The sequence below is a fragment of the Vibrio sp. 10N.261.55.F4 genome, from assembly GCF_041470465.1.
In the GTDB taxonomy this organism is placed as follows: domain Bacteria; phylum Pseudomonadota; class Gammaproteobacteria; order Enterobacterales; family Vibrionaceae; genus Vibrio; species Vibrio crassostreae_C.
The window spans coordinates 57672-103646 of sequence record NZ_JBFRMM010000001.1; the positions used below are offsets into that span (position 1 = coordinate 57672).

Annotated in this window: 42 protein-coding genes (1 of these 42 cut by a window edge); 15 read left to right on the top strand and 27 right to left on the bottom strand. The window is 45.0% G+C overall.

What is annotated here, in order from left to right; translation table 11 throughout:
• Nucleotides 1-90 carry the 3' end of a fructose-specific PTS transporter subunit EIIC gene (locus AB4249_RS00280; protein ID WP_372102126.1) on the top strand. The gene continues 1323 nt to the left of window position 1, outside the view, so the window shows 90 of its 1413 coding nt (coding positions 1324-1413); the start codon falls outside the window, past its left edge; it ends in the stop codon at nucleotides 88-90.
• Between the two features lie 159 nt (nucleotides 91-249).
• Here the strand turns inward: AB4249_RS00280 and AB4249_RS00285 are convergent, their stop codons facing one another.
• The 8 genes from AB4249_RS00285 to AB4249_RS00320 form a co-directional block, all read right to left on the bottom strand.
• Entirely contained in the window at nucleotides 250-1386 is a 1137-nt protein-coding gene (locus tag AB4249_RS00285; protein ID WP_017064948.1) for an ABC transporter ATP-binding protein, read from the bottom strand.
• 56 nt (nucleotides 1387-1442) lie between these two features.
• On the bottom strand, nucleotides 1443-2177 hold the full coding sequence (locus AB4249_RS00290; RefSeq protein WP_017064949.1) for an HAD family hydrolase: 735 nt from the start codon (nucleotides 2175-2177) through the stop codon (nucleotides 1443-1445).
• Nucleotides 2167-3636 (bottom strand): CehA/McbA family metallohydrolase, encoded by a 1470-nt coding sequence (locus AB4249_RS00295; protein WP_372102127.1) that lies wholly within the window; start codon nucleotides 3634-3636, stop codon nucleotides 2167-2169. The genes AB4249_RS00290 and AB4249_RS00295 overlap by 11 nt, the downstream gene beginning before the upstream one ends.
• A gap of 105 nt (nucleotides 3637-3741) precedes the next feature.
• A complete protein-coding gene (locus tag AB4249_RS00300; RefSeq protein WP_372102128.1) occupies nucleotides 3742-5022 on the bottom strand; it encodes an extracellular solute-binding protein in 1281 nt (426 codons plus the stop codon).
• A gap of 6 nt (nucleotides 5023-5028) precedes the next feature.
• Complete coding sequence (locus AB4249_RS00305) at nucleotides 5029-5976, bottom strand: carbohydrate ABC transporter permease (RefSeq protein WP_017064952.1); 948 nt, start codon at nucleotides 5974-5976, stop codon at nucleotides 5029-5031.
• 23 nt (nucleotides 5977-5999) lie between these two features.
• The gene (locus AB4249_RS00310; RefSeq protein ID WP_017064953.1) at nucleotides 6000-6884 is read right to left on the bottom strand and encodes a carbohydrate ABC transporter permease; all 885 of its coding nucleotides are present in this window, start codon (nucleotides 6882-6884) and stop codon (nucleotides 6000-6002) included.
• 84 nt (nucleotides 6885-6968) lie between these two features.
• Nucleotides 6969-7871, bottom strand: a complete 903-nt coding sequence (locus tag AB4249_RS00315; protein ID WP_102332231.1) for a LysR substrate-binding domain-containing protein — start codon at nucleotides 7869-7871, stop codon at nucleotides 6969-6971.
• Nucleotides 7872-8041: 170 nt separating this feature from the next.
• A complete protein-coding gene (locus AB4249_RS00320; RefSeq protein ID WP_372102129.1) occupies nucleotides 8042-9667 on the bottom strand; it encodes an ABC transporter substrate-binding protein in 1626 nt (541 codons plus the stop codon).
• A gap of 148 nt (nucleotides 9668-9815) precedes the next feature.
• Between AB4249_RS00320 and mpaA the strand changes: the two genes are divergently transcribed.
• A complete protein-coding gene (mpaA, locus tag AB4249_RS00325; RefSeq protein ID WP_372102130.1) occupies nucleotides 9816-10523 on the top strand; it encodes a murein tripeptide amidase MpaA in 708 nt (235 codons plus the stop codon).
• A 219-nt stretch (nucleotides 10524-10742) separates the two neighbouring features.
• On the opposite strand, the gene AB4249_RS00330 is transcribed toward mpaA, so the two are convergent.
• From AB4249_RS00330 to AB4249_RS00360, 7 genes are all read right to left on the bottom strand, one after another.
• Nucleotides 10743-11279 carry a hypothetical protein gene (locus AB4249_RS00330; RefSeq protein WP_372102131.1) on the bottom strand — a complete coding sequence of 179 codons (537 nt, stop codon included), beginning with the start codon at nucleotides 11277-11279 and terminating at the stop codon, nucleotides 10743-10745.
• A gap of 34 nt (nucleotides 11280-11313) precedes the next feature.
• Nucleotides 11314-11667: a DUF2513 domain-containing protein gene (locus tag AB4249_RS00335; RefSeq protein ID WP_229648197.1), complete on the bottom strand. Its 354-nt coding sequence runs from the start codon at nucleotides 11665-11667 to the stop codon at nucleotides 11314-11316.
• 191 nt (nucleotides 11668-11858) lie between these two features.
• The gene (locus AB4249_RS00340; protein ID WP_240799474.1) at nucleotides 11859-12182 is read right to left on the bottom strand and encodes a hypothetical protein; all 324 of its coding nucleotides are present in this window, start codon (nucleotides 12180-12182) and stop codon (nucleotides 11859-11861) included.
• A 143-nt stretch (nucleotides 12183-12325) separates the two neighbouring features.
• Complete coding sequence (locus AB4249_RS00345) at nucleotides 12326-13294, bottom strand: glycosyltransferase (RefSeq protein WP_017065029.1); 969 nt, start codon at nucleotides 13292-13294, stop codon at nucleotides 12326-12328.
• Nucleotides 13287-13541, bottom strand: coding sequence for a hypothetical protein (locus tag AB4249_RS00350; protein WP_017065030.1), 255 nt, complete (start codon nucleotides 13539-13541; stop codon nucleotides 13287-13289). The genes AB4249_RS00345 and AB4249_RS00350 overlap by 8 nt, the downstream gene beginning before the upstream one ends.
• A 744-nt stretch (nucleotides 13542-14285) precedes the next feature.
• Nucleotides 14286-14630 carry a multidrug efflux SMR transporter gene (locus tag AB4249_RS00355; protein WP_065584843.1) on the bottom strand — a complete coding sequence of 115 codons (345 nt, stop codon included), beginning with the start codon at nucleotides 14628-14630 and terminating at the stop codon, nucleotides 14286-14288.
• Between the two features lie 225 nt (nucleotides 14631-14855).
• Nucleotides 14856-17024 (bottom strand): metallophosphoesterase, encoded by a 2169-nt coding sequence (locus AB4249_RS00360; RefSeq protein ID WP_102332236.1) that lies wholly within the window; start codon nucleotides 17022-17024, stop codon nucleotides 14856-14858.
• A gap of 508 nt (nucleotides 17025-17532) precedes the next feature.
• Here AB4249_RS00360 and AB4249_RS00365 point away from each other — a divergent pair.
• Together AB4249_RS00365 and fghA are read left to right on the top strand one after the other, a co-directional pair.
• A complete protein-coding gene (locus AB4249_RS00365; protein ID WP_017076927.1) occupies nucleotides 17533-18681 on the top strand; it encodes an S-(hydroxymethyl)glutathione dehydrogenase/class III alcohol dehydrogenase in 1149 nt (382 codons plus the stop codon).
• Nucleotides 18682-18835: 154 nt separating this feature from the next.
• Nucleotides 18836-19675: an S-formylglutathione hydrolase gene (gene fghA / locus AB4249_RS00370; protein ID WP_017061633.1), complete on the top strand. Its 840-nt coding sequence runs from the start codon at nucleotides 18836-18838 to the stop codon at nucleotides 19673-19675.
• Between the two features lie 77 nt (nucleotides 19676-19752).
• On the opposite strand, the gene AB4249_RS00375 is transcribed toward fghA, so the two are convergent.
• A complete protein-coding gene (locus tag AB4249_RS00375; RefSeq protein WP_017061632.1) occupies nucleotides 19753-20835 on the bottom strand; it encodes a pyridoxal phosphate-dependent aminotransferase in 1083 nt (360 codons plus the stop codon).
• A 306-nt stretch (nucleotides 20836-21141) separates the two neighbouring features.
• On the opposite strand from AB4249_RS00375, the gene AB4249_RS00380 reads away from it, so the two are divergent.
• Nucleotides 21142-21543, top strand: a complete 402-nt coding sequence (locus AB4249_RS00380; RefSeq protein ID WP_017061631.1) for a hypothetical protein — start codon at nucleotides 21142-21144, stop codon at nucleotides 21541-21543.
• Nucleotides 21544-21767: 224 nt separating this feature from the next.
• Nucleotides 21768-22505: an NUDIX domain-containing protein gene (locus AB4249_RS00385; protein WP_104216025.1), complete on the top strand. Its 738-nt coding sequence runs from the start codon at nucleotides 21768-21770 to the stop codon at nucleotides 22503-22505.
• Nucleotides 22506-22632: 127 nt separating this feature from the next.
• Here AB4249_RS00385 and AB4249_RS00390 read toward each other — a convergent pair whose 3' ends face one another.
• Nucleotides 22633-24153, bottom strand: a complete 1521-nt coding sequence (locus AB4249_RS00390) for an aldehyde dehydrogenase family protein (RefSeq protein ID WP_137002175.1) — start codon at nucleotides 24151-24153, stop codon at nucleotides 22633-22635.
• A gap of 327 nt (nucleotides 24154-24480) precedes the next feature.
• Between AB4249_RS00390 and AB4249_RS00395 the strand changes: the two genes are divergently transcribed.
• On the top strand, nucleotides 24481-26271 hold the full coding sequence (locus AB4249_RS00395) for a sigma-54-dependent Fis family transcriptional regulator (protein ID WP_017067474.1): 1791 nt from the start codon (nucleotides 24481-24483) through the stop codon (nucleotides 26269-26271).
• Between the two features lie 15 nt (nucleotides 26272-26286).
• Here the strand turns inward: AB4249_RS00395 and AB4249_RS00400 are convergent, their stop codons facing one another.
• Entirely contained in the window at nucleotides 26287-27138 is an 852-nt protein-coding gene (locus AB4249_RS00400; RefSeq protein ID WP_102428694.1) for a LysR family transcriptional regulator, read from the bottom strand.
• A 98-nt stretch (nucleotides 27139-27236) separates the two neighbouring features.
• Between AB4249_RS00400 and AB4249_RS00405 the strand changes: the two genes are divergently transcribed.
• Both AB4249_RS00405 and AB4249_RS00410 read left to right on the top strand, forming a co-directional pair.
• Nucleotides 27237-27884: a glutathione S-transferase family protein gene (locus AB4249_RS00405; RefSeq protein WP_372073864.1), complete on the top strand. Its 648-nt coding sequence runs from the start codon at nucleotides 27237-27239 to the stop codon at nucleotides 27882-27884.
• A 143-nt stretch (nucleotides 27885-28027) separates the two neighbouring features.
• Entirely contained in the window at nucleotides 28028-29470 is a 1443-nt protein-coding gene (locus AB4249_RS00410) for an N-acylglucosamine 2-epimerase (protein WP_372102132.1), read from the top strand.
• Nucleotides 29471-29612: 142 nt separating this feature from the next.
• Here the strand turns inward: AB4249_RS00410 and AB4249_RS00415 are convergent, their stop codons facing one another.
• From AB4249_RS00415 to AB4249_RS00425, 3 genes are all read right to left on the bottom strand, one after another.
• Nucleotides 29613-31058: a sucrose-6-phosphate hydrolase gene (locus tag AB4249_RS00415; RefSeq protein ID WP_372102133.1), complete on the bottom strand. Its 1446-nt coding sequence runs from the start codon at nucleotides 31056-31058 to the stop codon at nucleotides 29613-29615.
• Nucleotides 31055-32014, bottom strand: coding sequence for an aminoimidazole riboside kinase (locus AB4249_RS00420; RefSeq protein ID WP_372102134.1), 960 nt, complete (start codon nucleotides 32012-32014; stop codon nucleotides 31055-31057). The genes AB4249_RS00415 and AB4249_RS00420 overlap by 4 nt, the downstream gene beginning before the upstream one ends.
• A 179-nt stretch (nucleotides 32015-32193) precedes the next feature.
• Nucleotides 32194-33633 (bottom strand): sucrose-specific PTS transporter subunit IIBC, encoded by a 1440-nt coding sequence (locus AB4249_RS00425; protein ID WP_065584829.1) that lies wholly within the window; start codon nucleotides 33631-33633, stop codon nucleotides 32194-32196.
• 234 nt (nucleotides 33634-33867) lie between these two features.
• Here AB4249_RS00425 and AB4249_RS00430 point away from each other — a divergent pair, with 234 nt between their 5' ends.
• Nucleotides 33868-34854, top strand: a complete 987-nt coding sequence (locus AB4249_RS00430; RefSeq protein ID WP_017067468.1) for a LacI family DNA-binding transcriptional regulator — start codon at nucleotides 33868-33870, stop codon at nucleotides 34852-34854.
• A gap of 134 nt (nucleotides 34855-34988) precedes the next feature.
• Here AB4249_RS00430 and AB4249_RS00435 read toward each other — a convergent pair whose 3' ends face one another.
• The 6 genes from AB4249_RS00435 to AB4249_RS00460 all read right to left on the bottom strand — a co-directional run bounded on the left by AB4249_RS00435 (nucleotide 34989) and on the right by AB4249_RS00460 (nucleotide 43031).
• Nucleotides 34989-36362, bottom strand: a complete 1374-nt coding sequence (locus AB4249_RS00435; RefSeq protein ID WP_102320859.1) for a carbohydrate porin — start codon at nucleotides 36360-36362, stop codon at nucleotides 34989-34991.
• A gap of 551 nt (nucleotides 36363-36913) precedes the next feature.
• On the bottom strand, nucleotides 36914-37852 hold the full coding sequence (locus tag AB4249_RS00440) for an alpha/beta hydrolase fold domain-containing protein (protein ID WP_372102135.1): 939 nt from the start codon (nucleotides 37850-37852) through the stop codon (nucleotides 36914-36916).
• A gap of 14 nt (nucleotides 37853-37866) precedes the next feature.
• On the bottom strand, nucleotides 37867-39747 hold the full coding sequence (locus AB4249_RS00445) for a TonB-dependent receptor domain-containing protein (protein WP_372102157.1): 1881 nt from the start codon (nucleotides 39745-39747) through the stop codon (nucleotides 37867-37869).
• 298 nt (nucleotides 39748-40045) lie between these two features.
• A complete protein-coding gene (locus tag AB4249_RS00450; RefSeq protein ID WP_372102136.1) occupies nucleotides 40046-40984 on the bottom strand; it encodes a LysR family transcriptional regulator in 939 nt (312 codons plus the stop codon).
• A gap of 168 nt (nucleotides 40985-41152) precedes the next feature.
• A complete protein-coding gene (locus AB4249_RS00455) occupies nucleotides 41153-41560 on the bottom strand; it encodes a hypothetical protein (protein WP_017061620.1) in 408 nt (135 codons plus the stop codon).
• Nucleotides 41561-41699: 139 nt separating this feature from the next.
• On the bottom strand, nucleotides 41700-43031 hold the full coding sequence (locus AB4249_RS00460; RefSeq protein WP_372102137.1) for a ferric reductase-like transmembrane domain-containing protein: 1332 nt from the start codon (nucleotides 43029-43031) through the stop codon (nucleotides 41700-41702).
• A gap of 233 nt (nucleotides 43032-43264) precedes the next feature.
• Between AB4249_RS00460 and AB4249_RS00465 the strand changes: the two genes are divergently transcribed.
• The 5 genes from AB4249_RS00465 (at nucleotide 43265) to AB4249_RS00485 (ending at nucleotide 45921) form a co-directional block, all read left to right on the top strand.
• Nucleotides 43265-43954 carry a flavin reductase family protein gene (locus AB4249_RS00465; protein ID WP_017061618.1) on the top strand — a complete coding sequence of 230 codons (690 nt, stop codon included), beginning with the start codon at nucleotides 43265-43267 and terminating at the stop codon, nucleotides 43952-43954.
• Nucleotides 43955-44074: 120 nt separating this feature from the next.
• Nucleotides 44075-44866 (top strand): CLCA_X family protein, encoded by a 792-nt coding sequence (locus tag AB4249_RS00470; RefSeq protein WP_372102138.1) that lies wholly within the window; start codon nucleotides 44075-44077, stop codon nucleotides 44864-44866.
• A 186-nt stretch (nucleotides 44867-45052) separates the two neighbouring features.
• Nucleotides 45053-45310 carry a type II toxin-antitoxin system Phd/YefM family antitoxin gene (locus AB4249_RS00475; RefSeq protein WP_017061616.1) on the top strand — a complete coding sequence of 86 codons (258 nt, stop codon included), beginning with the start codon at nucleotides 45053-45055 and terminating at the stop codon, nucleotides 45308-45310.
• Entirely contained in the window at nucleotides 45300-45566 is a 267-nt protein-coding gene (locus AB4249_RS00480; RefSeq protein WP_017069754.1) for a Txe/YoeB family addiction module toxin, read from the top strand. The genes AB4249_RS00475 and AB4249_RS00480 overlap by 11 nt, the downstream gene beginning before the upstream one ends.
• A gap of 31 nt (nucleotides 45567-45597) precedes the next feature.
• Nucleotides 45598-45921: a DUF4144 domain-containing protein gene (locus AB4249_RS00485; protein WP_372102139.1), complete on the top strand. Its 324-nt coding sequence runs from the start codon at nucleotides 45598-45600 to the stop codon at nucleotides 45919-45921.
• The last annotated feature ends 54 nt before the right edge of the window (nucleotides 45922-45975 follow it).

Genomic DNA, 45975 nt, shown 5'->3' on the forward strand with positions numbered 1-45975 from the left:
AAAGACGCTCACCGCTTTGCTAACGCGAACGTGATTGAGTGTTCAACCAAGGAAGCAATGAAGAAAGCCGCGACTATGGTGGCTATCTAAAACCTAAGATTATTTAAAACCAAAGGTTATCTAAATAATCAATAAATTAGTTAATGTTCACTATTGATAAAGTAACTACCCCTAGTAACTAAAATCCCCATTCGTCTAGTCAACGAATGGGGATTTCTTTTTACAAAACAACTCGTAGGATCAACAGAATCAGCTCTTAGGATCGAGCGTCTCTTCGGTTTCTAAATCGAACAGGTGACATTGGCTGGTGTTGAAATGCAGCACCGTTTCTTCACCACTGTTTGCCGTGCGATCCGCATCAAAAGGCACGCGAGCCACCAGCTTATCTGCACCGAGTTTAAAGTAGAGATACAGCTCATTACCCATCGACTCAACCACATCAAGCCTGTGCGTTTGAGTATTCACTTCCGCCAGCGGCGCATCGTGATTAGCCAGTTGAATGTGCTCTGGACGAACACCAAACCATACCCACTCACCCATCTTTTCACGAGCGATAATCTGCTTGTCTTGTGGCAGTGTCCAACGAGTCCCACTTTCAGAGACCACGTTCATCACGCCATCAATCTCATCCAATCTCACCTTGAGAAGATTCATCGCTGGCGAACCAATAAAGCCTGCGACAAACTTGTTTGCTGGGTACTGATAAAGGTTCATTGGCGTATCGACTTGCATAATCTCACCTTGATTCAACACACAGATGCGATCGCCAAGGGTCATGGCTTCCACCTGATCGTGTGTCACATAGATCATGGTGGCGTTCTGCCCTTCTTGCTTCAGGTTATTGTGCAGCTGTGCAATGCTGACACGAGTCGAAACACGCAGCTTGGCATCCAAGTTAGACAAGGGCTCGTCAAACAAAAACACATCTGGCTTACGCACCATCGCACGGCCAAGCGCCACACGCTGCCTTTGACCACCCGACATTTCACCCGGCTTATTATTTAGCAGGTGTTCGATATCGAGAGTCTTGGCTGCATCTTCAATTCGCTCATTGATTTCATGCTTTGGCAGCTTCTGTTGCTTCAGGCCAAAAGCCATGTTTTCGTACACCGACATGTGCGGATAAAGCGCGTAGTTCTGAAACACCATCGAGATACCACGATCTTTAGGTGGCAATTCGTTTACACGCTTATCGCCAATGTAGACATCGCCTTCTGAGATATCTTCAAGGCCTGCGATCATGCGAAGTGTCGTAGATTTTGCGCAGCCAGACGGCCCAACAAACACCATGAACTCACCTTCGCGAATATTCAGATCGACACCGTGCACAGCCTTAAAACCATTTGGGTAGGTTTTTTCTACCCCTCTCAGTGTGACTTCAGCCATAACCTGTCCTTAAATCAATTCGTTAAATACTATCTTTGCAATCTGTCGTGGACGTTTTAGCCACGTTCTTGCAGTTGGTTGAGCTCAAAATGGGCGACTGATGCGATAACCAGATCCGCCACTGGCTCTAACTCGCTGTGTTGTGCAGTCCCCGTCAGAACACCGACATTGCTTGCGCCTGCATTGCGGCCAAATTCCATATCCGAAACCGTGTCACCAAACATGATCACCTCATGAGGCTCAATACCGCATTGTTCACAGAAGGCATTGAGCAGTGCTGGCGCTGGTTTAGGTTCGATATCACCATCTGAGTAACCGACATAATCAAACATCTCGCTCAAACCCGATTGCTCTAGTGTGTAGATGGTTGAGTCTTTGGTGTCTGCGGTCGCGATGCCTAAAATCATGCCTTGCTGCTTAAACAGGCCAAGCTTTTCAGCCACACCTGGTAGTGCTTCAATCCAGCTTGGGTTCTCTTCCACTTCGTCATTGAAAGCGGCTTTGGTCACCTTAGTGAACTCAGCGAGCGAGACATTAGGTTGCAGCATGTTGAACCACGCTGTTGCGGTATCTTCCACTGGGTTTGAGGCTAATAGTCCATAGTTATCAACCACATCACCTTCCACGCCGATAGCCAAGAGTAACTCAGCAGGTGTGACAGTTTGATTACCCTGATGCTGGTCACTGTAAGATTTCACACGCTCACAAGCACCACGAGAAACGTTAAGCCACATCTTGTGGAACTCTATCAATGTGCCGTCTTTATCAAATAACATCGCCTTAAACTTCATCACGGCTCATTCGCTCCATTAGTTCTCCCCAAGTACGCACTAGGGGTTGGTTAAATTCTGGTTGTTTGCCGTCGAATACGGCATTGATGCAGCCTTCAAACTCACGTTCGTCACATGCAGATTGAGTGCTGTTCATTAATATCGAAGAGAGTTCTCCACGACGGATATCCACTCGGCACCAACGGTAGCCTTCATCAATATGGATACTTTGCAGCTCATCATTCAGAGCGATTCGTTCAACAATCTCGCCATCCACCACGCACTCAGCGTAGTAAAGGTTTTCTGAATCAGTGACAGCGATACGATAAGTGAGAGCCTGCCCTTGTGAGTCATTACCCGGTAGCAAGTCGCCTAAGTTGATGTCAAACTTCAGGCCACAGCGGCGCTCTAGGTAAACTTGCCCATTACGCAAACCAGACAAGATGCCTTCGCCGCTCAAACCATGGCTGTAAACGAAAGTTGATGGGTCACCGTAGATAGAAGGTTCATCCGATTTTGGATTGCGTTCATGGGGTTCAAGGTGTGAATCACTGCCGCCAATCGCCGTAATGCGTTGGCCACAATTCCACATGTCATTGAGAACCAATAACGCCTCTTCGGTCGCTTTTGGCGAGGTCGACCACGTTGGGTCGCAGCACACTTCAAACGTAGACACTTGGCTGAGATCCACTTGATCGTAATGCCAATGCCACGGCTTCATCATCGGGTGATTAATGCCAAGGGAACTGTGTCCACTTTTAGCTAAACTCAATCCCGCTTCCATGGTCGCTTGGCTGCTGTGTTCAACGTCTCTCAGGTCTAAAGACTTAACTGGGCCATGTACATTAAAGTGTCCGAGATCGGTTGTGACTTCTAACGCTGGTAAGAACAAACACTGTGTTGAAACGGGCAGCTTAGGCTGGCAAATGTTGTGCTCAGTGAAGAAGAAAAAATCGAGCCCTTGAGATTCAACAATATCTTTAGCTGCAGCCAAGGTATTGTGACCATCAGAAAGCTGAGTGTGAGCGTGTAAGTCGCCACGATACCAGCGAGAATCAGAACTCAGCATATGGCTGTAATCGAACTCGATATCGTGTTCACTTGTCACCGTTGGGTTCAGTTCTAGCTCAATATCGTTATTCACTAACTCATCAGAGCAAAGCACATCCACTTGATACTGCATCGCGCGCTCAGTGCGAAACTCACCTTCAAGGTTATAAAGTTCTAAGAACCACTCGCCCGGCGGGGTCACACCATCAATCGCGCCTAAGCCAGAGTTTTCCGGTTGGATAGTGAGTGACTTGTGCGCCTTTTCAAACAACACCTTGCCACGAAATGCTTGGTTGGCATCGTATGCCGCAGCGTATAAGAATCCTTTTTTCACCGTCGTACCAGTAATGGTTACGCAGTGAGAACCTGCTGGTACATCAAAGGGGATACGTACTCTGCCAAACGGCAGTTCACCTTGAAATTGGGTCATTGTCTTCACCAAATTCGTCCTAATTGAAGGACTGGGTCAAAAAGAGGCCCACCCGAGTAGATGGGCCTTTATGCATGCAAAGATAGTGTTAATCCACTTTGCAGATTAAGAACGATTCGCTCGGTCTAGTGCACGTTGCGCTTTCTTAGCCGCTTGTTTTAGCGCTTTGTCAGCAGGCACGTTTTGGATTTGAATCTGGTCTGCAGCCACCTTCAGCGCATCCATAATCTTACCGTTGGTAGGGTCAAGGAAATCTTTGGTCGCCGTGTTTGCTTGCTTCAACGGAATCAGAGCTTGTGGGTTGTCTTTAGTGAACGCTTGGTACTCTGGTACTTCAGAAACGCTGTTGCGCACAGGGATGTAACCTGTGAACATTGACCAAGCTGCGGTGTTTTTCGCGTTGGTGTAGAACTCAACAAACTCAAATGCACCTTTCGCCGCTGCGTCATCTGTGCCTTTTGGCATTACGTAAACCAGCGCACCCGCTTGTGGCGCAGAAGGGTTTGAACCCCAACCCGGCTGTGTAGTTGCTGAAAGCTTAGTGAAGTCCAAGTCACCTTGGTCACCTGATGAACCGGTATAGCCCAATGCGTTGTCTTTCATCACGTCATCAATGGTTTTGTACCAGTATTCCCAGCCTTGACCACCGTAGTGAATTCGCATGATTTGATCATCATGGATCCACTTACGGAAGCTGTCCCACACCTCAACCCACTCAGGAGAGTCAATCAGCACTTTCTTACCGTCATCACTGATGATCTTAGCGCCGTTAGAGAAAGCCGCGTCAATCATGTTGCCCTGACCCCACATCGGCTCCCAGCCGTAGAAAGTCACGTTGCCTTTCTCGTCACGCTGTGTGACTTTCTCAGCGACCTTAGCCACACCTTGCCATGTGTTTAGGTCTTGCTCGGTAAAGCCGTTATCTGCCAATACTTGCTTGTTGTAGTAGAACACTTGAGTTGTACCGTAAGCAGGTAGACCAATGATGGTGCCATCGTCTGCCGTCACTTGATCTTTAAACGCGCCAATGAAATCAGAGAAGTTGAACTCTTCATCCATAAACGGCGTTAGGTCACGGCTCAGACCACGCCCGTGCATCGCTTCCGCACGACCTGAATCTAATAGCACAAGTTCAGGTGCCGTTTTCGACGCTAAACCAGCTTGCAGCTTCTGGTAGGTTTCCGTGTAGTTACCTTGCAATGCGGGCTTCACCACATACTCATCTTGGCTCGCGTTGAACTCTTCGATGAGCTTAGTCATCATTTGCTGTGGCTTAGTACCACCGGAATACCAAAAGTTAACTTCGGTTGCGGCAAGAACACTGCTAGAGAACATAGACGCGCTTGCTGCGCCAGCACACACTAGTGCGAGAGTTTTTAGTTTCATTTCCGTTTACTCTTTTACGCCGTTATCGGCGATACCTGAAAGAATCGTCTTTTGACAAATGACGAATAGAATTAACAAAGGCAATACTGCAATGGTGCTCGCCGCCATAATTTGCGACCAGTTCAACCCATAGTTACCTTCGGCAATAAAGTAGTGACGAATACCAGTAGCAATCAGATTTAAATCCTGAGTCGTAATCACCAGGCTTGGCCACATGTAGCTGTTGTAATTGGTAATAAAAGTGATGAGGAACAGTGTTGCGACTGCTGCTCGGCATTGCGGTAAGATGATTGTCCATAAAATCTTGAGCTCACCTGCACCATCAATTCGTGCCGCTTCAATCAGCGACGGGTGCACCTTGATAAACACTTGGCGTAGATAGAACACACCGAAAACCGACGCCGCGTTCGACGCCACTAGCCCCATGTGCGAATCCAACAAACCCAGTTTTGCTAAGGTGATATAAGACGGAATGTAAGTCACCGCGCCCGGCAGCATGTAACAACCCATCACGATGAAATAGAGCACGGTCTTTGAGCGAAACTTCAGCTGAGTCAGCGCATATGCAAACATCGCCGAATTCACAATCACCAAAAACGTAGTGAACAAAGCCACGCTAAAACTGTTGAAGATGTACAAGCCAAACGGCGCGCTGTGAAAGGTTTCGACAAAGGTTTCCCAGCGGAATTGCTCTGGAATCAAATCCAGTGGGTTAGCAAAGATCTCATCGTTGCTTTTCAGTGAACCAGACAACATCCACAAGAACGGGAACACCATAATGGTTCCGCACGTTGCCAAGAACAGGTGCTTAGCCAGTGCGAGGAACGAACGGCGATCCACTGAAATCTTCTTTGACGCAACCTCTGATTTGGTCGCTTTGGTTTGTGCTATAACTTTGGCTTTCGCTGCGCTCTGGTTTAATACTTGATTGGCATCCAATACTTGCGTGGTCATAATTCTGTCCTTTCAAAAATCGACTAGTAGTACACCCAGCGCTTGCCGATGTAGGTATTAATAAGTGCCAGCAATCCAGTAATCAGGAATATCACTAACGATGTCGCGGCCGCAGGTCCCATTTCGTAACGTTCAAACGCTTGTTGGTAGAACAAGTACAGCAAGGTACGTGTCTCACCACCCGGCCCGCCCTGCGTTAGGATCTGGAACTGATCGAACGCCTGCATTGCCGTAATAATGTTGACCACCACTAAGAAGAAAGTGGTTGGTGAAATCAGTGGAAGCGTAATCTTCAAAAAGCGCGTTAAGCTGCTGCAGCCATCAATCAAAGAAGCCTCATACAGTGACTCTGGAATCTTGTTGAGTGCACTGATGTAGAACAGCATCGTCCAACCAATCGCCTGCCACACCGTCACGATAATCACCGCAATCAAAGCCGTGTTTCCGTTCTCTAACCATGGAATCGCGCTAAACCCTGCCGACTCCAGTAAGTGGTTTGCCAAGCCCGATTTGGTCTCGAACACCCAAGACCACACGATCGAAACTGCTACCGTTGGCGTAATCCAAGGAGAGAAGATCACCGCACGATAAAACTGGCTGCCCTTAAAATTTTTGTGCAGCAGCATCGCAAACACAAGGCCAAGAATAATGGTGGGAATCACCACACCCACAGAGAACCAAAACGTATTGAGCATCGCTTGGATGAACTCGTAATCCTCAACCATGTACTCGTAATTTTCTAAACCGATGAACGAATAATCTGGCGAGATGTAATCCCAGTCGGTGAAGCTGATGTAAATCGAATAACCAAATGGTACGAGCCAAAAAGTAAACAGTGGCACCAACAACGGTGCAGTAAATAGCAGTACCTTTAAGCGGTTTTTCATTGGTTCTGAGAAAGCACTCATGGTGACCTCGTCCTTATTTGTATGCGGTTAAATTAAGGGGTTTGTGTGACAGGTTAGTAAGAGCGCCCTTCATTTTTTTTATGGCTACCCATTAGAAAATCTTTCTTCCAGTTCACCGTCTTCCATCTGGTGATAAAGCCAATCACAAAAGAAATTCACCTTGGCACTGCGTCGGTGTTTAGTAATCAAATAGTGGGCAGATTCAGCAGGCATTGAGGACTCTGTCGCCAGAACCAGATCGTTTTTCTCTAACAGCTCAGACACCGCAAGCGAACGCACCAACAACACGCCAATGCCATGTTTGACCGCTTCTAAGGCGTGCAAAGAATTACTCACCTCCAATAACACCTTCGGTAGGGTCATCTCGAATTGGTTGTGACTCAACCATTGCAGCCAGTTCTCTCGGTAGCCTTTTACTTGCACGGTCGGCAGAGCAGAAAAATCATGCTCAACCAAGGAGTCTTGATATTGGTTTTTAAAGTCTGGGCTACACACCAACTGCCAATGCTCTTGAAAGAGTCGCTCACTATGAGTGTCTTCGCTTTCGACCTTGCCATTGGTCAGTTCAATATCGACATTCTGACAAGGGTTGGTTGATGGCCAGTCCACCAGCTGAATATCGAGCCTGATAAAAGGGTATTTTTGATAAAAAGATGGCAAGCGAGGCAGCAGCCAGTTATGGCAAAAGGTGTGATTAACGCGCAGGCTCAACACGTCGGTTTCTTTTTCCCCGAAGAGGATTTGAGTCTGTAATTTCAGGTGTGCTAATGAACCCGCAACAATCGGTTGATAGTGCTGGGCAGCTGACGTCAGCTTTACGCCTTTGGAGCTTCGCTCAAACAATGTGGTATCGAGAAAGGTTTCTAAACTTTTAAGCTGCTGACTCACCGCAGCTTGGGTAACACAAAGCTCGCGCGCAGCAGCGCCAATAGAACCGAGGCGGGCAACAGCTTCGAACGCAACAAGGGCACGTAGAGGGGGTAACATGGCTTCACCTGATTGAAATAAAAGTGAAAAATACTTCAATCAGGTTTCAGTTTTTTGCGCTTACCGTTACAGATTAATGACGAAGGGACGTTGATCAGATATTTATGATCAACGTCCCTTTTCTTTATTTCATGTTCTTAGCGGTGTGTCGCCGCGTGAATCAAACGCAATTACTCTTTGATGTAGAGATCCTTAGAATAGATACGCCCTTCTACATTGTTCTTCGCAAAACCACCAACACTTGGTCGTACTAGACGAGCCTGCATGTAGTAGTAAATTGGTGCGATCGGCATATCTTCTGCCAACAACTGTTCTGCTTGATCATAGAAACCTTGGCGATCTTGTTCACTGGTTGCAGCTAAGGCGCTGTCCATTGCTGCGTCGTACTTGTCGTTATTGTAACGAGCAAAGTTACCCGAAGAACCAGAGCGCAATAGGCTCAAGAAGGTTGATGCTTCGTTATAGTCACCACACCAAGAGGCGCGCATTACATCGAAATCACCTTGGCGACGTGACACCAAGTAAGACTTCCACTCTTGGTTTTCAAGCTCAACTTGTGCACCTAAGTTGCCTTTCAGCATTGATGCAATCGCCACTGCTATGGACTTGTTCGATTCACTGGTGTTGTAAAGCAGTTTGAAGTCCAACGGATTAGACGCATCGTAGCCCGCTTCTTTCAGTAGCTCTTTTGCTTTTTGATCACGCTCCTTCTGAGTCCAAGTACTGTATTCAGGTTGTGTCGCATCAAAACCAGCCGTGTACTCATGAGCAAAGGTATAAGCCGGTAAGTTGCCCACCTGAGTCACACCATTGGTGATAACGTCACGCATCATAGAATAAGAGACAGCTTTACGTACTCGCGCATCATCAAAAGGTGGTCGCGTAGTATTGAATGCGTAGTAGTAAGTACACAACAGAGGCACTGTGGTAAACGCATCTTGATATTTGCTTTTAAGCTGCTGCGCCATGTGTGTAGGCACGTCCGAAGTAATATCGACCTCGCCCACCGCATAACGGTTAATCGAGGCATTCTGATTCTCAAACGGAATATAAGTTACTTCGGTTAAGTGGGTATCTGAACTGTCCCAGTACGTCGGGTTCTTCTTAAGCTCAATGCGCTCGTTCACCACCCACTCATCTAGTACGAATGCACCATTACCAACAAATTGCTTAGGATCGCTCCACGGCTTGTCACTACTTTCTAGGGTTGCTTTGTGCACTGGCATCATGGATGTGTGGCCTGTCATCGCCACAAAGTAAGGCACTTTACTATCGAGTTCGAATTTCACCGTGTGTTTATCGACTGCAGAGATACCTAACTCTTCAACGGGCTTTTTGCCTTCGGCTACGTCAGCAATGTTGTTGATTTGAGTAAGCTTGAGATACCAAACATTCGGCGATGCCGTTTTAGGATCGACCGCGCGTCTTATCGCATACACGAAATCATCGGCCGTCACTGGATCGCCATTCGACCATTTCGCGTCTTTACGTAGGTGGAATACAAACGTCTGGTTGTCTTCGGTTTCCCAAGACTGTGCAACACCTGGGGTGATATTGCCATCGCGATCTTGAATCACTAAACCTTCAAATAGGTCACGTAGAATGTGCATTTCTGGCAGGCCTTCTCCTTTCGCAGGGTCAAGCGTCGCCGCTTCTGCATCGTTAGCACGAACTAAATGTTGTTCTTTCGCCAGAGAAGTTCCCGCAGGCAATGTGTCAGCAACGGCAGTTACTGAGATAAAAGGGGTCAATAGAGATGAAATGAGTAAAGCCGTTGAATGTTTCTTAAAATCCATATGTTTTTGCTCTCCTAGCCTATCTTTGAAGCAAGTAATAAAATTAACAATGCGACTGTTGACGAGTTTTGACGCTATGGTTTATTTAATAGAGGTCATCTAAATAGTAGTGACTATTTGATAGTACTTGATCAATCAGGAGATTAAGGTGAGTTTAATTCCAAGAACGGAAAGAGCTGCATTTTCAATAAAGCCGCTGTCATATGGAAATTCGGTATTGGGCGCACCCTTGCTCTATTTCCCCGCGCAAGTAGAAAGCGAGTCTCGCGGGCTGATTTTAGCAGGCACACACGGTGATGAAACGGCTTCTATCGCAGGTTTATCTTGCGCGCTAAGATGTTTGCCTGCCGCCAACTTACGACACGATGTAATCCTGTCGATGAACCCGGACGGCAATCAATTGGGTACTCGTGCCAACGCTAACCAAGTCGATCTAAACCGCGCCTTTCCGACTCAGAACTGGACAGAAAACGGGACCGTCTATCGCTGGAGTTCTCACACACCAGTCAGAGATGTAAAAGTAAAAACGGGACAAGCCGATCTGCTTGAACCGGAAGTGCAGTCGCTCATTAACCTCATTGAGCAACGCCAACCCAAGTTCGTCATCTCTTTCCACGAACCACTCGCTATGGTCGACGACCCAACCCAATCGGAACTCGCCACTTGGCTAGGCAAGCAGTTCAACCTACCACTCGTGGAAGACGTGGATTACGAAACCCCAGGCTCATTCGGTACATGGTGCCAAGAAAGAAACTTACCGTGTATTACCGTAGAACTGCCGCCCGTTTCTGCGGATTTAACTATCGAGCAATATTTGGATGCGTTTGTGGCTGTGTTGGGGTGTGAGGGAAGTTAGCGCAACTCATTTTTGGACAAAAGCTTGCCAGTGTTTTTTCTAAATTAGAAAACCATCAATAACTACAGGTATGGCAAATTTACTTGTGAAGTGCTAGTGCGGTGAGTAGCATCGCGCTAGCAAAAGTATTGGGTTAGGTGCGCACTAAGTGCCGTTATGGTAAATCACCATCAGAAAGATGTCCCATATTAGTACAAGGTGCTACACGCAAAACCTTCGTTAAACATCTGTTTTTATTTGTATATTTTCCTCTTTCAATTTTTGAACGAATGGAGCAAATTTTGTGTTAACTACTGCGCCCGAGTTAGCTGAACCAAACGAAGATACCGAATAAGTATCTATTTGGATGACTTTCATTTTTACATCTTTGCCTTGAGAGACCTTCACAAAATCGGAGAGTGGCATTACAAGTCTACGAGTTGACCAATCACCATACTTAGTTAATTTGCTGGCCTCTTTTACATTTTCGATGATTTGACCATCAACATTAAATGCAACTCCCATGACATTTGTAATGCCACTCACACCGACTTCAAGAAAGACCACATTGGGAAATTTTTGATTCCATTGAAAACCTAAAGTGTGCCATCCTTCAGATAAGCTAGAGGAGGCGCTAACAGGGGGCTGCTCAATACGAAGTGAACCATCAAATTGATCCTGATGGATAGACACAGAAGGTGTCATTTTGTCATTGAAACCTGCACATCCAGAAATCAAAGAAAATACAATTGCGAAAAAAGCTATCTTACTACTCATCTCTCACCTTTATTATAAATCATTGATATTATTATTAAATATAGCTCAATATCGATTCTAGTTTTTTCTTTGCTAATCCCTCAGCTAAATCTTTACTGACTTTAGCGATAGTAGAAAAACTAGCTTCTTTGAAATCACTTTTGATTGAATTCCAAACACTTTCGTCACGAAGGTTGTCGATGAACTCGTGACCATCCCAAGTTAGCTTATAAATACGAACGAATGGTGGTTCAATTCCTCCTAACTCTTTACTTATCGAACCCTCGACTAGCCCTTTCTCAACAAGTAGAGCCTCATGATATCGAACCACACCACCATCATACTTATCGAGTTTATAGTCATTCGGACTTTCTTCTATCGCGAGTAATAATCTGCGAATTAATTCCATATCTCGCTTCAAAGTAACTCTCCAGTAATCAAATAAGCGCATATTGTAATGCATTGACACATCAACATAAAGTCGGTGTTCATTATTCCTATTATGTTCAATCGGCGTGACTCCGTAACGAAGAACGGCTCCCAATTGGGAGCCGTTCTTGTGTCTAAATCTGGGTTCGCACACCAGTACAATGTTCAATACTATTCTACTGACATATTCATGTTTTGTTTGTTTTTGGTTTCTGCAAAATTCACAACGACACCATTTTCTAACAAGATATCAATCGTGTGCGTTGTGATATCGGATGTTGTTTTCATTGTAAAAGCTTGGGATGAAGCACTACCTCCAGTATAAGAATACACCCACTTTTCACCAGTTTCGCTGATTACTGTTTTTATAGACGGTTCACCAAAAATTCTGATTAGATCATTCTTAGTTGTCACCTTTTTCTCTATTTGAGAAACCTGTTCTTCAGTAAACTTTGTTCCATAATCTGCATATTTCGGAGCATTCCGCTCAGTCATTTCGGGATTATCCGATCACCGAAATACGCAGCTATCTGGGTGTGGTTTGTGTGGTGTAATGCGCTCTACGTCGATTTTAGAGCCTCTAGCATTGATTTTTAATAGCTAAGTAGCGCATTTAACATAAGGGGCATTTCACGCACTTATTCCCACTGCTTTGTTGATGCCTGATCGAGCATTTTGAGATGACCTATTGCCATTGCTGAGGATGAGAAATATTTTATCGCTCTTTCTCTCATTTTTTTCTTATTTAGCTGATGGGTAAGTGACATCGCTTTGATAAATTCGTCTTCATTCTCACACAGAAACCCTGTTTCACCATGTACTATCAATTCACTCATTGCCCCCCTGTTGTATGCTATTACAGGTGTTCCTGATAGCATTGCTTCAATAATTGTTAGCCCAAAAGGTTCTTCCCAAGATATTGGAACAAGTAATGCTTTTGCGTTTCTTAACAAGTCTTTTTTAAAATCACCATTCACAAATCCAACTGGTGTAATTAATGGATGCCATTTAAACCATGTTTCTGGTGAGCCTAGTCGGTGTCCGCCAGCCACAATCAAATTTGATTTTGTTTTCTTTGCTACTTTTATTGCTGTCTGTATTCCTTTTTTACTTCTTTTTACTTTGGCTAAAAAAAGAAAATATCCTTTTTTTTGTTCGTTATATTCAAATTCTGATTCTGGGATTCCATTATAGATGTAATTAAAATTAATTTTATTTTTATTATATTTAGACTGAGATGCGTGGCTTTTTGATACAAACACAGTATTACACTGAATTCCATCTCCTGCGTGGCAGATAGATATAAAGTTTTTATATCTATCTCGTAACTTAAATATTATTTCCGTGGATAATCCTCCATGATATTCTATGTCTGTAATATCTTTTGGGATTAATGTTGAAAGTTTTTGTAAATTACATTTCGCTTCATCTGTCAATGTAATGTGAGTATATTGTTTTGTTGAGTAACCTTCTGGAGACAATACATATATTTTAAATCCCATATTGGATTGTTCTTTTGCTAACCAATCAACCAATCGGTTTGCACCACCACTATTTTTATTTGGTGGTAATGGCTGGGAGTGTATGTGAAGAATACATCTAGTCATGCTTTTTATCCTCTAACGAAAATAGAAGTCTATCACGTTCATTTTTTAAATAAGAATCCAACATTAATAGGATCTTTTGTTTGTACTCGTCATTTTTTGACATCCTATCTAATACCATCGTCCCTAAAAGAATCTTTCGTCTTGTGTCATTCTTTCTGTTTTGAGCTTTAACTCGTTGTGCCTCTTTTTGTATCTGCTCTTTCAGTTGCTCTTGTTTTCGCTTTAGCTTTTCTAGTTTTGTTGTCATGGTCAAATCCTGTTGTTGATACTTGGGTATTTTACCATCACAATGCTGTGAAAACACATTTCTGATTATGAGGAAATGCGCACTTATACATCGTACCGATGTGTGCGAAATCACTTCGTGATTATCCGATCACCCATTTCGGTTTAAACCGATCACTGATTCCGCGATTATCCGATCACTTAGAGTAAAAATAAGAAGAGAGAAAAAAGGTAGGATCTGGTGATCGGAATAAACCGAAACAGGCGATCGCAATCACCGAAATACGCACATAATCAACATTGGATGTATACACACAAGCTGATAACATCGAGGTTGCTAAGAGTAAAAATATCACTCTGAATTTTGCCATTTTTTCATATCAGACCTAAAAACGCTAAAAAATTAAGGCATAGATAATAACAAAGTTAGTGCATAAACTAGGTGTTCATTATTCCTATTATGGTAAATGTGCGCGTTTGCTATCAGAAACAGCCCTCAGACCACCTCAAACGCTCTTAGCGAAGATTTTAGACACTTGATCAAGGCGGTATGCTTCCATAACGCCTTGTAGGTTTGTGACGCTTTAAGATCGGTTTGTAGAGCAAAAGTCATCGAGTTGCTTTGAACTAAGAACTGCACTCTGATACCCAGTTTACGTTCTTTTTGAGTTTGGGTGTCAGATTAGTTCTATTAGGCCAAAAACCACTCGACTGTGAATGCAGACTTTTTGGCTAAACCAATTTAGGGGCAAAAGCGAGTTAGCCCCTAATGACTCACCGACGTCGAAAACAAGTTAATAATCACGACGCCCACCAAAATCAAAGCGATACCGATGATCGCAAAGATATCGAGTTTTTGCCCGTAGACCAGCCAAGACAGCGCTGCGACTAGCACTATCCCTGCCCCACACCAAACCGCATATGCCACACCTAAAGACATAGTTTGAACCGTGAGAGACAACAGATAGAAAGCAAAGCCATAACCGACTAGCACTGCGGCAGTCGCGGGCAAAGAAGTAAATTGCTGCGTTTTAGGCAATAGAGAAGTCGCGACAACTTCAAATACAATGGCAAGTGACAGCATCACAGGAGGCGAGAGAGATAAAAGCATGTTTAAGTCCACAACAATAAAATACGGCGCTCAGAATATTGTAGTTTTATTTCCGATTCATGCGATTTTCAGCAAGTAATTATTATGATGCACCTTAAAAATTCTTAGGTGTAATTCTCGATTAAACCTACGCTTAGACAAAAAGAGAGCCCACTAATTCGTGGCTAGCAGACCCTTCATCAATCTAATCATCTAATCATCTAATCATCTAATCGGCAAAAGCGCTTAATTTGCAGACGTTGAGCCTCTTAGGATATCGCGCTTCACTTCACCTTTAAGATCGGTCAGGGTTTGCTGGTCGATATCAATCAAGAAGTGGTCACTTGCTTGGCCTGTTGCGAATTTTTCAAGAATCACGAACAAGCTACCGAAACGAGAGCGGAATACCTCTCCCACTGTATATTGGCCAAGATCACCTAGCTCTGAATCCACTGTGCCATCAAACTCGGCAAGCTCGCGGCTTAGCAGTTCGTATTGGCGTAGTTGTGTTTCACCGATATCACGGAACGCCAGTTCGTCTGCATTACGTAGTCGGTAGAAATCGGTTGCTAGTAGCTCACCACTCCACTCTGCAAAGTCAGCTAAGCTTAACCCCTCAGTAGTTGCCAAAACCTCAGCTTCTACTTTGGCTGCCTGCCAATCTTTCTGGAACTGTTCCTCATCAACGACACCATTTGCAGTGCAGCCTTCAACTGGATAACCCAACTTGTCAGCTAATTGACAAACCGTGAACTGCGTTTCTAGTTGAGACATGATCATCATCTCTTCACCGTTCATGTGCATGATCATTTCACGCATTTCGATTGGCCAATCACTAGGAAGGAAACGCAAGCGCGTTAATTCACGGATATGCCAGTCGGTGAGTTCATAGTAACTCTTTGAATCAAGAATATTGATATCCCATATCTTAGCTTCTTCTTCCTCATTACTTGCGTTTGCTGTTAAGTACTCATGCTCTTCTTCGTAGTGACTAAATAGTTCGTTGTAACGTTCAACTTGATCGATAACCACAGTTTCAACTTCGATTTGGTTATCAGGGCGAATGTTCAGCAGCTTGTAAGCTGGGATGTAACCCGCTAACGATGGCGCTTGGATATTAAAGAGCGTGTGCTGAACACCATCGATATTGAAGCTTTTCTTACCAGTATCGTTAAAGTGCATATGACCGCCAACGTGGATATTCAATCCTGTTGCAGCAAGTGTACGACTAGTATTGTCATCTGGTTCACGAGCCAGTTGATGGCTTCCTTCACCAAACAGATCTTCAATCTCTTCAGAGGCACCGTTGTAGAAATCTGTCATTGGGAAGTGCGAGAAGGAAACAAGCGTCTTATTCTGCTCTTTGGCTGCTTTTACTACATCAGAGATCCAATCGATCACATGTTCTTTGTGAGTCAGCATCATGTTGTAGCCAGCGCTGCTTGATCCATCAAACGTGTTTCCGTCTACAGAGCTATCAGACGAATTTTCTTTAGGGCGATAAACATTCGCGTCAATGGCCAACAGCCACAAGCCTTTGACTGGCTCGACTAAGTAACTGGTATCCGGCACTTCAGAACAACTTGAGTAGCCATTCTCTTTATAACTACCACCTGTTCCTTCATAACAGATCTCGTACATGCGCTTATCAAAAGCTGCTTCTTCTTTCGCTAATTCATAGCTGTAGTTGGTACGAGCTTGCGCACTGCTATAAGGGGTTTCAAAGTAGAGATAATCTTGCTGAGGGTAGAAGCCGTGAGTACCAAGGATACTCATGATCTCTTCATAGCCCCACTCACGCACTTCTTCAGTACAGATGGTTGCTAGGTTATCGCCGTCACCGGGAATGGTTGTCCACTCATCTTCATAGCCAACACACTCTTCCTTACCCCGACTATAAATACGTTGGTTCTTACCCCCTTCTCCCAAAAAGTCCGACTTACCCGCAGGTATAGTAAATGGCCTCACTGGATCGTGGTTGCCAGGCGCTGCAAAAAACTCAAGGCCGTACGTGTCACGATAGTGGTCAAAAATGCTCACTAATCCACGCATATGTACTGGCTGACCGTCGTCACTGAAGTCCCCCGGCAGTGCTACGTACTTCACTCCGCGCTCAACCACATCATCAAGCGCTGCGATCATCGCGAAATAGTTTTCGTTGAATAGACGGGTAGAGTTCATCTGAGACTCCATCGTTCTGATCGTTGCATTCTTACCACTGATTGCATTCGGCAACCCTGCGAACGAGCCATCCTGAAAATCACCGTAAACATCATGGAAATGGATATCAGGCATGAACGCCACTTGCACTGCGCTATCCATATTGCCGCTGTCATCACTTGGCGAACTTGAATTGCAACCGACCAAAGCTGTTGCTATCAAGCCTGACAGTACGGTCAATGTACTCTTTTTCATTTTCTCTTCCCAAAAAGTTAGAACTCAAAATTTGGCGAGGAGATTAGGTGAGAAAAATGACACTATTGTTTCTGATATCTTACAAAACGTCGCATACAGAGTGCTTATGCGACATTGCTTCAATCCTTAAAATTCAATTAGTTAGTAATGATCATGAGTATTGATGACTCTATCGTACGAATCAGTTATTAATATATAAGCCGCCATAAGACAACCCCTCAAACATCAATGACAACTATGCATTCCGACTATTTGAATAAGTAGCCCTCCATCAAAAACCGGCTCGATCCGAATAAAGTAATCACAGGGAAAACAGATCATCTCTCCATACTTATTATTACAAATAAGTAATAATCATTTTCTATTTAAGGGGATTATCAAAACATGCACTCACACCTATACTAGCTCCAACAAAACGAGAGAGCGGAAACAATTAAGCTCAACTACGCTTAACGGGTTGAATTTAATTGCACAGTTATCCGCTGTACTGACATATAGGAAACATCCAATGACAATCGAAATTAAACCTGGTCAAACGCATATCAAATCAAAAGCAATGGTTGCATGGGCAGCTGGCGAGCCACTAAAAATGGAAGAAGTTGATGTACAACTTCCTAAAGCTGGTGAGGTTCTAGTTCGCATCGTTGCTACTGGTGTTTGTCACACTGACGCATTCACATTATCAGGTGACGATCCAGAAGGTATCTTCCCTTCAATTCTTGGTCACGAAGGTGGCGGTATCGTTGAGATGATCGGCGAAGGCGTTACAAGTGTTGAGATTGGCGACCACGTTATCCCACTTTACACAGCTGAATGTGGCGAATGTAAGTTCTGTAAATCTGGTAAAACTAACCTATGCCAAGCCGTTCGTGAAACGCAAGGTAAAGGCCTAATGCCAGACGGTACAAGCCGCTTCTCTATCAATGGCGAAACGATTTTCCATTACATGGGCTGCTCGACTTTCTCTGAGTACACAGTACTTCCAGAAATCTCTCTAGCGAAAGTAAGCAAAGAAGCACCACTTGAAGAAGTTTGTCTTCTAGGTTGTGGTGTAACAACAGGCATGGGCGCGGTACTTAACACAGCTAAAGTTGAAAAAGGCGACAACGTTGCTGTATTCGGCCTAGGCGGTATCGGTCTTTCTGCAATCATTGGTGCTCGCATGGCTGGTGCTAACCGCATCATCGGTGTAGATATCAACGAGAGCAAATTCGAGCTAGCAAAACAGCTTGGCGCGACTGACTGCATCAACCCAACTAAGTTCGACAAGCCAATCCAAGATGTTATCGTTGAGATGACAGACGGCGGTGTTGAGTACTCTTTCGAGTGTATCGGTAACGTAAACGTGATGCGTCAAGCGCTTGAGTGCTGTCACAAAGGTTGGGGCGAATCAGTCATCATTGGTGTTGCAGGTGCTGGCCAAGAGATCGCAACTCGTCCATTCCAACTAGTGACTGGTCGTGTATGGCGTGGCTCTGCTTTCGGTGGTGTTAAAGGCCGCTCTGAGCTTCCAGAAATCGTAAACCGTTACATGGCGGGTGAGTTTGGCCTTCAAGAGTTCATCACTCATACAATGGGTCTGCAAGACGTAAACGAAGCATTCGACCTAATGCACAAAGGTGAATCTATCCGTACTGTTCTACACATGGATAAGTAACACATCTTGGCCTCGATTCTTTCGAGCATCGAGGCCACAGCTACAAATGAATAGCAACAAACTGTCTTCACCACCTCCTGCCCGGTGGGTGGTGAAACTTTATGTAATATAGACAAATTTACTCCCAAACCATCAACCTAACGGAGCACAATAGATGACAATCGAAAACATTAGCCAAGCAAAGGTTGCTGGTGGTTGGCACAAACAATACACCCACTTTTCTGCAACGCTTGACTGCAACATGCGTTTTGCGATTTTCTTGCCACCTAACGCAAGCAAAGAAAACCCAGTTCCTGTTTTGTATTGGTTGTCAGGCTTAACCTGTACCGATGAAAACTTCATGCAAAAAGCCGGCGCTTTCAAAGCCGCGGCTGAGCAAGGCATCGCGATTGTTGCACCAGACACTAGCCCACGTGGCGAAGGTGTTGCCGACGATGAAAATTACGATCTCGGCCAAGGTGCAGGCTTCTATGTGAATGCTACTCAAGCGCCATGGGACAGCCATTACCACATGTACGATTACGTGGTAACAGAGCTCCCTGCATTAATTGAGTCGTTCTTCCCTGTTACATCCGTAAAATCGATTTCTGGTCACAGCATGGGCGGACATGGTGCCCTAACGATTGGCATTAAAAACGAAGATAGCTACCGTTCTATCTCTGCATTCAGCCCAATCACCAACCCAATGCAATGCCCTTGGGGACAAAAAGCCTTCAACCAATACCTAGGCTTGGATATTGAAGAGTGGAAACACTACGATGCCTCTGAGCTTCTAAAAACCAAAGGCACTAAACTGCCAATGTTGGTCGACCAAGGTGAAGCCGATAACTTCCTGATTGAACAGCTTAAACCAGAGCAATTAGTCGAAGCCGCTAAGGTAACCAATGCCGATTTAGATCTACGTATGCAGCCTGGTTACGACCACAGCTACTACTTCATCTCTAGCTTTATTGATGAACACATTGAGTTCCACGCTGCTTACTTAAACAAGTAGCCAGATGAATTTAGCCCGCACTTTGTAAACGCAAGGTGCGGGCTTTTTTATGCCTACTGATTTTATAACGGTTGCTTTTATAACTGCTTAATACGCTGCTTTAACGCTTCTAAATCTATATCATTGCCAACAATTCGTAATCGAACATACTCTTCAGTCATCGCGTCGCACGTAATAGCAAAATCGACACCCGAACATGTCTTAATACCGATACTCTCAAATAGCTTTGAAAGGTGAGTTCCTCTCTTTTTCAACAACATAATGGGCGTCGATATTGACGTGCCAACCACCTCAATATTGTTCTCAGACAACAAGCCGATCATTTGCTGCTTAAAGTATTCAGTTTTGCTGCGGTTCATTTCTAAGAAGTGTTTTGCATTGGGTAAGGTCGCCGATGCGATTTTTATTGAGGGGTAAGTCGGCGTAAACACACTCACCGCAGCTTCGATTGCAGAAGTCAGGTTTTCACTGCTGGCTAAGTAACCGAGTCGAATCCCAGCGAGCCCTAAACCTTTAGAAAAGGTTCGTAAAACTATTAAGTTGTCCAAGACTAAGGTCTGATCGAGCATAGACTGCTCAGGGGTCAGGTATTCACCATATGCCTCGTCGACAATCAAAATAGCGCCAGAACGCTCACATACTCTCGCTATCTCGACCAGATAAGCTCTGTCGTAGATTCGACCCGTTGGGTTGTTGGGATTATCGATATACACCAAGGCAGGATTTTGACTGCTTATTTTTGATGCCAACACACCGAACAGATCCGACTCGTTTTGATAATCAAACATGTTGATGGACTGGTACTTCCCGCCCACCAAAGTGAACTCTGATACTGCTTCAACAAACTGAGGGCCAATGCCTATCATGGTGCGATTGTTGTGATCGATAAGTTTATTGAAGATAAGTTCTAGCGCCCCAAGAGAGCCCGTGGTGTACGTAATACGACAATCTTCAATCCCAATAAACTGGCGAGTCAGATAAGTCAGCTCCGAAAGCTCCCTGTGGCAATAGTACTTATCAATACCGTAGATAATATCTTTGATCACATGTTCAGGAATTTCTGGTGCGCCAAATGGATTGGAGCCAAGTGAACAATCGATACGAAATGAGTGATCGACATAAGAATGGTATTCGCCACTTAACCGTGGATTTAAATGCATAAGAAAACGCCAAAAAAATATTCATGCGCTATTCTTATCGTACTGAATTTTATCTATATAGGTCATTTCGCGACAGTTCTTCGCCTTGTTTCGAGAGACTGGTTAAAAACCAAGATTGGTTCAAATAACGAATTCTCTTAAGCCATAATCAAGAGTTAAGCACTCGTGTTTACATTTCGAGTTAACCGAACCGCTTTCTTTGCGCTAGATTAAGCTGAGATAAGATAGGGTAATAACAGAGCTTGCATCTTTACTCTCCCTAGTTACCATAGCCCCATTAACATCCCCCATATTTTGAAGGTTGCTATGAAAGCAATTAAGACTCTTTTCTTCCTGATGGTTTTATTGAGCGGTCTGTTTACCGCTTGGCTGTTTATTCCAATTCCAGCGACCATGGACAAGCAAACGCTCGACGTTCCATTAACGGAACCATTCAAGCTTGTTGCGTATCGCAGCAACCCGAATGATGCGAGCAAGCCGCTGACTTACCACTACTATGTGATTTCAGATGTGGTTGGTGTAGACGACATGGACCCATTCCTGATTACCACGGACCAGTTCGTGAAGCTTGGCGAATTCGACGAGAACACATTCAACCTTACGGTTAACGGCAAGATTGATAGCTACACCAACGATTTGTGGATCAAGAAATCTGATGGCAAGCTTCAACACTGGTACGTGAGTATTAACGCGAACTATATTCGTTAAAATCGAACTGCAATAAACCTCATTTTAAAACTGCGCTTTGGCTTCCAAGCGCAGTTTTTGTTTCTAGCAACACCCTCCACTTATCCCGACCCGTTCGACATAAACTGCATTGCCTACTTTTGATTCACTGCTGCCCTTGCTCTCAAGGTGTTATAAGCTCTTTAGATACGATAAGCTCAGACCATGCTCGACGCCCAATAAATCAAAATAATAAAGGATCACCCGTGGAATTTACGCTCGACAAATTTAACGGCATCATCATTGACCCAGCAACAGCCCCTCACGATGTTGACTCATTCAATGCCGAACTCAGCGAGATCACCGAATTTTCAAAGCAGAATAGCAAAGGCATTATTTGGATTAGCTTACCTATTTCACTCTCGCACCTTATTCCGGTGGCGACTGAGCTTGGCTTTGTGTTTCACAACTGCTTAGAAGACGAGATTACGCTGATCCACAAATCCGAGATTGTAGAGTTTGTGCCTTTCATTCCGACCCACACCTTGGGTGCTGGTGCGTTAATCACTAACGAACACAATCAAGTTCTGATGATCAAAGAGCACGGCATGACGGGTTACAAATTACCGGGCGGTCATATTGAGTTGGGTGAAGGCATTGAAGAATCGGTGGTTCGTGAAACCTTGGAAGAAACCGGTATCGAGGCAACGTTCGTTTCTGTGGTTGGCATGGCGACAAGACACCCGTATCAATTCGGTAAATCAAACCTCTACTTTATTTGTCACCTTATCGCTCAAACTCAAGAAATTGCGATTCAAGACACTGATGAAATTGCAGAAGCTAAATGGATAGATGTAGAAGAATATATTAACAACCCCGACAGCTACCCGTTTAACCGCCAATTGGTCGGCTCTTTGATAGGCAAACAAGGATTAGAACTTACCCAACTAGAAGGCAACTATGGCCCGAACCATAAGCCAGAGATCTTCTTTTCGAAAAACTAAAGCGATTCAAACATAAAAACGCCAAGCTCATAAGAACTTGGCGTTTTGCTTTTCATTTTACTTATATTGTTTAAGCCATCTCGTTGCTAGTGACTTCCTAATTAGACTGTTCTAGAACCTATCTATTTTAGAAAAAGCCTAACGGATTAGTATCGTAGCTAATTAATAGGTTCTTAGTGTTTTGGTAGTGATCGAGCATCATCTTATGTGTCTCACGGCCGATGCCGGATTTCTTATAACCACCAAACGCGGCATGTGCTGGATAAGCGTGGTAGCAGTTCACCCAAATACGTCCAGCTTCAATGTTGCGACCCATGCGATACGCTAGGTTTGCATCACGCGTCCATACACCTGCACCCAAGCCATATTCGGTATCGTTGGCAATCTCTAGCGCTTCAGCTTCGTCTTTAAACGTCGTCACCGCGATAACAGGGCCGAAGATCTCCTCTTGGAATACTCGCATCTTGTTGTGCCCTTCCAACATTGTTGGCTGGATGTAATAACCATTACCGAGATCATCAGATTGCTGCGCAACTTCGCCACCTGTCAGCACTTTCGCACCTTCTTGGCGACCGATTTCTAGGTAGCTCAGAATCTTATCGAACTGCTCTTTTGAAGCTTGTGCGCCAACCTGAGTATCAGTATCTAGCGGGTTACCTTGTTTAATAGTTTGAGCACGCTCGACCACCTTGGCGATGAACTTGTCGTACACCGATTCATGGATCAGCACACGTGATGGACAGGTACACACTTCACCTTGGTTGAAGAACGCCAGCAACATGCCTTCGACACACTTATCAAGGTATTCGTCTTCATGGTTAAAGATGTCTGGGAAATAGATATTTGGAGACTTACCGCCAAGCTCAACCGTTGATGGAATCAAGCTTTCAGCCGCACATTTCAAGATGTGGTGACCGACTTCTGTCGAACCGGTAAAGGCCAATTTCGCTAAACGATCGCTGGTTGCTAACGCTTGACCCGCTTCGTTACCAAAACCATTGACGATGTTGACTACGCCTGCAGGTAGAAGATCAGCGATCTTCTCCATCATCACTAAGATCGATGTCGGTGTTTGCTCCGCTGGCTTCATCACAACACAGCAACCCGCAGCCAGTGCTGGCGCCAATTTCCAAGCCGCCATTAAAATCGGGAAGTTCCAAGGAATGATCTGCCCCACCACACCGATGGGTTCTGGGAAGTGGTAGCTCGCGGTGTTTGAATCTAGCTCGGCTGCGCTGCCTTCTTGCGCCCGAATACAGCCTGCAAAGTAACGGAAGTGGTCAACAACTAACGGGATGTCTGCCGCTAGAGTTTCACGCACAGGCTTGCCGTTTTCCCACGTCTCCGCCACCGCGATTTCTTCTAGGTGCGCTTCAATGCGATCGGAAATTTTAAGTAGGATATTGGAACGTTCTGTCACACTGGTCGCAGCCCAACTAGCACGAGCCGCATGCGCCGCATCGAGTGCCAAGCTAATGTCTGCCTCTGTTGAACGTGCCACTTGGCAATACACCTGACCATTCACTGGGGAAGTGTTATCAAAATACTCGCCGCTGACAGGCTTCACCCACTCGCCACCGATAAAGTTATCGTATTGAGCTTTAAAGTTCACCACTGCGTTGTCACTACCCGGCTGTGCGTAAATCATAGTTAGATCCTTCTTCGATTTGATATTCGTTATTGAGCTAGAGCTGTCTTATTTTTGTGGCGGCTCCCCTTGAGAAAAGAACTCATGGCGAGACGCCCATGTTTATGCTTTCTGTTTAAAACACTGATACTTCGTGTTTTCTTCACAACAGTAACAACGCAAATCACACGCCAGAACTTCAAAACTTGTTGTTAATAAATTGTAAAACTATGATTACCAAACGTTTACAACCCAAAGTGAGTTGGCATTGAACGGACGTATGGAAACCACTCCAGTGTTCAACTGTTCCAAATTGGTACACCCTCACTGTTACGACATGGAACAGTCATGCACCTTCAACAAGCAAACACCTCAGATTGGCTTTCGTCCTCTTGGCACCGCAGCACAGAAGCGGGTCTAAAACAGAGACGACTTCCTGAAGACATTCGCCTACCACAATCGATTCTTAAGCAGCGACGTCATCAATCGGCTGACTTGATCCACATCGTCGAACGCAATGCGCTGCCTTTGTTTAATCAGATGTTTGCTCGTACCGACAGTCGTTTGATTCTGACCGATATTGAAGGGGTGATTCTGGCGAGTTGGGGACAGGAGCGGTTTAAGGAGAAGCTGACATCAATTGCACTCAGCTCAGGAGCGTGTTGGCAGGAACAACTTAAGGGCACCAACGCGATTGGCACCGCGATTGTTGAAGCTAAACCCGTGACCATCATTGGTGAGCAGCACTTCATCCACCAGCATCGATTTATCAGCTGTTCAGCAAGCCCTGTGTTTGATCACCAAGGGAACATGGTTGGCGTATTGGACATTACCAGTGAGCAGCAACAGCACGACAGTTCGGTGCAGCTACTGGTTCAAAATATGGTTCAGCTTGTTGAAAACCAGCTACTGAGCCACATCCCACAAGGCACCACTCGCATCGACCTCGCATGTGAGAAATCGTTATTACACAGTGGTTGGCAAGGGATTGTAATAGCCAATGAAGCTGGGGAGGTGGTGGCACACAATCAGGTCGCCTCTCAACTATTGGATCAAACCTCGATCGTCGGTGAGAGTATCGATACCCTCTTCAACCGAACCTCATTAGACACGCCTTTTGTATTTGAGAAACAACACCTCAAACAACCAACCACCAAACGCACGCGCTCCATTTCAGCATCGTGTGATTTGCACCATGGCGAGCAACAAATCGAACACGCTTGGCAGCAAGCCAACAAGGTAATCGATAAAGGGATCAGTTTGTTGATCTTAGGAGAAACAGGAGTTGGCAAAGGCGAGTTTGTTAAAGCGCTGCACAAGCAAAGCCAGCGTAAGTCTTCGCCCTTGGTAGCGGTAAATTGTGGCGCGCTGCCTAAAGACCTTATCGAATCTGAACTGTTTGGTTACGCGCCGGGCGCCTTTACGGGAGCAAGCCACAAGGGCTTCCAAGGTAAGATCCGTCAAGCAGATAAAGGGATTCTATTTCTAGATGAGATCGCCGACATGCCTTTAGAAGCTCAGTGCCGACTACTGCATGTTCTGCAAGACAAATCCGTGGTGCCAGTTGGTTCTAATCAAAGCTATCAAGTCGATTGTCAGATCATCGCTGCAACTCACAAAAACCTCGAGCAGTTAGTCGCAACAGGTGAGTTTAGGCAAGACCTGTATTACAGACTCAATGGCTTAGCCTTCACCTTGCCAAGCCTACAACACCGACAAGACAAGCACGCTTTAATCGAGCACATTCATCGTAAATACGCCGAAGACGAACAGACAATCTGCCCGCACTTGATGAGCTTACTGTGCGCCTATTCTTGGCCGGGTAATATCCGCGAATTAGACAACTTACTTAAGGTTGCTGCTCTATTAGCAAGTGATGAACCCCAACTCACACTCGAGCATGTGCCCAGCCACCTTGCTCAACATCTCACGTCATTAGCACACGATAATCAGCATCAACTCACGCCTCCTAATACCACCAAAGGTACAGCTAATAACGATTTAAGAAGTACCGTTGAAGAAACCTTGCTGCAAACCTATCAAGCCAACCAAGGCAACATAAGTAAGACTTCGAGAATACTCGGTATCAGCCGCAATACCATTTATCGAAAATTGAAAAGCTTGGGAATCCTCCAATAGGAAGATGAACCTAAGCTACTCAGAACCCAGCTCCACAAGTTGATTGAGCACTTCTTTATCCAATACCGGGTGATGCTTGGTCGCTAGGATCAGCACAATATCGACCGAAGGCAACGGTGGCATATCATCGAGGATTCTCAAATCTGAAGTCACGCTCAGCTTACCCATCGCGCCAATGGCTAATCCAGCTTTAACGATCGCTCGCTGCGCTGAAGCAGTATTGCTACACGCCAATAACTGATAAGGCGTGCCCTGCTTGGTTAAGCCATTCACTGCCGCGGCGTGGTACTTACAATCGGTCTGAAACAAGGCTAATGGCACTGGTTTAGACTCATCGAACACATAATCAGGGCTGCTTATCCATACTCCGATATCATGAGTGAGCCAGTAACCCTCTTCACTATCGGGCGCTCGGGTGACAATCGCCGCATCAAGCCTGCCGTCATCCAACCACTCTCTCAGCGTAATGCTGGGCAGGCTGAATATTTGGATTGAACAGGTGGGTTCTGCTTTCTGCAACAGGCGAATCACTTTCGGCAGAATGGTGTCGTTGTAGTCTTCAGGGCAGCCGAGTCGCAGAGGTTGTTTGTCTTCATAACGCTTTACTTGCTTGAGGGCGGTGTTGTGGAGGGCGACCAACTGTTCGGCATGAGAACGCAGCGCTAAGCCAGCTTCAGTCAGTATTAAATTACGTCCTTCTTTCTGGAAAAGAGTGACGTTGAGTTCTTCTTCCAACTTACGCATCTGAGCACTGAATGCCGATTGGGTACGATTTATCTGTTTCGCTGCACGAGTGAAACTACTGGTTTCCACAAACGCGAGAAAGCCTCGCAAAGCATCAATATCCATATTGAAATCACCACCCATCGTTTTTATTAATGTATTGCATCAAAATTATCCGTTAGTGCTCCGCAATACAATCCCCTAAGCTCAAAAGCATACTCACCAAACGCAAGGAAGCAACGATGCAGCTTTATATTGGAAACCAGAACTACTCAACTTGGTCACTGCGCGCATGGCTAATATTCGACAACTACAACCTGAGTACAGAAGTCATCAAGCTCAAGCTATTCACCTCTGATTTTTACGACACTCTGGCGAAAGTGACGCCAACGGCCAAGGTTCCAACCCTAGTTGATGGTAATGTTGCGGTGTGGGATTCATTGGCGATTCTCGAATACGTTAACGATGCCTATTTGGACGGTGCAGCGTGGCCTAGCTCAGTGAAAGAACGCGCCCATGCCCGAGCAATTTCCGCCGAGATGCACTCTGGGTTCTTTGCCGTCAGAAATGAAATGCCGATGAACTGCCGCGCACAACGAAAGCTCACACTGAGTGAAGACGCACTGAAAGACATCGCTCGTATTGATGCAATATGGTCTGCACAAATGGAACAATACCCAGAGGGATGGTTATTTGGTGAATGGTCGATTGCCGATGCGATGTTTGCACCCGTCGCATTGCGCGTAGAAACCTATGGAATACAACTTTCCGAAAAGGCATCGCAGTATCAACAACGTGTGCTTAACAGTCCATCAATACAAAAATGGCTGGCAGAGGCAAGCTTAGAAACCGATGTGGTTGAAGAAGATGAGGCGGGCAAGCCAGTATAAAATACAAGACACCCTTCCAAAGCTCACTAGTCTGTGAGCTTTTATCTAAACCTTATTAATTTGGTCGATTGTGATCGCCTAATCACAATGTGCAGATGTGATTGTTTATATTCAAATAAATTCAAATAGTTAAGATAAACATCATGTTACGAGCAACGATCGCATTACTCAGTATTACTAGCTTCGCCGTATCTGCCTACGTCCCTCTTCCTTCTGGAGAAGAGTGGCTCAATCATGCTACTGAAGGGCTTGCACCTTATTGGTTAATGCCTAGCGCTCAAGGGGATCCGATAGGCAACTTCCCTACTTTCCGCTGTGATGACGGTACCTTGCTCGATGTTTCCGATGTATGCCCTGAACTGAACAAAGGCTGGATCACGCCACACTTTGGCAAAGAGTTTACGCGGATGAAGTCACGTCAAACTTATGCCTATGGCGTGCTCTACCACCTTAGTGGCGATAAGCAGGCTTTAGCGCTTGCCAAGCAAGGAGCCTACTACATCATTGATCAGCTAGAAGATAAGCAAAACGGCGGCTTTATCGGCTACACAAAAGAGGGAAAAGTAGGCCAGAATTGGCAGCAGCGTACTTCTCAAGATCAAGCGTATGCATTAGTTGGCCTTGCCATGTATTACTACCTGACTCAAGACAAAAAGGTAGAAGAAGCACTCATCGCACAACAAGCTTTTATCTTTGATAAATATCGACTTAGCGACAACAGCGGTCTTGCTTGGGTACTTGCGGATGGTGAAGATGGCAAAGCCACACAGCGTGAACTGGTCGCGCAACTTGATCAGATTAACGGTTATATGCTGTTAGTCGCTCCCCTGCTAAAAGAGCCCACCAAGACAAGATGGCTTGATGATCTAAGTTGGCTGACACAAACCATGGTCGAGCACTACCACTCTGAAGATGAACAACGCTTCTACGGGGCCATTCACAGCAAAGCCGCCAAGATGCCGAATGCTAATCACAACGATTTTGGGCACACCATCAAAGCGTATTGGATGACTTACCTTACAGGCCAAACATTGAATAACTCTGAATGGAAAGAGTTTGGCATCAAAGGGATGAAACACACTCTCGTTCATGCGCAATATCAGAAAAATTTCGTGAGTGTATCCCAATATTATGGCGAAGAACTTCAGAAAGCGTGGAAAGGACAAGAGATAACTGGCTGGCAAATCAGACCAAACACAAATTGGGCTTCATCATGGGAATGGGCGGAGCTTGATCAAGCAGCAATGACGGTTTCACTTGTCGATGGTTCAATGAAAGACGTCCTGCAATACACCCTACCGACCTTTCATGATGTATGGGTCGACCATAAATACGGTGGTGTCGGGCTTGACCCAAAACGCACCAAAGCTTTCCATTGGGGCAACGGTTATCACCAATTTGAACATGCGCTGATTGGCTATTTGTTCGCTCAGCAAGTTGACGCGAAGCCAGCAGTATTGCATTACGCAAGGCCGACCAACAGCGAGGTGCCAATGGAACCGTATTACTATCAAGGCGATGTGGTGGAGCTATTGAATAAAGATGACGGAACGCAGAAGGTCAGTTTCAATAACATTCGACCTTAGCGTTGGTTGTTTGTTCTAAATGGACTTGAGATTCAGGGCTACGGGGAATGGACAAGGTCAAAGAGTTAGCACAATAGTGATGTCGCAGACCAAACAAAAGCCGCTGTTGATCAGCGGCTTTCTTGATGGAGATAAGCGGAGGTTAGTTGTCCAACCCTTTAATTGGGTTCATCGAGTGATAAACGGTGTTCACGTCACCAGTCATCGACAATGAACTCAAGTCATCAATGAAGAAACGGCTGGTCATTGTGTGCTTACCGCCATTGATAAAGATTTCGATCACTGACTTATCAACATAAACCTCGATGGTTTGCTTGGTGCTCAACCTCGGTGCTTTTCTCACTGAGCCAAACTCTTCCGCGTAGAGCTGAGACATCTTACTGCGATCAAGCATGAACTCCTTTTCTGTAGCACTGAACACGATGTTATCACCCGCAACGTTAGCAAGTGTAAACTCAAACTCGTCAGTATCCGTTTCGAGCTCAACCATGAAGCTGGTTGTATCCAATTCAAGAGCATTTTCAACCACCACAGCTTCACCCTGTAGCGCTTTCAATTCAGGTAAAGCAGACTGAACAAGATAGCCATCTTGGATTTGAAGTTCGCGTGGTAACGACAACATGCCCGCCCACTGATACTCATTAGATGGTGTATCAATCTCAGGCAGACCAATCCAAGCAATCAGAATACGGCGGTCTGTATCATCTAAATAAGTCTGTGGTGCATAGAAATCGAAGCCATAATCTGGCTGCGCAATATCTTGGTGGTTTTCCAGTTCTACCGAATCGAGATTTAAGCGGTCACCGACGATATAAGCCACCGAGTAGATATTTTTGAAATCGTATGGATTTTCGCTAGACACACCTTGTGGAGAAAACAGCATCACCGACTGATTCTCTATTTCAAAGAAATCTGGGCATTCCCACATATAGCCAAGGTTGTTGTAACGAGTTTGAATTGGACCTTTGTGCTGCCAATTCATCAGGTCTCGGCTGCAATATAGCGCCATAGAGCCAGTATTTTGAGGCGTTTGAGCACCCACAACCATCAGATAATCGCCGCCCTGTTTCCACACTTTTGGGTCTCGGAAATGTTCGGTGTAGTGATCGTTTTCGATAACCACGCCGTGCTTTTCTATTTTGCCGTCAGCAGACATCTTGGCAAAACATTGAGTTGGCACTCGCAACCAATTTCCATCGCGCTTGTTACCTGTAAAAAACAACAATGCATTGTCGTTTTCAACCAATGCACCACCAGAGTAAACACCGTGAGAGTCGTAATCTTGGTCTGGGTGCAAGCCAATACCGTGGTCTTCGAAATGAACGAAGTCTTTGGTAGAAAGGTGGTACCAGTACTTCATACCATGGACGGGGCCAACTGGCGTCCATTGGTAAAATAGGTGGTGTTCACCATTAAAGAAACACAGACCATTCGGATCATTAAGCAGACCAAACTTAGGCGCAATATGGTAGCTTGGATAGCCAGAGTCTTGTTTGCGAAGCTCTACCATCGCATCAATACTCTCTAGAGAAATATCTTCTATACGGCGATATCTTTGCTCTACTGTCCAGTTCGAGTTCAAACTCATACACTCTCCTCTACGGCATTCGTATTTGAAGAGTCTTTTTGAATAAACTGAGTAAGAGCTTCTTGCGTTGGAAGTGCGGTCATTGCGCCTTTTTGCGTGGTCGCCAGTGCACCACACCCATTCGCCCACTGAATTGCAGAATCGACGACTTGTTGATTGTTCCACTCATCATCTTGAGAAAGCTTTGCAAGCAAACCGCCAACAAAAGCATCGCCTGCACCCGTGGTATCCACTGGCGTCACTGAGCGACCTGAAATCAACACACCTTGGTTTTCAAATACTCGCCAAACGCCTTTCGCGCCCTGCGTAACCAGAACAAGCGTGTTGTTAAGATCTGCAATGTTAGCCAAACCTTGTTCCATCGAAGTTGAATCGGTTAAGAAATCCAGTTCTTCTTCTGAGAATTTAACCACATCAGCCAATTCAACCGCTTTCATGACCACAGACTTAATTTCAGATGGGTTTTGCCACACTTCATCACGAAGGTTTGGATCGAAGCTGATGTAACCGCCCGCGGCTTTCATACGTCGGATCGCTTCGAAGGTACTGCTTCGGCTTGGTTCATTAGCCAAAGAGATCGAGCAGACGTGTAGCCACTCGTTTTTCTTAAATTCGGGAATGTCTTCAACAGACATAAACTGGTCGGCACTTGGCTTAACCATAAACGTAAAGCTACGCTCGCCTTGGTCATCAAGATCGACCACCACGGTTGACGTGCGTTGTTCAGGGTCCTTCACCAAACGCTCGGTATTCACACCTTCCTTTTGCAGAGTCACTTCCATAAAAGTGCCAAACGGATCGTTACCCACTCGGCCGAAAAATGCGCTTTTGCCTAAAAGGCGAGAAATCGCTACCGCGGCATTAGCAGGAGCTCCGCCCGGACATTTCAATAATGTCGAGTCAGACTCCGGAATGAGGTCGACGACGGCGTCTCCAGTTACCCAAACTTGATTCATCTTTCTTACCTTAAAACTGAAAATCATGACAACCGAAAGCAGTAGCAACCGAAAGCAAGGTGAAACTTCACGCTGTCATGTAAAAATATAAAAAGGCTAGCTAAGCCAAATCACCTAGCTAGCACCCCAAAGCTTAGGAAATGAAGTGAAAAGGGGGGCTTCACTTCTAGGGATAAACGTTAAGCTGTTGTTTTAATGTTTTGCTTGCTGCTCTCACGTAAACCTAAAACAACGGTCAGAGCAAAGGCAGTCACGAACGCGATAATCATACCTACCACGTAGTAGCCAATTTTTTCCGGCGATATTGAGATGATGCCAGGAATACCCGCCGCCCCCAATGCTTGTGCTTTCACATTGAACATAGTGATAAACGCGCTTGAAACCGCAGCTGCACAAACCGCAGCAATGAATGGGTAGCGAAGCTTCAAGTTCACACCGAACATTGCAGGCTCAGTAATACCAAGCAAACCGGTCACACCAGAAGGAATCGCGATACCTTTCATTTTCTTATCTTTACTCATGAAACCAACCGCCAGTGCCGCTGCACCTTGTGACACGTTAGACATCGCCGCGATAGGGAAGATAAACGTACCACCAGTTGTTGCAATATCCGCAAGCAACTGAGTTTCAATCGCGATAAAGCTATGGTGCATACCAGTAATAACAAACGGCGCATAAATCAAACCAAACACCGCACCGCCAATGAAGCCAGCACTGTTGTATAACCAATTTAGGCCGTCACCAAGCAGGAAGCCGATATCACGAGTAAATGGACCAACAATCGTGAATGTTAACAAACCAGTTATGAAAATCGCCAATAGCGGCGTTAGCAAGTTATCCAGAACCGAAGGAATAACTTTACGCAGCCCAAGCTCAACTTTCGCTAGAATAAACGCAGAAACAAGAACGGGTAGTACTGAACCTTGATAGCCTACTTTCTCGATTTCGAAACCTAAAATGTTCCAAACCGGAATGCTGCCCGACACTGATGCGCCACCGAAGCCCCAGCCGTTAAGCAAGTCTGGGTGAACCATCAACATACCTAAAGCCGCGCCAAGGTATGGGTTACCACCAAACTTCTTACTCGCTGAAAATGCTAATAAAATAGGTAAGTACACAAAAGGAGCATTAGCAAATGTATTGATCATGTTTGCTAAGTCGGTCAAACCCGGATTAGCGTCGATTAAAGATTTGCCATCAATGAATAAGCCTTGAGCCGTCAATAGGTTGTAGATACCCATCAACAAACCACCAGCAACAATCGCCGGAATGATTGGTACAAAAATATCAGACAGGCCTTTCACCGCGCGTTGCAGGATATTTTGGTTGTCAGCACCTGCAGACGCCACATCGTTGGTCGACATTTCCGTCATTTCAGTCAGCTTAGCCAACTCAGCATAAACTTGGTTTACGATGCCTGAGCCAAAGATGATCTGATATTGACCTGCCACTTTAAACTGGCCCTTAACCCCTTCTAGGTTATCAATCGCCTGTTCATCAATTTTATCTTGGTCTGCAACCGCAAGACGCAGACGAGTCGCGCAGTGTGCGAGTGCGGTGATATTACTTTTACCACCTAATAGAGAAAGCAGCTCTTTTGCTATTTTTGGATAATTCATTACATACCCCATTGGATTATCATTTGAGCTTTTGAATTTTCGGGAACGTTTGCAAAACAAATTTTTGCCTAGAAATAACAAATGATCAAAGATAACTGCTCAATAGTGTGAGAATGATCTTCAAATTATCTCCCTAGGATAAGAAGACAGGGTTAAAATCCCCTAATAACAGGTAAATTTGATGCTCTGTTTGCAAACAATCCCAAAACTAAAATTACAATTGGATAATGAATAATGGCTAGTCTTCATGATGTCGCTCGTCTCGCTGGAGTTTCCAAGTCGACGGTTTCAAGAGTAATCAATGATGAGTATGGCGTAAAAGACGCGACCAAGGTGAAGGTGCGTAAAGCGGTTGAAGAGTGTGGCTATCTCCCAAACCAAGTCGCTAAAGACTTAAAGTCCCAAAAAACCAACCTGGTTGGCGTGATTGTTCCTAGGGTTTCTTCCCATGCCACCTCTCAGGGTGTCGATGGTTTAACCGCCGTCTTAGAGCAAGCGGGCAAGCATGTATTATTAGCGAGCACACACCAAACACACCATAAAGAACTTGAATATATTCAGATATTTAACCAGAAGCGTGTTGAAGGCATCATCCTGTACGCGACCCACCTCGACAACCAATTAGTCAAAGCGATTCAAAGCTCTGCCGTACCCGTGGTATTGGTTGGTCAAGACGGGTCAATGTTTAACATCCCAAGCATTGTGCACGACGACACTCGCGTAGGGTTTGAAGCGGGTAATCGCCTCATAGCGAAAGCTTGTAAGCATATGGGATTCATCGGTGTGCAAGGTGATGATATTGCGGTTGATAAGATGAGATCGGAAGGCTTCGCTCAATCGCTTCAATTTAACGACCTCACACTGCAATTTCACGCCCGTGGCGACTTCACCATAGAATCAGGTTACCAACTGGCGAAGCAGTATCTCAAGGAGCACACCAAGCTCGACGGCCTATTCTGCGCCACTGACCGTATCGCAATCGGTGCGATCAGAGCAATTCAAGAAGCGGGCCTCGTTCCAGGAAAGGATGTCTTGGTACTCGGCGTGGGTGATGATGAACTTGCTTCAGTATGCACACCAACGCTGTCTACGTTTAACTATGCGTTTGATAAAGCGGGAGAAAATGGAGCCAAGCTGCTACTCGACCGTATTGAGAAAAAAGGCTTTGAAATGAGCAAGATGGTGTTGACCTTCACCACTATTGACCGAGAGTCTTGCTAGCGATTTATTTCAGAGATCAGGTTATCCCAAGATAAAAAATGCCAACCTTCGAGTTGAAACGATAAGGTTGGCATTTGGTGATGCGACTATCACATCATGAGTAACACTCTCTATCTAAACGATATATCAAGCAATTAGAACCAAGTTTCCATCTGCAGTGCAAACAGAACCTCGCCGCCCTCTCCCATCGTTGCAGCATCTGCTTCAGTGCTAATCGAGTAACCATTCAGGTCTTCACTCCAATCCACATAGCTCACAGCGAAACGCAGTTCAGGCCTATCAAAGAAACCAGTGCTAGTTGAAAGCTTCAGTGTTGGTGCAACTGTCGCTTTGTAGAAACCGCCGCTCGCTTGCTCTGTCGAGTTGTCTAAATCCATGTATTGCAATGAACCTTCGTAAACCATCTCAAAGTTCTCTGTAAACTCTTGAGCTAATCGAACGTTTAAAGAAGCCCATGTGAACTCGTCATTCTTCTTCAAACGGTCTTGGCTATGCTCTGCCATTAATGCAGGTGCTAAGCGCCAGTTGTCGCCAATGCGAGTGACACCGTAGCTAAACAGGCGAACGGCTTTCGCGTCATCCAGTAGATCACCATTTGAACCGATGCCTTTTAGCTCTGCACCTAGGCCACTACCCACTAACATACCCGTTTTAGAGAAGCCTTCGCTCAGACCAAAGAAGTTGTCTCCATGGTACGCAAACATTGCGTGTACACCGCTTTCAGCTGCGCCATTTAGGCGGCTATCGTTGTCTGCTGAGGTCATACCGCTCAACATCACTTGCCATTGGCCAATACGGTTATTCATGGTTGCAATGTAGTTTTCTACATCTGTTGACGAGCTATCAATCTCACCAAAATCTCGGCCATAAATAGAGAAATTCGCTTTCCAGTTGTCGCTCATCTGAACGTCATAAACGCCCGCACCAGTACCTGATAAGAAGACAATATCCGAATCGAAAAAGTGAATATCAAAGTTGTCGCGATCGAATCGTTTACCCGCCCAAAACGTTGCTTCAGAAAACGCTTCAGATTCAGAGAACATGCTCAGACGGTTCAGTTCTGAATACACTTGTCGCACATTCAACTGGCTTTCGCTGGCAGTCCACTCGTTATTTGTCTCAGTACTGTCGGCCAACATGATGCGAAACAAAGCACTAGAGCCATCGTCTGCAAATCGCTTATGAATCAAGTTCGCTTCAACGTAATGATCATCTTCAACACCAAGACGTCCAATTGGAGCTCCAATGGCACCCGCCGCTGTCATGTAAGGACCAGTACCTGTCGCGCCGTTTAGGTCGTCGTTGATCAATAACCCAGAGCGAGCATAGCCGTGAAACTCAAACGAAGAAGCCTTTTCATTGGCCTCGGTAGAGACCTGCTCTGTTTGTGCAACCCTTTGTTCTAATTCATTAATACGTTGCTCTAATGCTGCAACGTCTTCACTTGCTAATACCGATGTAGTCATTAGCCCCATTGTTACAGCAACCGCTAAAATGTGTCGTTTCATTCTGATGTTCTCACGTTAATTGTTTTGGATTATCTGCAAACGTTCCCAAAATAATTCGTAAGCACATTTCGGCTTATACTTTTGATGTATAAGCTCTATATCGAAGAAGAAATAGAAATCAGTCGTGTTGATTACTTCACTTTTGTATCTGAGTGGATGATAGATCGATAATTTCGGGAACGTTACCGAAAATGCATAATTCTGATAACTTTGTCACAAGTGAAATTGATTAATGGGCGAAAAATAGTGTATCGCGCACATTGAAGCCTTTATCAAGGTCGTCGATAAGCTAGAGTCAGTTACGAACAAAGCGTGATGAAACACACAATAACCACCACCTTTAACTGATGAATAACTCGATTATCGAAGGTGAACACGGTTTTGTTCAATCTAATAAATGACGATCGAATCATAAAAGGGAAGTTAGAAATGAATCCAGATACTTATGAAAGCTTCCAATAAAAAAGCCAAGTTGAACCTTAGTGATCAACTTGGCTTTAAATGGCTCAATGAATGCTTTCTAGCGCGTTGTAACGTCACAAAAGTAGAGATTATTTAATTGGATAATGTCGCTTTAAAAACGCAATCACATGCGGTACATACTTATCGGTATCAAAAATTGGAGCACTATGACCAACACCCTCCTCGATAAACAGCTGATTCTCAATGCCGTACTTGTCCAAAGCATGTTTGAGGATCTGGCTTTGCGCTAAAGGCACTCGCTTATCCAGTGTTCCATGGAACTGAATGTAAGGCGGAGCATCACTGTTTATATAACTGGTCGTTGAAGCTTGTGCCGCTAGCTCTGGTACTTCACTCGGGATATCACCTAAAAAGCGTGACACCGACGACTTTTTACTGGTTGGTCTGTTCCCTTTATTACCTAGTTCCAGAAGGTCCGTCGGGCCAAAAAAGCTTACAACTCCAGCCACTCGATACTTAGGTTCTGAGTAAAAGCTAATGTCACCGTGCGTATTACTTGCGCCGACCAATCCCGCTAAATGACCACCAGCTGAACGCCCCATCATAACCACGTTATCGGCGGCAAGATTGTACTTGTTAGCATGGTCATGAAGATAGTTAATAGCATCATTAATATCCGCGACTGGTTTTGGGAAAGTTGCTTCGCCACTTAAACGATAATCGACCGCAGCCAACGCATAACCTTCATCCAAAACAGAATTAAGCAACAACGGGTTTTTAGTCGGAATATCGTCTTTAGTGCCACGCTTCCACGCACCGCCATGTACCCAAACGAGCAACGGATATTTTCCATCAACCTTTGCTTCTGTTTTGGGAAGGTAGAGATCAAGCTTGATCTCTCGTGCTTCTACCGTCTTAAACAAGATGTCCTTTTCTACTGTGTATACCGCATTAGCATTAGCATTAGCATTAGCATTAGCATTAGCATTAGCATTAGCATTAGCATTAGCATTAGCAGCCGATAATCCAACAAATGAAAGCATCAGTAATTTTGTTATCTTTTTCATTATGAACCTCTTATCTAGAATGACGCTTCTGCTGCTAACCAGTAACGACGACCATCTTCAACGTAGCCAAACTCTTCGTAATCGGTTTGTTCTTCAAATAGGTTGTAGATACCAGCCATCACCTTAAGGTTCTTTTGCACATACCAGTTGGCACCTAAGTCAACATAAGTAATTGATGGCGCTTCGTATTGTGTTCTTGAACTACTCGTTGTCGGTTCTGACTCTTTGCCACGGTATGTCACTCGCATCCAAGATTGGACATCATCACGTACTTGCCAATCTGCATTTACGGTAACTAAATGCTCAGGAACTTGTGTTAGTGGCTTACCCTCATCTTCACCAGACTGCTTCTCAGTATGTGTATAGGTATACGTCGAACCGACAGAAATCGCCTCGGTAATGCCTTTATTTATCGTGTATTCAGCACCGTAAGTAATCGCGTCTTCAATGTTCACGTAGGTAGAATCACAACCACGTCGGCCACAGTTAGTGCTCAGCTCTTTCTTGTCGATCTTGTCTTTAAAGTCACTGTAGAACACGGTGAAGTTCGAGCTTAAATCGGCATCGCCAACAAAGTACACGCCCATTTCACTGTCCACTGACGTCTCGGCTTTTAGATCAGGATTACCGTAAACCGAGCAGTCGCCACCACAACTTTCTTGCGCCCAACCCGCTTCCATCTCAGTTAAGCCTGGTGCTCGATAACCCGTTGAAACACCGCCTTTCACTGTCCAATATGAGTCGACACTCCACACACCATAAACGCGAGGGCTCAGATGAGACTCGAACACGTCATTTTGATCAAATCTGAGGCCAGTTGTTAGAGCAAAAGAATCGGTGATGTACCATTCATCTTCCGCAAACAGTGACCATTGGTTATTTTTGAAGACATGATCTTCTGCAGAATCTGTCAGCTCCTGACGTGTATAGTTGAAGCCGATAGTTAGGTAGTGCGCCTCAAGCACAGGCATAGACCATTGTGAGTTCAGAGTCAGGTTTTCCACTTCCATTTCTCCGCCTTCATTCTCAACCGTTTCATTGTTGATGTATGAAGTGCCCGAGCCCCAGTCGTAGTTGCCTGAGTGAGATAGGCCCAATGATTGACGATTGTTCACACGCTCAGAATCTGTGGTTTTCGATTTTCCATCCGTCGTCACTCGTTCTTGATCGTGATAGGTGTAATCAAACGAGAAAGTATCGTCATCCGTAGGCGTCAAGTGTAGTGCGCCACGGTAACTCTCTAATGTTTTGCCTCCGTATCCGTAAAGAATCTCATCTTCCTTACGCTCTTGATATAAACCAGAGAAAGAAGCACTCAACAAGCCATCAATAAGAGGGCCCGCTAGATGCACTTGGCTTTGATATGAATTGCCCGAGTCTGAGTTCTCTTGCAGTGTTGTTTCACCACGTACGCTGCCATACCACTCTTGATAATCTTTACGAGTGATAATGTTGATCACACCGCCAATCGCGTCTGAACCGTAAAGCGTCGACATTGGGCCACGCACGACTTCAACTCGCTCAATCGCGCTTAGAGGTGGTAGCCAATCTTGCTCAAAGCCACCACTGCTGTTTTGTTGTGTTTCACGGCCAGACTGCTTGCGTCCATCGACCAAAATCGCCGTGTATTCTGCAGGCATACCACGTATTGAAATATCTTGGCTCGAACCACCACCTGTCACTATCACACCAGGTACATCACGCAGCGCGTCTGTCAGATCTTTATACGATCGGTTTTCCAGCTGCTCACGAGTAATCACGCTGATCGACGCTGGCGCTTCAGTGACAACCTGCTCATAACCAGCTGCTGTCACAACCATGGTTTCCATAGTCGTCGCTTCAATGGTCAAAGCTTCGGTATCAACTTGATTTACTTGTTCGTTAGCAAAGCCCATCACAGGGAATACAAAACACGCAGCAGCTATAGACTTAGAAAGGGGGGAACGAGTAAACGTTTGAATAGTGTTCATCTTGGCTCTACTTAAATTGAGATTGTATTTAATAATCATTCTCAATTAGAGCGGCGTAAATCATTCGCTTCAAGCATAATGCTATCGCCAAAATAGAATATCGCTATCCGCCAGACGGATAGTTACCTTCATCTTATGCTTGATATGAAACTGATGATGTTGCGAATAACGGCTCTCAAATCACTCAGACTTCGGTGCTTACTTAACTAGAAGTCACTCTCTTTTAAGAGTACGTATCTTTGCCTACATAGAGGTCTTTGAATATTTCACGTACCCATTCACACATCGGGTCATCATGAAATCGCTTGTGCCAGTACAAATAAACTTCTTGAAAGCTCAAGTGGAGTTCTTCTGGGACTTCTCTGGTGATCAGGCGGGGATCATGACACGCTGCTTCTGCAAAAGGTGTTGGAAGGTGAAAGATGATGTCGGTTTCAGCAGCAATACTTGGCGCCGAGCTGAAGTTACCCAACTGCACAGGTGCAGACAGGCGCTGCTTTTTATTGGCTAAACCGAGTTCTTGGTATTTGTGTTCGAAAGAAAGCCTTTTCTCACCTTGTAGAGAGACTTGGCCAAAATCATATTCCGCCAGCTTTTGTGGGGTCAGAGTTTCATTCGCCAATGGGTGCTCTCGGCTCATCAACAAACGGAACGTGCGCTTCGCCACTGTCATACGATAGATATTTTGCTCAGCAGAAGGCGGCTGATGCGAAGATAAGGCAAAGTGCACATCACCTGCGACCAAGGCTTCGAAATGACGCTTGGGCGCAGAATCTAAACTCACGATCATGTTCGGCGCTTCTTTGCGGATCTTAGCGATCACCTTGGGCATTAAGGTATTAATTTGAGGCAGTAAGCCATAAAATTTCACAGTACTATCAACCTTGCTTGGGTCAAACGACTGCTTATGAACCAACTTTTCCAGGTTAGTAATAACGGTGTTGATATCGTTTTTAATCGACTCTGCTTTTGGGGTCAGCTCATAGCCATACTTCTTACGTACCAGCAGCTCATCATCAAAGAAGGTACGCATTTTTTGTAGCGTACGACTTACCGAAGACTGGCTCATGTTCAGAGACATTGCGGTATTAGAGACGTGTTTTTCTTCGAGTAAATGCTTAAGAACGAAAAGAAGATTCAGGTCAATCTGGGAGAGGTTCATGAGTGCGTCACCAAAATAATGAGGGCATCGTTGAGACAATACGCCGCGCTCAAACCACGGCAATGCATATCAATGATTGGGGTTCAAGATACCGAGTTAACGGCTCTGCGAGCATGATTTAAAGTTCAATAGAAAAACGACTAAATCAAAAAATAGAAATAGAGATCGCTACTTTCTCTTACCCTGCTCCACCAACTTTTCATTCCATGCCGTATTGCCGTCACGCTTAGTCACGTCATACTCTGAACAGAACTGAGATATGGTCATATTGTTATCGCCAGTGGCAAGCTTGAGAGCCAACTGAACTTGTTGAAGCTTGCTTTGCAGTCGCAAGATTTGACCAGCATTTGGGCTTTTCTCTTTGGCGTATTTTAAAGCCGCATGCTTACGTTCTGCCGCGCCCGCTCGGCGATCTGCTTCTGATAACAGATACTTGAGTTGAGCAACACTCTTGCCTTTCTTGAAGGCAGGATCAAGCAACTCAACGCATTCATCAAACGATGGATCGATAACGTATGGGTCAACTTTATGAGCTTGTTGGCGCATCCATTCGAGTGCGAGTTTTTCATCTGACATAATTACATCTTTACCAAAGAAACAGCCCTATATGGTATCGCTCAATAGCAAACCGCTGCAATAACAAATTGAGTGACTTTACGCCTTTTTACACTGTGCCGATTGACTAATTTAACAATCACAGCTCCAATAGTTGGCTTTAACGCATCACAAACAGCTCTTCGTGGTAGTGCTTTTCAATATCAAATTGATAGGTGTCTAATTCTTTTTTCAGTGATGTAGAGAACAACTCCGGCCCGCAGAAATACATCTCGTACTCGTTGAGGTCGCCACATTGATTGACAATTCTTCCGGCGTTTAGCCGCGGTGAGTGCAAGGTATCTATCACGGTCAACTTCACACCAACCGCGTGTGCTAGGTGCCACAACTCATCGATTAATTGCTTATCAACACCGCGAGTACAATAAAACAGTTGAATACGAGGATGATCTCGTTCTGTTTTGAGCGCTTCAAGTGTTGCAAAAAACGACGCTATCCCGACACCACCAGCAATCCAAATTTGTGGCTTGCTTAGGTCAAAATAAAGTCGACCATAGGGTCCTTCAACCGTAACCGCATCGCCCGCTTTCACTCGTTCATATAGGCCATTAGTAAAATCACCCAGCTCTTTGATCAAAAAGCGCAGCTCTGGATCATCACTGCCAGAAACAATGGTAAACGGATGCGGGTCTTCATTACCGAAACGCAAGTACGCAAACTGCCCAGCTTTGTGACCTTGCCAAGATGCCTCCGGTTTTAACACCAGCTCCATCACTTCAGCTTGTGGAAAATAGCGAGTCGAGATAATCGTCGCTGAGTGACGATTACGACGCCCAACCAAGCCCAACAAACTGTAAATCGCTGCGATAGACCCAGCCAAAGCAAATGCCACAGTTAGATAATAAATAGGTTCTCCCCAATACGCTCGTTTAAGCAGGATTACTGAGTGGAAAGCGATAAACAGGTACGCAACCGACATCAGACGGTGCGACAATTTAAACGGTTTGTACTTCACTGCCGCCCATAGTGACGCCACCAGTAAAATGAGCAACAAGTAGAAGCCCCACTCGCCAATACTCTGAGCAATACCGCGTAATTCATTGACCCATAACTCCCATCCAGTCAAAACAGCTTGCGGCCCTGAACCATCGTGTCGAACAGGCTTATCTAACACACCAGACACCACCAATGACTTAGGTATTTGGTACCACAACCAGTGTGTCACACCCAGTGCAACACCACCGATACCGAGCCATTTATGGACTCGATATGCTTTATCCATACCTTTCAGCCAATTCTCAACCATAGGCAAACGCATCGCCAAGATCATTGTGATGGACATTAAAACCAGAGACAAAATACCTGAGTACTGAATCATGGCTGAGCGCCATTCAAAGACATCGCTTGAAGCGAATAATTGCGGTTCCATCGCAAACCAAAAGGCTGACATTGTGGCAATCATTGCCCAAATGATATTGCGGACTGTTTCCATTTGTTAACACTCATAAAGACGACATCATTACTTTAGCTCCTGTGATGTAAAGGGACGTCAACGTACGTAAATCTATGCAAAGGATCTCGTTCATTGTGCTGTAGCAGAGATAAAAGAGACAAACTGCCCACGGCCAATAAGCGCTCTTTGATCGATAAAAGCGGATTCTTCGTACATATAAGTCCGTTAGTGAGCATGCTCGAAGATAACAATAAATGAGAAGAAGAGAAGATATGAAGGACATGACCCTTTCTAAACAAGATATCCAAACAATGGACCCGCGCCACCGCATTCGTTTGGTTAACTCCCTATCTGGATTTAAAAGCGCCAACCTAATTGGTACTTGTGATAAACAGGGGCTTGAAAACCTTGCGATAGTGAGCTCTGTCATTCACCTAGGGTCTGATCCCGCGCTGCTTGGTTTTATTGTTCGCCCAGATAAAAGCCGACGTCATACGCTAGAAAACATCCTAGAAACTAAGTACTTCACCGTTAACAGCATTGGTGCTGACTTTGTTAAAAAGGCCCATCAAACCTCGGCTCGCTACCCTAAACCAGTCTCAGAATTCAACGCGGTCGGCTTAACGGCCTATTATGACGACACATTCCCCGCTCCCTTCGTCTTGGAGAGCAGTTTAAAGATAGGGTTAGCGTTCAAAGAACAGATAACAATCGAAAGCAATCAAACGCAAATGTTGATCGGTGAAGTTATAACGATTCACGCACCCAAACGCGCCGTGATGCCGGATGGCTACCTTGATTTAGAAGCGTTGGATTTGGTCACGGTATCAGGGCTTGATAGCTACCACGTAACTCAAAGACTGCACCGATTAAGCTATGCAAAACCACAACAGCCACTCTTTCCACTCACTCGTGAAGGTAACCCAACTTCATGGGAAGCTTTCGAACTCAATCTAAACTAATTTTGTTCGGCAATTTGCTATCAAAAGTGCTAACGTCCTTTAATTCCAAGAGATGCATCTCACACAGGCGCATCTCACTGAGCACACTATTCATTCTTACGTCTGTTTCCAAGGACCCTTTTGAAGTTAACTCACTTTAAATACAAAACGCGCGAAGGCCCAGACTACCGACATGGCGATCAGGTGTCATTCATGGACATCAAACAAACCTTCGGTATGGGCAGCATTCGTGTGGGTGCTTGGGTGACGAAAGAAGAAAAAGAGTTGGCCGCAAATCTGATATTCGATTCGCTAGCCGACTTGGCTTACATCTTGGCTTTGCCACCAGAAGCGATTGGCCTTCGCGGCACATTAGGCTTAGCGTTCGGCAGTGGCGGCAGAAAAGGCGTACAAGCACACTATGCCCCGAACCAACGAGAATTAGCCCTCGCGAAGAATGCCGGAGCTGGCGCGCTCGCTCACGAGTTTTGGCATGCATTTGACCACTATATCGCTGAGAAAGCGTTTGAGATTGGTGACACCTCCGGCCCTCGTAAGCAAATCTTGTTCGCCAGCGACTGTTGGTTGCACGATAGAAAAGTACGATCTCATCCATTAAACGAGAGTTTGATGTCACTGTTCGATGTCACACTGCTTAGCGACAATAACCTAGACAAACACGATTACGTGGCTCGCAGTGTTATTGCCGACAAGGCGATGTCTGCCCGTTACTTCTCACTACCCACAGAGATGATGGCGCGCGCTTTTGAATCCGTGATTGAATCGTGTTCCGATATCAAGAACGCTTATCTAGTGGATGGCACAACCAAGCCTGATATGTACCCCGTGTATCCGGATATGGCGCATCGAGAAGAGATATACCAAGCCCTGCAAGGTTACTTCGCACCATTAGGGCGATCTTTGAGTAAATAGCATTTTGAGTCAGTAACTCTCTGCATATTTACAATGAATGACATGTACCATAAGTTGATCATGTGTAAGCTCTGATATAACATGTACAACAAGCGGAACATGTAGAATAGTTAATTCATGAATGATTAACTATTCTGTGTATATAGAAAGATTAAACATATCCAAAAACAACAGGGTAAATAAGTGATGAATATTGTTTCTTTTACTGAGGCCAGAAATAGCCTTAAGTCTGTGCTCGATAGAGTGGTAGACGATTCTGATGTTACGGTAATAACCAGACGAGATTCAGAAGATGCAGTGGTCATGTCTCTTGATCATTTTAATTCAATGCAAGAAACCTTGTACCTAATGAGCTCGCCTAAAAACGCTGAAAGATTGGCTGAATCTATTGCTCAACTCGAAGCCGGAAATACAACCGTTCGAGAATTGAATAATGACGAATGATCGAAAGATTGTATTTACAGATAATGCTTGGGAAGATTACCTATACTGGCAAACCCAAGACAAGAAAACGCTCAAGAAACTAAATAAGTTGATTGAAGCCGCTAAAAGAACGCCCTTTGAAGGGATTGGAAAGCCGGAGCCACTAGTCGGCAACCTGTCTGGCTTTTGGTCAAGACGAATCGATGACAAGAATCGATTAGTGTATAAAGCAGATGACGATAACTTTTATATAATTGCTTGTCGTCACCACTATTAAAAGCAGTAAGCAGCACATAGAAAGGGCAGTAATGATCAGTTGGCCATCTTTGGTAAAACTCGACGGTGATGATGAGCTTATTTACGTCGCATCCGAACACGAATTTCAAGCAGAATGCTCAGACATGATCCTGGGTGAAGATGATTACCTCATTGATTCAGAGGGTAACAGCTACGCACTTCAATCGATATCAAATCAACTGGGTTTAGCTAAACGAGCTGAGCAGTATTCGGTTGAAAGCGTGACTAAACTGATTCGAAACCACGAGTTTCAAAAAGCTGAAGTGTGCCTGATGAAGATCCACTTCCTAACGATTGAAGAAGCGATTCAGTCTTTGGCTTTTGAGGCTCGCTAATACTGCTTAAGAGCTCGTATCAAAGCGAATCCCCAAGACAGATTAAACAAAAAC

What these genes read in the sequence shown, in the direction of transcription:
- AB4249_RS00285 (WP_017064948.1), bottom strand. Translation starts at nt 1,386, where the DNA reads ATGGCTGAAGTCACACTGAGAGGGGTAGAAAAAACCTACCCAAATGGT.
- AB4249_RS00290 (WP_017064949.1), bottom strand. Translation starts at nt 2,177, where the DNA reads ATGAAGTTTAAGGCGATGTTATTTGATAAAGACGGCACATTGATAGAG.
- AB4249_RS00295 (WP_372102127.1), bottom strand. Translation starts at nt 3,636, where the DNA reads ATGACCCAATTTCAAGGTGAACTGCCGTTTGGCAGAGTACGTATCCCC.
- AB4249_RS00300 (WP_372102128.1), bottom strand. Translation starts at nt 5,022, where the DNA reads ATGAAACTAAAAACTCTCGCACTAGTGTGTGCTGGCGCAGCAAGCGCG.
- AB4249_RS00305 (WP_017064952.1), bottom strand. Translation starts at nt 5,976, where the DNA reads ATGACCACGCAAGTATTGGATGCCAATCAAGTATTAAACCAGAGCGCA.
- AB4249_RS00310 (WP_017064953.1), bottom strand. Translation starts at nt 6,884, where the DNA reads ATGAGTGCTTTCTCAGAACCAATGAAAAACCGCTTAAAGGTACTGCTA.
- AB4249_RS00315 (WP_102332231.1), bottom strand. Translation starts at nt 7,871, where the DNA reads ATGTTACCCCCTCTACGTGCCCTTGTTGCGTTCGAAGCTGTTGCCCGC.
- AB4249_RS00320 (WP_372102129.1), bottom strand. Translation starts at nt 9,667, where the DNA reads ATGGATTTTAAGAAACATTCAACGGCTTTACTCATTTCATCTCTATTG.
- AB4249_RS00330 (WP_372102131.1), bottom strand. Translation starts at nt 11,279, where the DNA reads ATGAGTAGTAAGATAGCTTTTTTCGCAATTGTATTTTCTTTGATTTCT.
- AB4249_RS00335 (WP_229648197.1), bottom strand. Translation starts at nt 11,667, where the DNA reads ATGGAATTAATTCGCAGATTATTACTCGCGATAGAAGAAAGTCCGAAT.
- AB4249_RS00340 (WP_240799474.1), bottom strand. Translation starts at nt 12,182, where the DNA reads ATGACTGAGCGGAATGCTCCGAAATATGCAGATTATGGAACAAAGTTT.
- AB4249_RS00345 (WP_017065029.1), bottom strand. Translation starts at nt 13,294, where the DNA reads ATGACTAGATGTATTCTTCACATACACTCCCAGCCATTACCACCAAAT.
- AB4249_RS00350 (WP_017065030.1), bottom strand. Translation starts at nt 13,541, where the DNA reads ATGACAACAAAACTAGAAAAGCTAAAGCGAAAACAAGAGCAACTGAAA.
- AB4249_RS00355 (WP_065584843.1), bottom strand. Translation starts at nt 14,630, where the DNA reads ATGCTTTTATCTCTCTCGCCTCCTGTGATGCTGTCACTTGCCATTGTA.
- AB4249_RS00360 (WP_102332236.1), bottom strand. Translation starts at nt 17,024, where the DNA reads ATGAAAAAGAGTACATTGACCGTACTGTCAGGCTTGATAGCAACAGCT.
- AB4249_RS00365 (WP_017076927.1), top strand. Translation starts at nt 17,533, where the DNA reads ATGACAATCGAAATTAAACCTGGTCAAACGCATATCAAATCAAAAGCA.
- fghA (WP_017061633.1), top strand. Translation starts at nt 18,836, where the DNA reads ATGACAATCGAAAACATTAGCCAAGCAAAGGTTGCTGGTGGTTGGCAC.
- AB4249_RS00375 (WP_017061632.1), bottom strand. Translation starts at nt 20,835, where the DNA reads ATGCATTTAAATCCACGGTTAAGTGGCGAATACCATTCTTATGTCGAT.
- AB4249_RS00380 (WP_017061631.1), top strand. Translation starts at nt 21,142, where the DNA reads ATGAAAGCAATTAAGACTCTTTTCTTCCTGATGGTTTTATTGAGCGGT.
- AB4249_RS00390 (WP_137002175.1), bottom strand. Translation starts at nt 24,153, where the DNA reads ATGATTTACGCACAGCCGGGTAGTGACAACGCAGTGGTGAACTTTAAA.
- AB4249_RS00395 (WP_017067474.1), top strand. Translation starts at nt 24,481, where the DNA reads ATGCACCTTCAACAAGCAAACACCTCAGATTGGCTTTCGTCCTCTTGG.
- AB4249_RS00400 (WP_102428694.1), bottom strand. Translation starts at nt 27,138, where the DNA reads ATGGGTGGTGATTTCAATATGGATATTGATGCTTTGCGAGGCTTTCTC.
- AB4249_RS00405 (WP_372073864.1), top strand. Translation starts at nt 27,237, where the DNA reads ATGCAGCTTTATATTGGAAACCAGAACTACTCAACTTGGTCACTGCGC.
- AB4249_RS00410 (WP_372102132.1), top strand. Translation starts at nt 28,028, where the DNA reads ATGTTACGAGCAACGATCGCATTACTCAGTATTACTAGCTTCGCCGTA.
- AB4249_RS00415 (WP_372102133.1), bottom strand. Translation starts at nt 31,058, where the DNA reads ATGAGTTTGAACTCGAACTGGACAGTAGAGCAAAGATATCGCCGTATA.
- AB4249_RS00420 (WP_372102134.1), bottom strand. Translation starts at nt 32,014, where the DNA reads ATGAATCAAGTTTGGGTAACTGGAGACGCCGTCGTCGACCTCATTCCG.
- AB4249_RS00425 (WP_065584829.1), bottom strand. Translation starts at nt 33,633, where the DNA reads ATGAATTATCCAAAAATAGCAAAAGAGCTGCTTTCTCTATTAGGTGGT.
- AB4249_RS00430 (WP_017067468.1), top strand. Translation starts at nt 33,868, where the DNA reads ATGGCTAGTCTTCATGATGTCGCTCGTCTCGCTGGAGTTTCCAAGTCG.
- AB4249_RS00435 (WP_102320859.1), bottom strand. Translation starts at nt 36,362, where the DNA reads ATGAAACGACACATTTTAGCGGTTGCTGTAACAATGGGGCTAATGACT.
- AB4249_RS00440 (WP_372102135.1), bottom strand. Translation starts at nt 37,852, where the DNA reads ATGAAAAAGATAACAAAATTACTGATGCTTTCATTTGTTGGATTATCG.
- AB4249_RS00445 (WP_372102157.1), bottom strand. Translation starts at nt 39,747, where the DNA reads ATGGGCTTTGCTAACGAACAAGTAAATCAAGTTGATACCGAAGCTTTG.
- AB4249_RS00450 (WP_372102136.1), bottom strand. Translation starts at nt 40,984, where the DNA reads ATGAACCTCTCCCAGATTGACCTGAATCTTCTTTTCGTTCTTAAGCAT.
- AB4249_RS00455 (WP_017061620.1), bottom strand. Translation starts at nt 41,560, where the DNA reads ATGTCAGATGAAAAACTCGCACTCGAATGGATGCGCCAACAAGCTCAT.
- AB4249_RS00460 (WP_372102137.1), bottom strand. Translation starts at nt 43,031, where the DNA reads ATGGAAACAGTCCGCAATATCATTTGGGCAATGATTGCCACAATGTCA.
- AB4249_RS00465 (WP_017061618.1), top strand. Translation starts at nt 43,265, where the DNA reads ATGAAGGACATGACCCTTTCTAAACAAGATATCCAAACAATGGACCCG.
- AB4249_RS00475 (WP_017061616.1), top strand. Translation starts at nt 45,053, where the DNA reads ATGAATATTGTTTCTTTTACTGAGGCCAGAAATAGCCTTAAGTCTGTG.
- AB4249_RS00480 (WP_017069754.1), top strand. Translation starts at nt 45,300, where the DNA reads ATGACGAATGATCGAAAGATTGTATTTACAGATAATGCTTGGGAAGAT.
- AB4249_RS00485 (WP_372102139.1), top strand. Translation starts at nt 45,598, where the DNA reads ATGATCAGTTGGCCATCTTTGGTAAAACTCGACGGTGATGATGAGCTT.